The organism is Dyadobacter sp. Leaf189 (genome assembly GCF_001424405.1).
Classification (GTDB): Bacteria; Bacteroidota; Bacteroidia; order Cytophagales; family Spirosomataceae; genus Dyadobacter.
This window is the reverse complement of the sequence record NZ_LMPS01000004.1, coordinates 403701-461371: the sequence shown is the minus strand read 5'-3', so window position 1 is coordinate 461371 and position 57671 is coordinate 403701. Positions and strand designations below refer to the sequence as shown.

Annotated in this window: 46 protein-coding genes (2 of these 46 cut by a window edge); 27 read left to right on the top strand and 19 right to left on the bottom strand. The window is 49.0% G+C overall.

All coding sequences use genetic code 11. The annotated features are described in order from the left end of the window. The 3 genes in view from cobT to cobC are tightly spaced (each overlapping or abutting the next) and all read left to right on the top strand, a layout consistent with a single transcriptional unit that may run on beyond the window. Positions 1-175: the 3' end of a nicotinate-nucleotide--dimethylbenzimidazole phosphoribosyltransferase gene (gene cobT / locus ASG33_RS11205; RefSeq protein WP_056284539.1), read on the top strand. Its footprint begins 848 nt before the window's first position; 175 of the gene's 1023 nt are visible here — the last part of the coding sequence; its start codon lies beyond the left edge, outside the window; it ends in the stop codon at positions 173-175. Beyond that, positions 172-963: an adenosylcobinamide-GDP ribazoletransferase gene (locus ASG33_RS11200; RefSeq protein WP_056284536.1), complete on the top strand. Its 792-nt coding sequence runs from the start codon at positions 172-174 to the stop codon at positions 961-963. The genes cobT and ASG33_RS11200 overlap by 4 nt, the downstream gene beginning before the upstream one ends. Continuing rightward, positions 948-1475, top strand: a complete 528-nt coding sequence (gene cobC / locus ASG33_RS11195) for an alpha-ribazole phosphatase (RefSeq protein WP_056284533.1) — start codon at positions 948-950, stop codon at positions 1473-1475. The genes ASG33_RS11200 and cobC overlap by 16 nt, the downstream gene beginning before the upstream one ends. Positions 1476-1491: 16 nt before the next feature. On the opposite strand, the gene ASG33_RS11190 is transcribed toward cobC, so the two are convergent. Genes ASG33_RS11190 through ASG33_RS11170 form a run of 5 tightly spaced genes read right to left on the bottom strand, consistent with a single transcriptional unit; the run spans position 1492 to position 5756 of the window. Continuing rightward, positions 1492-1848 (bottom strand): hypothetical protein, encoded by a 357-nt coding sequence (locus ASG33_RS11190; protein WP_157474716.1) that lies wholly within the window; start codon positions 1846-1848, stop codon positions 1492-1494. A gap of 4 nt (positions 1849-1852) precedes the next feature. After that, the gene (locus tag ASG33_RS11185) at positions 1853-3595 is read right to left on the bottom strand and encodes an ABC transporter ATP-binding protein (RefSeq protein WP_056284527.1); all 1743 of its coding nucleotides are present in this window, start codon (positions 3593-3595) and stop codon (positions 1853-1855) included. A gap of 31 nt (positions 3596-3626) precedes the next feature. Beyond that, positions 3627-4304, bottom strand: coding sequence for a DUF3575 domain-containing protein (locus ASG33_RS11180; protein ID WP_157474714.1), 678 nt, complete (start codon positions 4302-4304; stop codon positions 3627-3629). Between the two features lie 34 nt (positions 4305-4338). After that, positions 4339-4701, bottom strand: coding sequence for a glyoxalase (locus ASG33_RS11175; protein ID WP_056284521.1), 363 nt, complete (start codon positions 4699-4701; stop codon positions 4339-4341). Positions 4702-4760: 59 nt separating this feature from the next. Next, positions 4761-5756, bottom strand: a complete 996-nt coding sequence (locus ASG33_RS11170; RefSeq protein ID WP_056284518.1) for a glycoside hydrolase family 43 protein — start codon at positions 5754-5756, stop codon at positions 4761-4763. A 95-nt stretch (positions 5757-5851) separates the two neighbouring features. Here ASG33_RS11170 and ASG33_RS11165 point away from each other — a divergent pair, with 95 nt between their 5' ends. Next, positions 5852-6460: a hypothetical protein gene (locus ASG33_RS11165; RefSeq protein WP_056284515.1), complete on the top strand. Its 609-nt coding sequence runs from the start codon at positions 5852-5854 to the stop codon at positions 6458-6460. On the opposite strand, the gene ASG33_RS11160 is transcribed toward ASG33_RS11165, so the two are convergent. Beyond that, the gene (locus ASG33_RS11160) at positions 6455-7975 is read right to left on the bottom strand and encodes a GH3 auxin-responsive promoter family protein (protein ID WP_056284512.1); all 1521 of its coding nucleotides are present in this window, start codon (positions 7973-7975) and stop codon (positions 6455-6457) included. The genes ASG33_RS11165 and ASG33_RS11160 overlap by 6 nt on opposite strands. Positions 7976-8321: 346 nt before the next feature. On the opposite strand from ASG33_RS11160, the gene ASG33_RS11155 reads away from it, so the two are divergent. Beyond that, on the top strand, positions 8322-8855 hold the full coding sequence (locus ASG33_RS11155; RefSeq protein WP_056284509.1) for a DUF2911 domain-containing protein: 534 nt from the start codon (positions 8322-8324) through the stop codon (positions 8853-8855). Between the two features lie 100 nt (positions 8856-8955). Here ASG33_RS11155 and ASG33_RS11150 read toward each other — a convergent pair whose 3' ends face one another. The 3 genes from ASG33_RS11150 to ASG33_RS11140 form a co-directional block, all read right to left on the bottom strand. Beyond that, positions 8956-9702, bottom strand: a complete 747-nt coding sequence (locus tag ASG33_RS11150; RefSeq protein WP_056284506.1) for a DUF3891 family protein — start codon at positions 9700-9702, stop codon at positions 8956-8958. 65 nt (positions 9703-9767) lie between these two features. Beyond that, positions 9768-10145: a type II toxin-antitoxin system HigA family antitoxin gene (locus ASG33_RS11145; protein WP_200942757.1), complete on the bottom strand. Its 378-nt coding sequence runs from the start codon at positions 10143-10145 to the stop codon at positions 9768-9770. A 3-nt stretch (positions 10146-10148) separates the two neighbouring features. Further along, positions 10149-10454, bottom strand: coding sequence for a type II toxin-antitoxin system HigB family toxin (locus tag ASG33_RS11140; protein ID WP_056284503.1), 306 nt, complete (start codon positions 10452-10454; stop codon positions 10149-10151). A 192-nt stretch (positions 10455-10646) separates the two neighbouring features. On the opposite strand from ASG33_RS11140, the gene ASG33_RS11135 reads away from it, so the two are divergent. Next, entirely contained in the window at positions 10647-11048 is a 402-nt protein-coding gene (locus tag ASG33_RS11135; protein ID WP_056284500.1) for a response regulator, read from the top strand. A 75-nt stretch (positions 11049-11123) separates the two neighbouring features. Here ASG33_RS11135 and ASG33_RS11130 read toward each other — a convergent pair whose 3' ends face one another. The 5 genes from ASG33_RS11130 to ASG33_RS11110 form a co-directional block, all read right to left on the bottom strand. After that, positions 11124-12674: a SusD/RagB family nutrient-binding outer membrane lipoprotein gene (locus tag ASG33_RS11130; protein WP_056284497.1), complete on the bottom strand. Its 1551-nt coding sequence runs from the start codon at positions 12672-12674 to the stop codon at positions 11124-11126. A gap of 32 nt (positions 12675-12706) precedes the next feature. Beyond that, a complete protein-coding gene (locus tag ASG33_RS11125; RefSeq protein ID WP_056284494.1) occupies positions 12707-15883 on the bottom strand; it encodes a SusC/RagA family TonB-linked outer membrane protein in 3177 nt (1058 codons plus the stop codon). A 429-nt stretch (positions 15884-16312) separates the two neighbouring features. Then, positions 16313-17752, bottom strand: coding sequence for a TolC family protein (locus tag ASG33_RS11120; RefSeq protein ID WP_056284490.1), 1440 nt, complete (start codon positions 17750-17752; stop codon positions 16313-16315). Beyond that, on the bottom strand, positions 17742-20948 hold the full coding sequence (locus ASG33_RS11115; RefSeq protein WP_082489189.1) for an efflux RND transporter permease subunit: 3207 nt from the start codon (positions 20946-20948) through the stop codon (positions 17742-17744). Before ASG33_RS11115 ends, ASG33_RS11120 begins: the two co-directional genes overlap by 11 nt. 28 nt (positions 20949-20976) lie before the next feature. Then, positions 20977-22059 (bottom strand): efflux RND transporter periplasmic adaptor subunit, encoded by a 1083-nt coding sequence (locus tag ASG33_RS11110; RefSeq protein ID WP_056284484.1) that lies wholly within the window; start codon positions 22057-22059, stop codon positions 20977-20979. Positions 22060-22402: 343 nt separating this feature from the next. On the opposite strand from ASG33_RS11110, the gene ASG33_RS11105 reads away from it, so the two are divergent. Then, a complete protein-coding gene (locus tag ASG33_RS11105) occupies positions 22403-24865 on the top strand; it encodes a TonB-dependent receptor (RefSeq protein ID WP_056284479.1) in 2463 nt (820 codons plus the stop codon). A 90-nt stretch (positions 24866-24955) separates the two neighbouring features. Beyond that, positions 24956-25957, top strand: coding sequence for an FAD:protein FMN transferase (locus tag ASG33_RS11100; protein WP_056284477.1), 1002 nt, complete (start codon positions 24956-24958; stop codon positions 25955-25957). A 9-nt stretch (positions 25958-25966) separates the two neighbouring features. On the opposite strand, the gene ASG33_RS11095 is transcribed toward ASG33_RS11100, so the two are convergent. Genes ASG33_RS11095 through ASG33_RS11085 form a run of 3 tightly spaced genes read right to left on the bottom strand, consistent with a single transcriptional unit; the run spans position 25967 to position 30147 of the window. Next, positions 25967-28162, bottom strand: coding sequence for a PepSY domain-containing protein (locus ASG33_RS11095; RefSeq protein WP_056284475.1), 2196 nt, complete (start codon positions 28160-28162; stop codon positions 25967-25969). A 15-nt stretch (positions 28163-28177) separates the two neighbouring features. Further along, entirely contained in the window at positions 28178-28666 is a 489-nt protein-coding gene (locus tag ASG33_RS11090) for a DUF2271 domain-containing protein (RefSeq protein ID WP_056284472.1), read from the bottom strand. Positions 28667-28671: 5 nt separating this feature from the next. Beyond that, positions 28672-30147 (bottom strand): ankyrin repeat domain-containing protein, encoded by a 1476-nt coding sequence (locus ASG33_RS11085; RefSeq protein ID WP_056286392.1) that lies wholly within the window; start codon positions 30145-30147, stop codon positions 28672-28674. Between the two features lie 172 nt (positions 30148-30319). Between ASG33_RS11085 and ASG33_RS11080 the strand changes: the two genes are divergently transcribed. Next, positions 30320-30703: a hypothetical protein gene (locus ASG33_RS11080; protein ID WP_157474712.1), complete on the top strand. Its 384-nt coding sequence runs from the start codon at positions 30320-30322 to the stop codon at positions 30701-30703. Between the two features lie 160 nt (positions 30704-30863). Further along, on the top strand, positions 30864-32126 hold the full coding sequence (locus ASG33_RS11075; RefSeq protein ID WP_056284465.1) for a hypothetical protein: 1263 nt from the start codon (positions 30864-30866) through the stop codon (positions 32124-32126). Here ASG33_RS11075 and ASG33_RS11070 read toward each other — a convergent pair. Continuing rightward, positions 32119-32886, bottom strand: a complete 768-nt coding sequence (locus ASG33_RS11070; protein ID WP_157474710.1) for a hypothetical protein — start codon at positions 32884-32886, stop codon at positions 32119-32121. The genes ASG33_RS11075 and ASG33_RS11070 overlap by 8 nt on opposite strands. Before the next feature lie 224 nt (positions 32887-33110). On the opposite strand from ASG33_RS11070, the gene ASG33_RS11065 reads away from it, so the two are divergent. The 10 genes from ASG33_RS11065 to ASG33_RS11020 all read left to right on the top strand — a co-directional run bounded on the left by ASG33_RS11065 (position 33111) and on the right by ASG33_RS11020 (position 44502). Beyond that, complete coding sequence (locus ASG33_RS11065; protein ID WP_056286388.1) at positions 33111-34082, top strand: aldo/keto reductase; 972 nt, start codon at positions 33111-33113, stop codon at positions 34080-34082. Next, positions 34083-34901, top strand: a complete 819-nt coding sequence (locus ASG33_RS11060; protein WP_056284459.1) for an AraC family transcriptional regulator — start codon at positions 34083-34085, stop codon at positions 34899-34901. 260 nt (positions 34902-35161) lie between these two features. After that, entirely contained in the window at positions 35162-37537 is a 2376-nt protein-coding gene (locus ASG33_RS11055) for a TonB-dependent receptor (RefSeq protein WP_056284455.1), read from the top strand. 35 nt (positions 37538-37572) lie between these two features. Next, positions 37573-38808 (top strand): DUF4374 domain-containing protein, encoded by a 1236-nt coding sequence (locus ASG33_RS11050; protein WP_056284450.1) that lies wholly within the window; start codon positions 37573-37575, stop codon positions 38806-38808. Between the two features lie 32 nt (positions 38809-38840). Continuing rightward, complete coding sequence (locus ASG33_RS11045; RefSeq protein WP_082489188.1) at positions 38841-39725, top strand: helix-turn-helix domain-containing protein; 885 nt, start codon at positions 38841-38843, stop codon at positions 39723-39725. 30 nt (positions 39726-39755) lie between these two features. Further along, the gene (locus ASG33_RS11040) at positions 39756-40088 is read left to right on the top strand and encodes a hypothetical protein (protein WP_056284447.1); all 333 of its coding nucleotides are present in this window, start codon (positions 39756-39758) and stop codon (positions 40086-40088) included. A gap of 3 nt (positions 40089-40091) precedes the next feature. Then, complete coding sequence (locus tag ASG33_RS11035; protein WP_056284441.1) at positions 40092-40391, top strand: hypothetical protein; 300 nt, start codon at positions 40092-40094, stop codon at positions 40389-40391. After that, positions 40381-42057, top strand: a complete 1677-nt coding sequence (locus tag ASG33_RS11030; RefSeq protein ID WP_056284435.1) for a PepSY domain-containing protein — start codon at positions 40381-40383, stop codon at positions 42055-42057. Before ASG33_RS11035 ends, ASG33_RS11030 begins: the two co-directional genes overlap by 11 nt. 51 nt (positions 42058-42108) lie before the next feature. Then, complete coding sequence (locus ASG33_RS11025; RefSeq protein WP_082489227.1) at positions 42109-42828, top strand: DUF4198 domain-containing protein; 720 nt, start codon at positions 42109-42111, stop codon at positions 42826-42828. Positions 42829-42960: 132 nt separating this feature from the next. Continuing rightward, a complete protein-coding gene (locus tag ASG33_RS11020) occupies positions 42961-44502 on the top strand; it encodes a sulfatase (RefSeq protein WP_056284433.1) in 1542 nt (513 codons plus the stop codon). A gap of 10 nt (positions 44503-44512) precedes the next feature. Here ASG33_RS11020 and ASG33_RS11015 read toward each other — a convergent pair whose 3' ends face one another. Beyond that, positions 44513-45247 carry a FadR/GntR family transcriptional regulator gene (locus ASG33_RS11015; protein ID WP_229238620.1) on the bottom strand — a complete coding sequence of 245 codons (735 nt, stop codon included), beginning with the start codon at positions 45245-45247 and terminating at the stop codon, positions 44513-44515. A 153-nt stretch (positions 45248-45400) separates the two neighbouring features. Here ASG33_RS11015 and ASG33_RS11010 point away from each other — a divergent pair, with 153 nt between their 5' ends. The 7 genes from ASG33_RS11010 to ASG33_RS10980 form a co-directional block, all read left to right on the top strand. Next, a complete protein-coding gene (locus tag ASG33_RS11010; protein WP_056284424.1) occupies positions 45401-48787 on the top strand; it encodes a SusC/RagA family TonB-linked outer membrane protein in 3387 nt (1128 codons plus the stop codon). Position 48788: 1 nt separating this feature from the next. Next, a complete protein-coding gene (locus ASG33_RS11005; protein WP_056284420.1) occupies positions 48789-50369 on the top strand; it encodes a RagB/SusD family nutrient uptake outer membrane protein in 1581 nt (526 codons plus the stop codon). 157 nt (positions 50370-50526) lie between these two features. Beyond that, on the top strand, positions 50527-51468 hold the full coding sequence (locus tag ASG33_RS11000; protein WP_056284416.1) for a dihydrodipicolinate synthase family protein: 942 nt from the start codon (positions 50527-50529) through the stop codon (positions 51466-51468). Positions 51469-51515: 47 nt separating this feature from the next. Then, the gene (locus tag ASG33_RS10995) at positions 51516-54119 is read left to right on the top strand and encodes a sodium:solute symporter family transporter (protein ID WP_056284413.1); all 2604 of its coding nucleotides are present in this window, start codon (positions 51516-51518) and stop codon (positions 54117-54119) included. Further along, on the top strand, positions 54116-55648 hold the full coding sequence (locus ASG33_RS10990; RefSeq protein ID WP_056284410.1) for a sialate O-acetylesterase: 1533 nt from the start codon (positions 54116-54118) through the stop codon (positions 55646-55648). The genes ASG33_RS10995 and ASG33_RS10990 overlap by 4 nt, the downstream gene beginning before the upstream one ends. Positions 55649-55653: 5 nt before the next feature. Then, positions 55654-56880 (top strand): AGE family epimerase/isomerase, encoded by a 1227-nt coding sequence (locus ASG33_RS10985; RefSeq protein ID WP_056284405.1) that lies wholly within the window; start codon positions 55654-55656, stop codon positions 56878-56880. A 2-nt stretch (positions 56881-56882) separates the two neighbouring features. Next, on the top strand, positions 56883-57671 hold the 5' portion of the coding sequence (locus ASG33_RS10980) for an exo-alpha-sialidase (protein WP_082489187.1). The gene runs 372 nt beyond the window's last position; only the first 789 of its 1161 coding nucleotides appear in the window; it begins with the start codon at positions 56883-56885; its stop codon lies beyond the right edge, outside the window.

The window sequence follows — 57671 nt, the reverse complement described above, 5'->3', positions numbered from 1 at the left end:
ACACCGGATCTTACTGGAAACGCTGAATGCGAAGCCGATCCTGCAACTGGGAATGCGGCTGGGCGAGGGGACAGGCTGCGCAGTGGCTTACCCGATCCTGCAAAGCGCAGTTGCCTTCTTTAATGAAATGGCGAGTTTTGAAAGTGCCGGTATCAGCGGAAAGCCAGATTTATGAAACACCAGGCTGCCCTCTTTTTTGCTGCGCTGCAGTTCTACACCAGGATACCTATCCCGGGCTGGGTAGTATTCAAGCCCGACCATTTGAGCCCGGCGACACGTTTTCTGCCGTTCATCGGCTGGATTGTCGGGGCGATTTCGGCTGCGGTGTGGCTGGTGGTTTTCCCGCTGACGAGCATTCCCATTGCGATTATCTTTTCGGTAATAGCCTCGATTCTCACCACCGGCGCACTTCACGAAGACGGTTTCGCGGATACCTGCGACGGTTTCGGCGGCGGCTGGACACGCGAGAAGATCCTGATTATCATGAAAGACAGTCGCCTCGGTACCTACGGTGCAGTGGGTCTGGTTTGCATTCTTGCGCTGAAATTTGCTTTGTTACAACTGCTGATTAACCTTTTTGGAAGTCAGATCTCCCATGTTTTCGGGTTATGGATTGCTGCGCATGCGATCAGCCGGTTGATGCCGGCATTTATCATTTACAGTCAGCCTTATGCACGTGATACCGACGACAGTAAATCGAAGCCGGTGGCGCAAAATGTGACGGCTGCCACATTGGCGATTGCTGCTGTTTTCGGGATTATGCCTTTGCTTTTCCTCTGCGTAATGGTCAGCTCTGCGCTTCCGCTCTTGTCGATCCTATTCCTGGGGATAATTACCTGGGCAATGAGCCGGTATTTTGTAAAATGGATCGGCGGATATACGGGGGATTGTCTGGGTGCGGTCCAGCAGGTGTGTGAAGTGGCTTTTTACATTTGCCTGGCTGCATCATGGAAATTTATCTGATCCGGCACACTACCCCGGCACTCTCGCCAGGCTTGATCTACGGCCGGCTTGAAGTCGCGCTTACCGAAGATTTTGAGAAGGAATTTGAAACTATAAAAACGCAGCTCCCTGCGGATTTCGATCAGGTATATTCCAGTCCTGCCACACGTTGTACGCTGCTCGCCGGGAAGATCGCTCCTGCATTCACAACAGATTTACGCCTCGCCGAGCTCGATTTCGGTGATTGGGAAGGGAAAGCCTGGGATACGGTTGATCAAAATGACCTTCAAAAGTGGATGGATGATTTTGTAAACTGCCGCGTGCCCGGTGGCGAAAGTATGATCGACTTGCAGCAGCGGGTAAGTACATTCTGGAATGAACTCATTGAAACAAAACTGCAACGCATCGCCATAGTGACGCATGCAGGTGTAATCCGGATGCTGCTGACAATCTACCGCGGAACAATGCTTGCCGACTTTTTCAAGATTGAAGTAAAATACGGCGCAGTGATCGTAATCACGCCTGAAAAATGAACAGAAGAAGCTTTGATTACCAAACCATATTTGACGTGGTAGCAAGCATATCGAGCACGTACTGCGCCAAAGGATCGTTCGGGTCGTGGGCGGTCAGGAACTCATTTAATTTTACATCCCAGTCCAGCATAGCAGCCCGGGCAGTATCTCCCACGCCCAGAATGCCGGAATCAAGGTCTGGCCCGAGCAGGCATTTGTAAGTATCCCCATCTTTAAAGACAGCCGGGCGGAAGATTTTAAGATTGCGGGTCAATGCCTCGTTTTCAAAATCCACGGACACCAGTGCATCCTGGTCTATTTTCATTTGTTCCATATGTTCAAAAAGAATGTTGACCGGACTGTAAGCAAGGATTGTGCCAAAACCTGCGTCCATTCATTTACCGGCGTTCGCCTACCTGCTGCCGCCACATGGAGTAATAAAGCCCCTTGTGTTCGAGCAGCCCGTCGTGTGAGCCGGACTCGGAGATTTTGCCTTTTTCCAAAACATAAATCACATCAGCATGCATAACTGTCGACAACCTGTGTGCAATCAATATGGTCATTTGGTGCCGGCTGGTGGATATGTCGCGGATCGTGGCGGTGATTTCTTCTTCGGTAAGTGAATCGAGGGCGGAAGTTGCTTCGTCAAAAATCAGCAGTTGCGGGTTACGCAGCAATGCACGGGCAATGGACAGGCGCTGCTTTTCTCCGCCCGAAAGCTTCATCCCGTTTTCTCCCAAAATGGTATCCAGTCCATTGGAAGCTTTTGCAACAAGCCCTAGTGCAGAAGCTTTTCGCAATGCTTCCCGGACTTCTTCATCCGTCGCGGCGGGTTTTACAAGAAGCAGGTTGTCGCGGATAGTGCCTGCATAAAGCTGGGTGTCCTGCGTCACAAAGCCGATTTGTCTTCGCAATGGGTTGTACCGTACCTGCGTTGCAGGCGTTTCGTTGAAATAAATGTCGCCACTTACCGGCGTGTACAAACCCACCAGCAGCTTGACCAGCGTAGACTTCCCCGAGCCAGAGGGACCTACGAAAGCAATGGTTTGTCCCAGGGCAACATCAAATGAGATATCATCGATCGCATTGTAACCTGCCGTTTGATGACGAAACACAATATGATTGAAGCGCAGACTTTGCAGCTTGCCCAGCTCAACCGAGTTCTCGGGTCTTTTTTCAATAGGCTTTTGCATTAACTGATCAAAACTCTTCAAAGAAGCATCGGCCTCTCGGTAGAGGATGATCATATTGCCCAAATCCTGCAAAGGCGTGAAAATGGCGGTTGAAATAAATTGCATTGCGATCAGCTCGCCGGTACTGAGCACTTTCCTGAAAATCAGCCAGAGCAGAATGAAGAGGATCGACTGTTTGAGCAGGTTCAGCATGTTGCCTTGCAGGAAGGAAAGGAAGCTTACCTTGCGCGCTTTCTGCATTTCCAGCTCGAAAATGTCCAGTGTTAATGCGTTCAACCGCCTTATCTCGGCAAATGTCAAACCCAGGCTTTTTACGAGTTCGATGTTCCGCAGACTTTCGGTAATTACGCCTGCCTGCTTGGTTGTTTGTCTGTTAATGGAACGTTGAATGCCTTTGATGCGCTTGGAAAGGAGCCCGGTCAATGAGCCTAACAGCAGGACGCCGATGAAGAACACGGGTACCAGCAGCCAGTTGCGGTTGATACTGTACCAGACCAGAAAACCGACCCCTACAAAAGACGAAAAGAGTACATTGATGAATGCATTGATAAACCGCTCGGCGTCGGTTTTTACCTTTTGCAGTACCGATAGGGTAGTGCCGCTCCGGCTTTCTTCAAATTCCTGAAAGGAAAGGCGGAGGGTCTGTTTAAGTCCGTCGTTGAAAATGTACATTCCAAAACGGGCGACTGCCTTGCGGGTAGTGTAATCCTGTGCGGCTTTACATAAGCGCGCCAGCACAGCTATCCCGAGTGCAAGCAACAGCCAGCGGGTCGCGCCGTGCAGCAATTCCTGCTCGCTGAGCCCGGACGTATTGGTAGCATACTGATCAATGATTTTTCCGAAAATAACAGGATCTATCAAAGTCAGCAGCTGGGCGACACCGGCTAGCAGCAGGGCAAAGGAAATGAGGAGGTAGTGCGGACGCAGGTATTTCAACAGAAGTCTCATACCTGCTCACAGCAAAAAAGTTGCGCCAGTGCTATTGCTGCCAAACCAGCATGCCGAATTTTACGCCAACTGAAACAATGGGTGTGAATTTCTTGCCGGGATAAAAGTTTTCTCCTTCCCAGAAAGGATCGTAGGATACTTCTTCGGCGTCCTGGATTTCGGAGTATTTCACGGTGGTGCGGGCCAGGCCGAGTCCGGTGTACAGATCAATGGTCAGCTTTTTCGGGATCAGGAATTTAGCGCCGATTTTTCCTACTAAGCCAAATTTGGTTTTACTGAAGTCGGAGCGTTCGAAGGAAAGCTGGGTTGTGTCCGAGATATAATGTGAATTCCGCGCCAATTCCTTCTTTACACGGGAAATCACGCCTTCTGCGGCGAGGTACCAGCCCATATAATCCCGTTTCAGCCAGTAGAATTTCACCTCGGGACGAATTTCCAGCATGTTGTAGCTGCGCGGCTTGTCTGAGCTAAAAAGTGTCCTGCCCAATGCAAGTGCCCGCAGCCCGGCGCCTACACTTAAACCGTAGCTCCACCGGCCGCCGGTCATAAACTCACTTCCAATCCGAATGGACGGGTCGGGGAAAGCCAGTGCGACGGGCATAATATGCACATCCACATTCCGCCTGAATAAATCGGGCTGCTTTTGACCAAAACTTACAACTGCATTCAAAAGCAATGCAGATACTAACAAAAAAGTAAAATTTTTCATGGGCTGTTTGTTGGAAGTGTTTAGCAATGAGTTTTCAGAAGAATTCACCAAAATGCCAGAGAATACCCGACGGGTCGTGTAAAAAGCATTCTTTTCCCCAGGTTTCGGTTCGTACTGGCGTTAGTTTTACTCCTTCATATCGGCCTGGCAGATCCAGCGCAAAAAGTTCTTTCCGGTAGCGGTCGGCATCATCCACTTCCAGGAAAAGCATGGTATTCTCAATCCACTCTTTGGCGTAGTAATCCTGCAGGTAAAAGGCGAGTTCATTGAGCTTAAAGACGGACATATTGTGACTGATCACGTGTTCTTCGAAACCAAGATCCCGGTAAAAGCTTCTTGAAATTTCAAAATCCTTTGCGCCTATAAAGGGTCTTAAAGATTTGGCTTTATGTTCCATACGTGCAGTTTTGGCTTGTAAAGATAGGGTGCCTTTTTATTAACTCACAACAAGTTACTTCAAGGCACAAAGGTTTCGCCCACTATAAGTTTTTCACCTGAAAAATCTACTTCAAACAAATGCGGGTACCGGATCGTGCGTCCGTTGACGCTCTTGTGGCTATGTATGGACATCAGCCATTTGCCGCCGAAAGTTTTGAAAAGCATTCCGTGGCCGAAGTTCGGCGGGGTAATGGGATCTTTCTCCTGTACCCAGGGCCCGTCCAGCTTGCCGGAATGAGAATAGGCCACACCCTGGGTATACACGTCGTAAATCCAGCTTGTCCAGATCATACCCAGCTTGCCTGTACCTGTGCGGAATAGCCAGGGGCCGTCGGTTACTTTGTTGGGCAGCACTTTATCCTTTACATTTTCACGGCTCCACGGGCTTTCACTTGCTTTGAATAGCAGCTTGCTGTTGCCGGTAGTGCCGCTCAGGTCAGGTTTCAGTTCAATTTTTTCGATGGTACCATCGAGATTTTGCAGCCATTCGTAGCAATAAACGAGGTATGGTTTTCCATTTTCAACCCAGAGCGTACCATCGAGGGTGGGCATGTTGGCAGGAAGGTAAGTGGGGTCTTTCATCGGAACATACGGTCCCTCCGCTTTGTCGCTCACGAGCACGTGGCAGGCGCGGCGCTCGATTACGTTTTCACCTACCGTATCGATTTTTACATCCCGGTTTGTGAAGGTGGCGAAGTAGTAGTATTTGTTCTGATAGTAATGCAGTTCCGCCGCCCAGATCATCGGGTTTTTGCCCATCCAGGATGCAGGATCAGTGTTAGCCACTTTGTACGGGCCTGACCAGCTTTTTAAATCCGGGCTCTTCCACAGCATCCCGCCGGTGCCTGTCATGTAGTAAGTTTTTGTTTTCTGATCGGCAAGGATACACGGATCGCTCAGGCGGATCGAATCGAGCGGAATGTTGTGTTTTACGACTGGCTCGCGGTTTTGGGCAAAGGCTGAGGCAATGCCGGCGGCGAGGAATATATACAGGAACAACGCTTTTCTGATCATCGGGCAAGGATACAGTTTGTAAATGAAATCCCTAAACTAAGGTTTAGATTGGAACAATTATTGGAGATCGAGAGGAGAAATGAATTTTTGATTTTATGCTTAATCCAGACAATCACACACCCGCACCGGCCGGACCGGCGCAGTTCGGTACCAATAAGTGCATCCCGAAGGTGATAGAAACGGAAGTACTGCGCGCATTGTCGCATTACCCTGAACTGAAAGAGACGCACATCAACTTCGTTTTCAAGCGGCGGATCAGAGGTTCCGTTATGCAGGCACAGCCTAAAATCAGTACGATGTTCAGTACAAAACGCGCCTATAACATCAACATCAGCGCGATGTTCAGGCTGACGCATTCGGCTATACCTATTCACCAGATCCCCTCGGATATTATCGTTGGGTGGATCGGGCACGAGCTGGGGCATGTCATGGATTATGAAAACCGCAGCCTGACGGGGATGATGCATTTTGGGCTGGGATACTTGCTTTCGTCAAAATATGTGAAGGAAGCGGAGCGGGTGGCGGATACTTATGCCGTTAATCACGGTTTGGGAAATTACATTCTCAAAACCAAGCACTTCATATTAGACCATGCATCCTTGTCGGAAAAGTACAAGCGGAAGATTGCCCGCCTGTACCTTTCGCCGGATGATATTGTGGAACAAGTCAAAAAGCTGGAAGCAAAAAGGACGCTACCCTCATGAATGTGCCTGTGCAAAAGCGGCAAATTCGAGGAAGTCTTCTTCTTTCATAACGCGTGGTATTTTAACCTGGCCGCCCTTCTTTTTAGTTTCTTCACTCCATTTATAAAATACCTCTTCGGGGATAAGCTCCACTTCAACTCCCTTCAATGCGCGCGTGCGGGCTACATTGTAGTTTTTATTATTCTCGCGTAAAGTTGCGTCCAGTGACTCGGCAACTTTGCTTTTGTCAATGGATTTGTCGCAGCTCAGGTACCATTTGTTAATGTACTCGTCGCCACGGCGGATAGCTGAAATGATAAATTCCTTGATCACCACATCATATTCGTTTTCTATCACGCGCAGCCCGTCGTTCATCTGATTCACGGAAAGCTGCTCGCCCACTACATTGAGGTAATGCTTGGTGCGGCCCGTGATCCTGATCTCCGCGCGGGCTTTGTCCGTGATCATCACGGTATCGCCGATCATATAGCGCCAGGCTCCCGAAACAGTCGAGATCAGCAGTACGTATTCGACATTCTCTTCTGTATCCGCCAGGGAGAGTACTGTGCCGCCGGGCTTTACCATACCGTCTTCATCCACATTGTCCGCATTGAACGGTACAAATTCATAGAAGATCCCGTTGTCCGGAAATAACGCCATTGAAGTTGTATCAGGCCGTTTCTGGATTGCGATGAAACCTTCCGAAGCAAGGTAAGTGTCAATGTAAACAAGCGGCCGCGCAAGCAGTCGTTCCAGACTTTTACGATAAGGTTCAAATGCAACGCCGCCGGTGGTATACACCATCAGGTTTGGCCAGATATCGTGAATGGTTTCGAGTTTGTTATGTCTAATAATCTCTTTGAGCATCAGTTCAACCCACGACGGAATGCCTGAAATGCAACCAATATCCCACTTCGGCGCTTCTTCGGCGATCCTTTTCACGCGTTCATCGAAGTCGGCAATGGAGGCAATTTCCTGCCCGGGCTTGTAGAATCCGCCAAACCACGCAGGCAGGTTACTCGCGCTGATCCCGCTGATTTCACCTTCCTGGTGATCGTCTTTCTGGATCAGGTTGGTACTGCTGCCCAGCATGAGAATCTGCTTGGTGAAGAAATCAGCCGGAAGGTCGAATACACCCAGGTTGGTGATTTCCGAAACGCCGGCTTTGCGGATGCAGGCGAGCATATCGTCTGTTACCGGGATGTATTTGCTGTTGCTGGTAGTACCGCTGCTGAGTGCAAAATAATTTTGTCCGCCCGGCCAGGTCACGTTCTGATGTCCTTCCAGCAGAAAATGCCACCATTCGGCGAACATTTTGTCGTAATCATGTACGGGAACTTTCTCCTGAAATGCCCTGACTATATCGTCTGCTGCCAGGATTTCGGCGAACTGGTATTTTTTGCCAAAAGCAGTGAGTTTTGCTGTTTCGAGCAGCTTTCCCAGTGCTTCTTTCTGGGCCTGGACAGGCTCGGGATCACTGAGGATCTTGCCTGTGAAATCAATTGCCTTCTTGATCAGCTCGCCAATTACAGCCATATTTTGAATACATATCGTTGGTTTCTAAGAGGGGAGGACAAAATTTGTGCCATGGAAGTGGAAGAATGTAGAAATGCAGCTTGGTATCAGGAGTGATCTACGATCTTTATCACTACCGGTAACTAAAGGAGGCTCCACAGGAGCCCATTTATATGCTCTGCCGACTTTTTTCTATAAACAGGGGGCTCCTCAGGAGCCACTTTTTCCTTGGCTGCGCTTTCTCTCAAAAGGACCGCAGAGCGGTCTCCTGTTTATAGCTGTTTTGCCGGCGAATATCTCTTTCATTATCAACCGAAATGACGATATTAGGGGAGTTTTAACCTATTGTTTAACAACACAGACCGACATGGAAAAAATGGTGATTACAAAAGGGTTTTTAATGCTGGCGTTTGCGCTGGCAACAACGGTTAGCTGGGCCCAGGGAGACAAACCCAAACCAAGTCCTGCTCAAACTGCTACCGGCAAAGCGGGTGCTGCTACTATCACGATCAACTATTCTGCGCCGTCGGTAAAAGGCAGGAAGATTTTTGGAGAGCTTGTACCTTACGATAAGGTTTGGCGTGCCGGTGCGAACGAGGCTACGATTTTTGAAACGGATAAAGATATTACTGTGGAAGGACAAAAGCTGCCGGCAGGAAAGTACAGTCTTTATGCGATTCCGGGAGAGTCTGAATGGTCTTTTATCTTTAATTCTCAAACCGGACAATGGGGTATCAAAAGGGGTGGAGAGACTTCGAAAGATGCAAGCAAGGATGTGCTGACCGTGAAAGCCAAGCCAAAGAAAAGCGCTTCCATGGCGGAGCAGCTGGCTTACGAGGTAACCGGAAGCGGGTTTGTTTTGCGATGGGATAATACCGAAGTCCCGGTTTCAATTAAATAATGTTGCAGAATCTGGAAATCAAAAATGGCGACGGTACTCTTACCGCCGCCATTTTTGATTTAGAATTTTCCTGAGAGGTTTATTTACAAGTTCGCAAATGTTACTCCTGCGTTTCAGCGCTGCCAGGTTCAATGAATTGGTAAACCACTAGCTCCGGCTGCTGTTCCAATATTTTCTTGCGAAAAATCGCCTCGCTCCTGAACGACATATCTGTCAGAATTCTCCTGTCAAAGCAGACTTCAAACTGTGGTGAATCAAATGGCCAGGGCGTGACAGTAAGTACATTTTCAGCCGGAGAAAGCAGGTCGTAGCTGATCCCGCCCGGGCCGATCCCGATCTCAACTTTCCGGTTTTCGGGCTGGACCCATTTCTGGCAGATAAGGAGCGACAAGGCATCGCACCATTGCAGCAGCATATAAGCTTGTTCAATGTCAGCTTGTGTAAGTTCCAGCTGTTTGAGCCAGTTCTGATCCTGCTTCTTCAATCCTTCGCAGTATTTCTTCACAGCGGGATCTTCGGATTTGTCGTATAAAAATTGAATGTGCCTTGAAGTCAGCAGGGCGATATAGCGACTTTTAGTAAGCGCCATATTCAGGAGCTTGTCGAGCTTCGGCCTTTCAAAGTCACGCATTTTGTAGTTGACCGGCCCACCATGTTCGTTAAGAAGTATATCGTCTTCTTCCAGTTCGTTGAATGCATCGTCGTGCCCGAGGGTAGCGGCAATTGTTTCCATCCAGAATTTGGTCCTGAATTCGGGTTTCAAATGGAAGCAAAACTTTCCGGCGAGCAGTCCATGCGCGCGCTGTGAGATCAGTTCCCAGCCTTTTTCCGTGTAATTGACGATCATGTAAGTAATAGTTTGCGGGGGCAAGCTCAAATATTATGCCTTATCCCAACCTGACCAGTCAGCTGTTACGCATTGTCAAGCAAAAATCCGGGATCAATGCCCAGTTTCTGGTACACCGCTTTGAGAAAAGGTACGTCGGGTTCGCGTTTTCCATTCAGGATCTGAGACAATTTTGGTTTCCCAAGTCCCAGCATATCAGCCAGCGCAGCCTGCGTAAGTTTCAGCTGAAACCGCTTCAATTCGACCATTTCGGGGATGGTTTTGGGTTTGGGAAGTGGATAATGCGTGTCCTCAAATGCTTCCGCGGCGACAGCCATTTTGCGGAGTTTTGTCTGTTCATTTTTTGTAAGATTGCCTTCGCCTTTATTCATGAGGCTCAGGATCTCCGCCATTGCAGACTCGTATTCTTTGGTGTTTCTATAAAAAATTTCCTCGTTTTCCATAACCTAACTTTTGTAAATAACTTTTGAAGCATCAACCCTGTCGTATTCTGCGTGTGTGCCGATAAAAAGTATGTACACGGTACGAACATCAAAATGAATCTTGGCGATTAACCTGTAATCGTTGCCTTTGATGTTGAAAACATATCTGTCATTTCCTACAAAGTCAACCGTGTTGAAGCTCTGCTTCATCTCAGAAAATTTTGACCAGTCCGCGGCTTTGCAGCGCTTGTACCAACTCAGCAATGCGTCTGTCGCCCGAGGTTCTTTCTCTGAAAAAGCATTTATAATCCTCTTGGAAAGAATTACCATATAGTGTGGTTTGTGTTAATACAAAGATGAAATATTTTTTCAAATCTTGAAACAACATTTCATTATTTGAAACACCAGGTTGCTGCAGTATAATATCGTGTTACCTTAATGTTAACAAAACAGCTAGCTGCATTCATTTGAATTTGTAACTTAGCAACTCTGGCAATTTGGTATTATCCACCCTCTCTAACTATGCAGCAGAAAATCATTTACCTGGTCGATGATGACGAAGATGACCGTTTCTTTTTGACGGACGCCATTCAGGCTGTTTTTGAAAATGTATCTTTCCGGGAATTTAAGAATGGTCTGGAATTCCTCACGCACGTCTCCACGCACGGATTGGAGGAGCAGCAATGCCTTGTGCTGATGGATATGAACATGCCGCTGATGAGCGGAATCGAGACGATCAAAGAGCTGCGTTCCGGACAGCTTTTTTCCGAAGTACCCGTGGTGGTTATCTCCACATCTTCCAGCGAAGAGCTGATCAGGGAATCCCATTCAGTCGGCGCTTCCGCTTACCTCGTGAAACCGGATAGTACCACCGGCCTGCTTCAAACTGCCAAATCTCTGGAAGGTTATTTCAGCAGGGCATAGGATTGGTCAGGCAACTATAAACAGAAAAAGGATGTCACTTTCGAGACATCCTTTTTCTGTTTCATTCCTTCAAGATTATTTATTCCACCAAAGTGGCGTAGTGATATCATCGTTGCCTTGCGCTTTTACCGCATTCTGGTAATTGGCCAGGTTTACACTCTGCTCTTTTGGCGGGTAGTACAGGCGCTGGGGAACGCCGGTCCCGAATAGCGGCTCAAATTTGTAATTGGTCGTTTGTCCGCCGACAGTTCTGCTCCAAACCACTTCTCCGGGTTTCACCAGGAAGGTCGGGTAACCTGTACGGCGCACCTCGGCCCAGGCTTCGTCGCCCTGGGTGTACAATGCAAGCCATTTCTGGTTGAGTACATTCGCTTTGTCAGCTTTTGGCAATGCAGCCACGTAAGTAGTGATATCAGCAGCGGACACGCCCCATTTCTGTAAGGAAGCAGTTACGCCTTTTACATATTCCTCCTGGTCCCAGTTTTTGTATTCAGAGATCAAAAAGGCAACCTCAGCATACTCCTGCAAAACCTCCCCGTAGTTGGCTGCATTCACAACAGTACCAGGCAAGCTTACGTCAGTGGCAGTCAGCAGGCCGGCTGCGGCCACGGGTAATCCGTAAGGCTGACCAACAAATTCGCCAGCTGCATTTTTAGTAGCATAAATGGGCAAACGCGGGTCCTGGACTTTCACTGCGCCTCTTTGTCCTTTCAAAACATCGATCAGCACGTGGGAAACTGCGAAATCTTTCCGGTTGGCAGTCACTGTTGCCCGGTACAATGGCGCTTCATTTGGTGCGAGTGCCTGGTATCTGAAAACGGCATTGTCTGCATTGGAAGTGAAAACACCTTTTGCCAGTGCATCTTCAAAATGCGTGTTCGACTCAGCTGGTGCAGCTTTGCGGATGCGGGTAGCAATGCGAAGACGAAGCGAGTTCGCAAATTTGGCCCATAATTCGTTTTTGCCTTTGTAAATCACATCGTAGTTGCCGAAAGTAGTGGCAGTCTTGTACTTGTTCAGCGTATCGCCGGCTGCTTTCAGCTCATTCAGAATGTCGAGATAAATCTTCTGCTGACTTGCGTAAGCCGGGCTCAGGTTCTCGGGAGTTTGCTGTAAAGCCTGGAACTCAGGATCATTGTTTCCGTAAGACTGATACGGAATATTGCCAAAAACATCTGTCAGGTTCTGGAAAGTGTAAGCTTTCAGAATACGCGCAATGGCGATTTGATTCGCATTGGTGCCGGCTGTTCCAGCCGCCGCCACATCTTTCGTCGCCGGATTTGAATTGAGAATAATGATCTCGTTCAGGTTGTTCAGCGCTTTGTAAGCATTGCTCCAGTAAGTGTCCGAATAGGAGCGGGGAATATCGTAGCGGGACTGATCGCTGTAAATATTCTGGCTGTAATATTGCGCAAAGAGCTGCGAGCCACGCAGTGAACTGTTTTCGTTGCGTATGTTATCGATCACCTGTTTTTCTGCATTGAGCAAAATGGTCGTGGTGGTCGCATTCGTTGGCCGGTTAGGGTCCTGATTGATTTCCTCAAAATGGCTGTCGCTGCATGAAGCGAGCAGGCCGGCGCCTAGTGCGAGGAAAAGGATGCTTTTACTATATATGAGCTTTTGCATGATCTTCAAATATTAACTTGTTAATTGGCGGGTTAAAACTTCACATTGACATTCAAACCATAAGTTGCCGGTACCGGAATATTTCCGCCTTCCAAACCCTGGATGTTCCCGCCGCTGCTGGTGAATTCAGGGTCAATGTACTTGCTGGCAGTATAAATGTTCGCCAGGTTGCGGCCGTATAATCCGAAATAGATCTGCTTCACCGTTTTGTTTGCCAGTGGCAAGCTATACCCGAAAGTAATCTCGCGCAGCTTCACAAATGTCGCGTCGAAGATCGTTTGCGGGGTAGGTCCGCTGTACTCGCCGCGCGCCCAGGCTTGTGCCGTAATGCGGGTATCGTTGGATGAAGTATTGCTCACAGCGTAGCTTCCATCTGCATTGTAAGTCACGGTACCTTTTACACCTTCGAGCACCACGCCGGTTTCGCGTACATTGTTGGCAGCCGTTTTGTCGAGCACACCTGAGTACATACCCACTTTATAGGTTTGCGAGAAGAATTTCCCGCCCACGCGACCATCGATCAGGAAGCCCAGATTGAAGTTTTTGTAAGTAAAATTGTTTTGGAAACCAAACAGGTATTTAGGTAAAACACTACCCAGCGGCGTCAGTTGCTGCCCGCGGTCGTAGGTACCATCGGCTTTGATCACCTTTTGTCCGTCAGCAGCGTAGATGAAATCGTTGCCCAGGATCTGTCCGTAAGGCTGACCTTCCCGGGCCACCAGTGTAACGAGGCTATTCGCAAGCTGGAAAGTATTCACACCCGGTGCCAGCTGGATCACCTTATTGCGGTTGCGCGACCAGTTGAGGCTCGAATTCCATTCAAATCCACTCGCCCGGATCGGCGTGCCTGTCAGCGTTACCTCGATCCCTTTATTATTGATCTTACCCGCATTGATCACCTTCGAATCATAACCGAATGCAGAAGATACCGGAATATTGATGATCTGGTTGCGGCTTACATTGTCGTAGTAAGTTACATCCAGACCAACCCTGTTTTTAAATGCCTGCAAATTGATACCTGCTTCCCAGGAGCTCGTGATCTCCGGTTTCAGGTTCTGGTTGTTGAGCTGGTTAGGCAAACGATAAGAAGCCAGCCCGTCGAAAGATTGCGTGGCTTCGTAAGCGCGCTGCAGCTGGTAAGGATCAGTATCATTACCTACCTGCGCCCAGCCGAGGCGTACTTTGGCAAAATCCAGCCAGTTCACATCTTTAATTCCATTCAGTTCCGTAAGGATCAGGCTGGTTGTAAGAGACGGATATGCAAATGAATTCCGGCCGACCGGCAAAGTGGAAGACCAGTCGTTACGCAATGTTCCGTCGAGGAACAGCAAACTTTTCCAGCCCGCTGAGAAGCTCGCAAATACGGAGTTGATCTGCTTGCGGTATGCATTGGAATTAACCAGCACAGAGCTCGCATTTTTCAAATTGTAATATTCAGGAATGATCAGTCCGCCCTGCGTAACTGCGTCGCTGATGCGGCGGCGCTGGCTCATGATATTACCACCCGCATTTACATTCAATGAGAAATCTCCCCAGCTCTTGTTAGCCGAAGCCAGCAACTCGTAGTTGAATTCGCTGAAATTGTTATTGTACTCCTGGTATTGCGATTGTGTTCTGGAATATACAGCAATGCGGTCCTGGTACTGATATTGATAAACATCCGCATTTACTTTTCCGCTTACTTTCAGCCAGTCATTTACATCGTAAACCATCCCGACATTTCCGTAAAAACGGTCGCGGTTCTCTTCCAGGTAACTTTCGTAAGCCGACCAGTAAGGGTTATCAATAAACTTCGCTGCCTCGCCAGCAGGTGTATTTTGGTAGCCGCTTCTGTTCCACAGGATCTGGGTACCGTCTGCACGTTTGTAGTTTTTCAGCTTGTCGTAATCCACCTGCACCTGTCCCCATTGGAAAGCTTCCAGGATAATATTCCGGTTGGTAGCACCTGTCCACGGCCGACCAGTCGACTGGTTTTTGATGTAGTTGAAATTGTTATAAACTTTCAACTTACCCAGCTGTGACGAACCTGAAAAGTTGATAGAATTCCGTTTCAGGGAAGAATTCGGTACGGTACCTTTTACATTTTTATTGGTGTAAGAAAGGCGGTACGTAGAATTGGCATTGCCGCCGCTCACAGATAAGCTGTTGGTATTCGATACCCCGGTTTCGAAAAATGAATGCACATCGTTTTTAGGATATGCCCAGGGTTCGGGTTTCAGGTATTCCGCTGTGTTTTCAGGATCGAGGTTATACCAATGTAAAACGGGCGTACCGTCCAGTTTCGGTCCCCAGCTTTCATCTACTGCATATTCCGCAATGTTATACTCGGTTCCGTTGATGGTCGCTTTCTGGAAGGACGGGTTAAAACCGCCGCCGTACAACTTTTGGCGTTTAGGCAGACGTACAATATTCTCAAACTCTACGCCTGTATTCAGCATAATATTCACCTTGCTGTTTTCCTTGCCTTTTTTGGTGGTGATCAAGATAACACCATTCGCCGCGCGCGTACCGTAAAGTGCCGCCGCCGAGGGTCCTTTCAATACGGATACATTTTCGATATCGTCAGGATTTAAGTCCTGGATCATGTTACCCACATCCTTACCGCCGCTTCCGGAGCTTGTGGCTGCGCTGTTCAGGTCCGCATTATCTATCGGCGTACCGTCAATTACGTAAAGTGGCTGGTTATTACCTGATATGGAGTTGATTCCGCGCAGCAATACCCGCGACGAGCCGCCCATGTTACCACCGGAAGAAGTTACCTGCAAACCTGCGACGCGTCCCGACAATGCACTTAGCGCATTGGTCGGCCTGGTTTGCAAAGCTTCGCCTTTGATCTCCTGAACTGCATAACCCAGCGCACGTTTTTCACGCGAAATGCCGAGGGCGGTTACAACTACCTCATTCAGGATCTTGGTATCCGGTTTTAGGGCGATGGTAATGCGGTTGGTATTTCCGATTGTCACATCCTGCGCCAGGTAACCAATAAAGGAAACCACGAGTACCGAAGCATCGTCGGCTACATTGAGACTGAAAGATCCGTCGGAATCGGAGAGTGTACCGGTAGAAGTACCTTTTACCGCAACCGATGCGCCGGGTAGCGGACTATTGTCATTCGCATCAGTGATAATTCCGGTGACGGTCCGCTGTGCCTGAACAAGCCCGACCGAGAAGATTGTCAGCAAAATCAGGTAGAGAATTCTGTTTTTCATAATTGTATTTTAAAGAGAGTAATTGGTGAGTACTGCGGCATGTTTGTTTGTGTTGTTTGTAATCTTATTTAAATTTTATACTGAAATTAAAGTATTTTTAAAAATATTATTCTGTTTGATTGTCAAATAGTAATTATTTAAACTATCTGAAAAGTTAATCTTCTGTAAAGGTATTAAAAACTGGTTAAAACTTTATTATCTATCGAAGTAATAGAGTAAATACTTTAATTGTGTTATTCCCTGATTGTAGCCTAACAAGAAACCGCATCTTCTGGTGCCTGAGAAGCGCAAATCTTTGCCAGGTTTTCGCGTGGTGACTTACCTGCTGGATGCATTGACGAAAATGACCAGGTATTTGTAAGTTTATGGCAAAGAAAATGCCGGCTCATATTGGGCCGGCATTTTACTTTATTCACATAACTACTAATCCTAGTTCCATCCGCCGCCTAGTGCGCGGTAAATGTTGACTGTTGCATTCATCTGCTGCATCTTGGTTTCAATCAGGTCAAACCTTGACTCCAAAGCTTCGCGTTGTGTTAACAATACCTCCATATAATCTGCCCGTGCCGAGCTGAAAAGGCGGTTTGCAATGTTGGTTGACTCGTTCAATGCCTGCACCTCGGCCGTTTTGGTCGTAAAGCTCTGTTGCAGGTTGTTGATGTTCGAAAGCTGGTTTACCACTTCAATATATGCATTCAGAACAGTGCGCTCGTAATTGTAGATCGCCTGTACCTGACGCGCATTCGCACTGTAATAAGTAGCCTGGATCGCATTCTTGTTGATCAGCGGACCAGCCAGGTCAGCTACCAGCGTCGACATCAGTGATTTGGGCACATTACCCAAATAGATCGGATTGAAAGCCTGTAAACCGACTGCCGCATTCAAACCCAGAGAAGGGTAGAAGTTAGCCCGCGCCACCTGAACATCCAATTTTGCAGCTTCAAGATCCTGCTCCGCCTGCCGCACATCCGGCCTGTTTTGCAGCAATTGGGAAGGAACACCGGTCTGGACCAGATTCGGAACCATATTCTCAAAGTTCTGACTGTTCCTGAGCACCGGCTGCGGGTAGCGGCCGAGCAGGAAGTTGATCCGGTTTTCAGTTTCCACAATCCGTTGACGAATTGCATACTGGCGGTTCTGCGTGTTCAGTACCTGCGCTTCAAAACGGCGGACAGCCAGTTCCGTTACGCGGGTTGCTTCTTTCTGCATTTTCACAATGCGCAATGCATTGTTCTGGATTTCGATATTCTGATTGATGATGTTCAGCTGGGTATCCAATGCGAGCAGCTCGTAGTAAGAGTTGGCGATTTCGGAAACCAGGTTAGTCATCATAAAGTTTTTACCCTCTATCGAAGAAAGGTAGCGGTTTACGGCCGCCTTTTTTGCGTTGCGCAGCTTGTGCCAGATATCCACTTCCCAGCGTGCATAGGCAGCTACCACAAAGTCAGGCAGCGGCTCGGGCGTTTCCCTTCCGGGTTTGATCTCGGTCGTAGCCTCACTTGAACCTACCTGCGTGTAGCGGCCTGCTTTCTCGATGCCGGCACCGCCACGCAAGCCTACAAACGGAAGGTACTCTCCTTTGCGGGCGCGGATCTCATTGCGGGAGATTTCGATTTCCTGCAAAGTGATGTTCAGCTCCTGGTTGTTCTTGAAAGCGGTGTCAATCAATGCATTCAGCTGCGGATCAGTGAAATAATTCTTCCAGCTCATTTTTCCTACGTTGGCAGTGGAATCCGCTGTTTGTCCGTCGTAAGAAGCTGATAACGTCTTATTAGGTGATCTCTGGACCAGTGAAGGCGCATTGCAACCTGTATAAGCCAGGGCGCTGATGGTAATCCCGACCCAGGTCAATATTCTTTTATTGCTCATCATTTTGAGTTTCTTGAGTATGGGGAAAAGCGTCAACTGCATGGACAAATTGTTCGGATAGCGAGCCGTCCTCTTCATCTTTGATCATTTTCCGACCGTCAGCCAGCGTACCAAATATGTAGTACAATCCAGGGATAATAATGACCCCGAAAATGGTCCCGAAGAGCATTCCGCCCATTGCAGATGCACCGATCGTACGGTTACCAATGGCACCGGCACCTGTGGCAATGATCAACGGGATCAAACCAGCAACGAATGCGAACGACGTCATCAAAATCGGACGGAAACGAACTCTGGCCCCTTCGATCGCAGCATTAAGAATGGTCTCGCCCTGCTGCCGTTTCTGAACGGCAAACTCGACGATCAGTACGGCGTTTTTACCTAACAACCCGACAAGCATGATCAGACCGATCTGCGCATAAATGTTGTTTTCCAAGCCCATTAATTTGAGCAAAAGGAATGAACCAAACACCCCAACCGGCAGTGACAATACAACCGCAAACGGAATAATAAAGCTTTCATACTGCGCGGCCAACACGAAGTAAACAAAGGCCAAAACGATCGCAAACACGACCAGCGACTCATTTCCACGGATGGATTCGTCATAAGAAAGACCTTCAAAAGCGATGTCATAACCTTGCGGCAATGTCTTGGCGGCTACTTCGCGAATGGCGCCGATAGCATCTGCCGTAGTGTAACCTTTCGCAGGAAGTCCCTGGATCGCGGCCGAGTTATACAGGTTGAAACGCGTGATCTCGTTCGGGCCCTGGCCTTTTTTCAATGTCATAAAAGAGGAGTAAGGCACCATTTCGCCTGCATCATTTTTTACAAACAATTTCAAAAGATCCGAAGGAAGCCTTCTGAAACTTGGATCCGACTGCACGTACACTTTAAAGAACTGGTTGAATCTTGTAAAACCCTGTTCGTATGTACTACCGATCATAATGTTCAGGTTGTCCATCGCTTTTCCGATCGAGACGCCTTTTTGCATCGCAAGCTGGTTGTCGATCTGCAATTCATACTGCGGATAGTTCGCTGCGAAGAATGTAAACAAGCCCGTAAGCTCAGGACGCTTCGCCAGGTCTTCCATGAATTTCTTATTGATCTTGTCAAACTCAGCGTAATCGGTGTCAGAAGTTTTATCCAAAAGACGCATCGAGAAACCACCTGATGTACCAAAACCCGGGATCGCTGGTGGTTCGAAGAATTCGACAACCGCACCAAGTCCTCTTGTTTCGGCTTCCAGTTCTTCCATGATCTCTTTCACATTTTGCTTGCGATCGTGCCATGGTTTCAAGTTGATCAAACAGGTTCCTGCATTGGAACCGCGACCTTCCGTCATGATCTCGTAACCTGCCAATGAAGAAACGGACTCAATTCCTTCCACTTCTTCGCATATCTTTTGAAGACGGCGGGAAACTTCGTTGGTTTTTTCAAGCGTTGATCCCGGAGGCGTTTGAATGATGGCGTAAATCGTGCTCTGGTCTTCATTCGGAATAAAACCTGCGGGCAGAATTTTATTTACAAAAACAATCCCGGCGCAGAATCCCAACAACACAACCCAGGTTACAACCCTGCGGCTCACAATGCGTTTCAGCAGGCCTACATATCTTCCCGTTAGTTTGTCAAATGTTCTGTTGAAAGCGTCAAGTCCTTTGGTAAGGAAGTTTTTCTTCTTCTCGTGGCCGTGGTGATTTTGTAACAACATTGCACACAAAACCGGCGTCAATGTCAAGGCGATGAGGGCCGAGATCACGATTGAGCTGGCCATGGTGATGGAGAACTGGCGATAGAATGTTCCCACAGGACCCGACATGAAGGAGATCGGAAGGAATACCGAAACCATTACGGCGGTGATCGCGATAATGGCACCGCTGATCTCACCAAGCACTTTTTTCACCGCATTGAATGGGGAAATCCCCGGCTCTTCTTCAAACTTCGCATGGACGGCCTCGACGACGACAATCGCATCATCGACCACAATACCAATCGCAAGTACCAATGCAAACAGTGTGATCAGGTTGATCGAAAGTCCAAAACCCTGTATCACAAAGAAGGCTCCGATCAGCGAAACCGGCACAGCCAGGATCGGGATCAATGTAGAACGCCAGTCTCCAAGGAATATGAAAACCACGAGCGCAACGAGGATAAATGCATCGCGCAATGTGTCGATTACCTGCTCAATAGACGCGTCGAGGAACTGCGAAACGTCATAGCTGATCTTGTAATCCACGCCCGGAGGGAAGGATTCTTTCATCACATCCAGCTTCTTTTTCACTTCTTCAATTACATCACTCGCGTTACTTCCGTAGTTCTGGCGCAACACGATCGCCGCCGAAGGATGACCGTCGAGGTTGGAGTAAATATCAAAGAATTCAGATCCAAGTTCCACTTTGGCAATGTCACGAAGGTGAACGCTTTCACCTTGTGCATTGGCACGGACAATGATGTTTTCGTATTCTTCCGGCTTGTCGTAACGACCTTTGTAAGTAAGCACATATTCCAGGGACTGGGCTGCAATACCGGAGCTTTGCCCGATACGGCCCGGACGACCCACGATACTTTGTTCTCCCACGGCCTTCATTACTTCTTCCGTAGAAATGTTGTAAGCACGCATACGCTCGGGGTTCAGCCAAAGACGCATTGCGTATCTCCTTGATCCTAATATTTGTGCTCTTGCAATCCCTTTTGTCCGCTGGATTTCGGGGATCATTTTTACTGTTGCGTAGTTAAAAAGGAATTTTTCGTCAATGCTTTTTTCCTTCGAATAAAGGTTAACGTACATCAACATACTGGGCTGAACGGGCGAGATAATAACCCCTTCCCGCTGAACCAGTTCGGGCAAAAGTGGCATAACCTGATCCACCCTTGTCTTAACCCGGATCACGGCCACGTTCGGGTCGGTGCCGGGCTCGAAGATGATCCTGAGCGTCGCCTCCCCCGCACTCGTTGCATCGGTAGCAATGTACCGCATGTCCTGAACCCCGTTAATGGCTTGTTCAAGCGTGATCAATGTTGATTTTACCAATACATCGGCACTCGCGCCAGGGTAGGCGATGAAAATGTTGACGGTGGTAGGGGCAATGTCCGGGAACTGGGAAATGGGTAATTTCTCAATCGCCAGGATGCCTATAAATACGATCATGATCGAGATCACGATTGCAAATACAGGTCTTCTTATGAATTGATTAAACATGTCTTTTTGTGCTTTTTAAGATACCTGACTATTCAGCGTACAGACTCAGATTGGAAATCACAGAATCAGGTTTCACGAATGTGGAGTGGATCTTTTCGTTTTCTTTTACCTGACGCAAACCTTCCAGCAGGATTTTATCGTCTGCCTTCAAACCCGACTTCACGACGAAAATGTGCGGAAGCTCGGCTTCAATCTCGATTTCCCGTGAACGGATCTTGTTCTCTTTGTCTACCACATACACATATTTCTTTTCCAAAACCTCGAAAGTCGCTTTTTGCGGGATCAGCAATGCATTCTTCATCGGCACTGTCACCAGGATGTTACCAGTTTCACCGTGTCTCAAAAGTCTCTTCGGATTAGGGAATGTGGCCCTGAATGCGATGTTCCCCGTCTCATTATTGAAATCCGCTTCGATCGTTTTCACCGATCCTGAATGCGGGAACATTTGATTGTTCGCCATGCGGAGGTTCACATTCAGCATGCCTGCTGTGGCTTCGTTGGCTTTGTAGTCCAGATATTCAGCTTCCGGGACATTGAAATAAACCCACATTTCGCTGTTGTCTGATAATGTTGTCAGCAAATCACCTTCGTCCAAAAGACTTCCCAACCTCACCTGGAAATGGTCCATAATGCCGTCGAAAGGTGCGCGGATTTCGGTGAAGCCCAGGTGCGTTGTAGCTAAGCCCAGTTCTGCTTTTGCTTTGTCCAGTTTGGCTTTGGCAAGCGCCAGCTCATTTTTGGAAACCACATTGCTGTCGGCCAGCGCCTTGGTGTTTTTGAATTCAATCTCTGCGAAATTGGCCTCAGCCTGTGCTTTTTGCTGTTCAGCCTGGTAGAGCATCGGCATGATCTTGAACATCAGCTGGCCTTTTTTGACAGTCTGACCTTCATCCACATAAATATTCTGGAGATAACCCTTTTCCAATGCACGCAGCTCGATGTGGCTGATCGCGCGGATCTGGCTTACATATTCCTTGGTGACCAATGTGTCTTTTTGAAGGGGGCTCGTAACGAGGAATTTTACTTCTTCCTCCTTCTCTTCTTTTTTTGATTCACAGCTTGTTTGCACAAACAATGCACACAAGCTCATGACCATCAGAATTCTCTTCATGGTAGTTAACTTTTTGAAACAATATGATTTTGTTGGGGAATGCTTTTTCACAAGGGGGGCTGGATCAGTTATAATGCTTTACAAAAAGCGCACACTAACCTTAATGGGGTGTTAAAAACGAATTAAAAACCCGTTAAAAACGCAACTATCCGCCCACAGGCTGCCCCAGGGGAGATTGGATATTCCTAATGTGCTATAAAATCCTCCGATGCTGCTATTGTTGAAATCGCAGCAGATTGACGCCCCTGATTTTTCTAATTCCGTTCTAATTAATTCCTGATAACTATTAGAAAAACATAGCTCCGCCACTATCTTTGCGACCGTTTAATTAATCTAAATAAGTATGAATCGTTTCTATAAATATTTACTTTTTCTAAGCTGCCTGTTCTCCCAGGCTGCCAATGCACAGAGTAGTAACGGTACCATTCGCGGGCGGGTGACAACCAGCGACGGAAAGCCGGCTGCCTATGTGAGTGTGGGCATTGACCATTCAAATAAAGGAACCACTACTGACGAGGACGGGAACTACGTCCTGACAGACATCAAACCCGGCAGCTATACGTTGAAAGTCTCTTTCGTGGGCTTGCAAAGCCAGGAGCAGCAGGTGAGTGTTACTGCCCGTGAGAAGGCTCAGCAGGATTTTACATTATCGGAAAGTGCCTCTCAGCTTAATGAGGTGATCATTACAGGCGGCGCCAGTTCCAACAGGCCCGTGTCGCTCGGGAAAGCGGATATCCGGCCGCTCGATCTGCCGCAAAGCGCAGGTGTGATCCAGAGCAAAGTGATCGCCGATCAGCAGGCAGTGCGCCTGGGCGATGTGGTAAAGAATGTAAGCGGTGTTTCGCTGACGCAGTCGCGTGGTGGTGTGGCTGAGACTTTTTCGGCACGCGGTTACAGCATTGGTATCGCAGGTTCAGGCGGCAGCATTTTCAAGAATGGGGTTATCTCCAATACGCAGGGTTTTCCCGATGCAAGTACACTGGAAGCGATTGAAGTGCTGAAAGGTAGTTCTGCATTGCTATATGGTAATGTATCGGGTGGTGTGATCATTAATATGGTTACCAAAAAGCCGGTTTTTGACTGGGGCGGACAGGTTTCCATGCTTTTCGGCAGCTATAACCAGTTTAAGCCGACTGTGGATGTTTACGGGCCGATTACCAAGAAACTGGCATTTCGCGTGATTGGTACACATGAAAATGCGAAGAGCTACCGGGATGTGGTCAAAACAAACCGGACTTACGTTAACCCGTCGCTTTTGTATAAAATCAACGACAAAACAGACGTATTACTGCAAGTAGATTACCTGAAATCGGACCTGGTGCCTGATGCCGGGGTAGGTATCCCCAATGCCCGCATTACAGTGACAGAAGTACCGGAAGCGCCGCGCTCCCGCTTTATTTATCCTAAATGGGCATTTAACGACACCGAACAAAAAGCCGCTTATCTGACAATCAATCACCGTTTTAACGACAACTGGAAGCTTACTGCGATCGGATCGGCCCAGGCTACCAAGGTGGACGGCTTTGGTGTGGGCGTCCCAACGAGCGTTGCCGCCAACGGCGACTGGAACCGCTCGCTGAGCGCGGTTAAGTCACGCGAGCACGATTATACCGGACAGCTTAATTTGAACGGTAATTTCAAAACCGCCGGCATTCAACACCAATTCCTGGGAGGAGCTGATTTTACGCGCATTGTCACAGAGAACAACACATTTAAATATACCTCGGCAAATGGAGTGGTAGGTACCGCGTATGACAAGATCAATATCTACGATCCTGCAACTTTCAATGTACGCACGGACATCCCGACCGTTAATGATACTGCCAGAACAACCACGCCCCAGAACAGACTTGGGATTTATGTACAGGACCTGATCACCCTGACGACCAAGTTCAAAGTGCTGGCCGGCGTGCGCTGGTCTTACCAGAAGGCTTTCCAGACTACTATTTTCAACCAGGAAAAGCAGCAGGAGCGGAGAGGAACAGCTGCTGACAAGTCAGACAATGCATTTTCTCCCAAAGTGGCGCTGATTTTCCAGCCGGTGCAAACCAGCTCCATTTACGCGAGTTATACCAATAATTTCACGATCAATTCGGGTACTGATATCTACGGAAACAACCTGGATCCTTCGATCATCAACCAGTATGAACTGGGGATGAAAAATGAGTTCTTGAACGGACGTTTGGCCGCCAATGTGAGCGTGTACCGCATTCAGAACAGCAACTTTGCGCAAACTGCCCTTTTTGACCAAAACGGAAATCCGAACACGAACAGCAGCATCCGCGAGCTGAACGGACAAACGACCAGCGACGGGTTTGAAGTAGATTTCAATGGAACGCTTTCGCGGAACTTCTACTTTCTGGCTGGTTACGGATATAATTTTATGCGGTATACCAACACCACAGGCGCAGTTGGTTCGCAGGTAGAAGGAGAGCGCTTGATCAACAATCCCGCGCACACCGCCAACGGTTCGATTTTCTACACGTTTGATAAAGCGGTAAAAGGCCTCAAACTCGGCGCATCTGCATTTTATACTGGCCAGAGAATGGGTGGTAACAACAATGTGGTAGGTCTTGATGGCGGCCTGAACAACACCGCAGCCAACCAGACTTCCTACAATGCACAGGTGCCACTGAAAGGTTTTGCAACAGTAGATCTTTCGGCGGGTTACAGCCTGCGCGGCGTTTCACTGCTGGTGAAAGTATCCAACATCTTCAACGAGCTGAACTACATTGTTCACGACCGTTACAGCATCAACCCGATCCCGCCACGCATGTTCGCGGCGACGTTGTCATACCGTTTCTAAGTTTTTTTTCGCAGTTTTGACCGGGAGAGGATATACACTCTTCCGGTTTTTTTGTTTTAAATGGGGTCTAAAAATTGCCGCTGCTGCTTCATGAGAGTAATTTCCGCTTGTCTTCTCTTATTTTTTGCCGTTCAAACCGAGGCGCAGGTGCTGCGGAAGCGGACTACCATGCTCATGGGCGGGCGATTTGATATTACGATTGTGGCGCAGGATTCAGCGGCGGCCGAAATGCACATTGATACCGTTATTTCTGAGATTACCCGCATTGAAAACCTTATTTCGGACTGGAAGCCCTCCTCGCAGGTATCGGAAGTGAATGCAAATGCGGGTATCCGGCCCGTGAAGGTAGATGCAGAAGTTTTTGAGCTGACGGAAAGGGCATTGAGCCTGTCGGAGCTGACCGGCGGTGCATTCGATATCAGTTTTGCTGCCATGGAGCGGATCTGGAAATACGATGGTTCAATGACGCAGATGCCTTCACCCGAGGCAGTAAAAAAGTCAGTAGCGCTTGTCGGCTACCGGAATATCATTCTTGACAAAGCGAATTCAACGATTTTCCTGAAAATGAAAGGAATGAAGATCGGCTTCGGTGCATTGGGCGAGGGTTATGCCACGGACAAATGCAGGCAGATGATGCTTGCCAAAGGCGTCGAGGCCGGCATTGTAAATGGCTCGGGCGATATGAGCGTGTGGGGAAAACAGCCCGATGGCCGCGACTGGGTGATCGGGATCAACGATCCGGCGCGGGCCGGAGAATTGTTCGCGGTACTGCCAATTCACCAGGGCGCAGTGGTCACCTCGGGCAGCTACGAAAAGTTTGTTATGCTGGACGGAAAACGCTATTCACACATCATTAACCCCGCTACCGGCTATCCCGCTACCGGACTTACCAGCGTAACCGTATTCGGCCCGAGCGCCGAAATGGCGAACGGGTTCAGTACTTCTTTGATGGTGATGGGGAAAACAGCGGGGCTTGCTCTTTTGGATCAATATCCTGCATTCAGCTGCATGATGATCGCCGACAATGGTCAGGTATTTTGTTCCAAAAACCTGAATATTAACAAATACAAAGTCAGGCGGAAAAAGCGCTGAAAAAGCCCATCAGTAACAATCCATCAGCACCTGGCTTCTCGACTGGTAATAGCTTACTGATTTTCCTAAACGCTTCGCGCAAATATCTTCCAGCAATTTAACCACATTGTTCTGCATGGAAAGTGACCCGCAAAGCATGATCACGCCGCCATTTGCGAGGGTTTCGGTTAGCAGAGCTTCGTCCTTCGCGAGCAGGTCTTTCACATACTCCTTTTCACCTTCCCGCGAGTAGGCGATGTGCAGGCCGCGCAGCTTCTTTTCGCTTTTATTTTTATGCAATGCATTTTGATACAATGCAAAAGAAGCCCTGTCGCGGAAGCCGCAGTACAGGTGACAATCTGCATGCTCAGGCTGCTGATCGATCATTCCCAGAAATGGCGCAATGCCGGTCCCGTTTGAGATCATCAACACGGTTTTGCCAGGTTCCGGAAGGTGGAAATGCGCATTGTTGACGATCCTGGCGTTGAATACCTCACCCGGGTTAAGCTTTGAAAGATATTCCGAACCCAGTCCACCGGCATGCAGCTTGACACTCAGCTGGATCTCCTTTCCGATTTTACCAATCGAATAAAGGCGCTCCCGGTGGTCATTTGCGGGATAGATAGCGAGCAGGTCGCCGGATGTAAATGGAGTGGGGGATTGTGGCTGCAGGCGGATCAAAAACGATTCACCTGCTACAAACACGGGCGTTTTGTCCATTACGGTCAAAGCCTGCGAAGGTTCCTGCCTCGTTACCGCCAGGCCCGGCGATACCAGCAAAGGTACGCCCGCATGTTGCGACCAGTTGGCTGCCCATTGACTGAATTCGTCAGGGGATTTATCATTCACCGTATGGATTTCCAATAATGGAACTGCCCAATCCTGCCTGGCAAAGAGGGTATCCACCTCAAAAGCAAACTTGCAATAGTCAGGATAAGCATGCGAGCCGAAGCCCACCACCGAATACCGGATTTGCTGTGATTGCCTGTGCTGCTGAATGCGTTTTTCAAAGTGTGCCGCATTGGTTGGCGCATTTCCCAGTCCGTAAGTGGCGCTCATCACGATGATGTGCGAGGCTTTCGGAAATGCCGTGAAATTGTCCAGCTCGGTAACATACGCCGACTTCCCTGCATTGATCAGCTGCTCGTGGATCGCATTGGCGAAGCTGAATGTGCTGCCGTTCTCGGAGCCTACCAGGATGATAAACTCACTTTCAGCAGCTGCGTACTTGTTTTTTACCCGGTTTGCCCTGCGCCGTAATGTAATTGTAAAGCCCGAATAAATAAAGAAAAGAATATTCCCGGAAGCAATTGCGAGCACAATCGCCCACCATGCATTGGTGCGGCCGGTGTGGAGATCGAGGCTCAGGTTGGTAACTATTACAGCGGCCGGATATTTCACTTCCCCCAGCACTTCACCTGTGATTTGATTAACGGTAACCTCCCGGTCAGTAAGTTTAAGTGTGTAGTAATCTTCCGGATCTTCGGAAAAAGGGAATTCGACCGATTGTACATCAGCCAGTCTGGTGTTTTTAAAAATCTCAAAATCGGCAGGATTATGCTCCGGACCGGACTTGATTGCATCGAAATCGACTTCCATGGAAGCCTGTTTCGTATCGATCAGTTCAAAACGCGCGAGTGAGAGGTAAGTGCCTGTCGCTGCGAGGATCAGAATGGGGATCAGTGAAAGGCGACCGAGCACTACGTGGTAATATTGTGCAAAGTTATCGCGCACAATCCGCGTGAAGAACCGCTTGACGCCACGTTGCCGCTGGATGATCAGGATCGTGCCTGAAATGGTGATTAACAGCAGTAAAAATGCCGTAATTCCGATAAAAAACCGGCCTGCTTCGTGCAGGAAAAGCGAACGGTGCAATGCAGTAACCCACTCGAAAAATTCGGAAGGAGCAGCAGGGGTACCGAGCACTTTGCCGGTCACAGGATCAACATAGGCAAGCAGCTTCTCTCCGGCCGCGTCGCTGCCTTTGATCTGTACAAACTGGTTTGCATCCACGGACAGCTCACTGATGCCGGGATATTGTTTTCTTAATGCAGGAAGGGTTTGGGAAAGATTGGCCTGACTGAATTTCTCGGAGCGGTAGGGTTGCGTTTTTTCTGACAATGGCTTAAAGGCCAAAATAATACCGGTGACGGAAGCCAGCGTAAGCAAAAGAAAAGAAGATACAGCCAGTGCAAGGTGGCTGTATCTCCATATTGAAATTGTCATAAAGTACTCCGATTGTTAGTTGGGGCTGAACCGGACGTAGCGGATGTAGCCGGTACCCTCACTTTTGGCTGAAAGCGCCTCTGTGGTCAATGGAATTTCCAGGTCTTTCACGTGGTAAGCTTTGTCCTCCACTGCACTCTCGAACCTGATCTTATAACCTGCATTGATCTTGGATTTGTCAATTTCGATCACATTCACACTGCGGTCCCCGCCTGTAACGGATGCACCCGTGATCGCGCTGATGTTATCCTTCTTTTTGGCCTGGTACTTATGCCATTCTTTGAGACTGTTGTACCACTTCTTATCCGGTCCTAAAACGTACAGGGTTTTCTCGTAAGCATTTTTACTGTTGATCAATGAAATCACTACGTAAGCGCCTTCGCCCATATAGTTGGTCATCTGGATCATGCATTTGTACTTGTTTGTCGCCTGCGCAAAAGTGGTATTCGGGCGTGCAAATGTCAGCGCAGTAAAAAGGAGTGCTGTTGTTATGAACTTGGACATGAAAGTTATTTCAGAAAATTAACGGTTACATTGTTTTTGGAGAGCGACTCATTTTCACCCGCCAGGTCGAAGGCTGTTTCATCGAAGCTGGTCATGATGTCCTTCTTCGCGCCGATCGAGATCAGGTATTTGAGCATGCTATCGTCTTTCGCGATCATCGCAGCCTTGTGCAATGCAGTAATTCCTTCCTTGTTTTTTGCATTGACATCGATCTGGTAAGCTTCCAGCTTTTTCACGAGCGCCAGGTCATTTTTTGCAACTGCCAGATGGTAGAGCGTATTCCCGTTTTGCTGCGCTGCATTGAGCTTCAATCCTTTGTCTTGCAGGATCTTCATTTTTGCGTCAAAATCAGCAGCGGTGCGCGGACTGTATGACTGAACCAGGTAAGCAGCCAGGTTATCTCCGCTGCGATCACTTACATTCACGTCAGCGCCTTTGCTGAGCAGGTAACTTACCACCGCAGGCGAATTGCCGCGTACTGCCAGCGCAAGTGCAGTCGCACCTTTCTGGTTGGCCTGGTTGATGTTTTTTACTTTCGGAGCAAGCAGCGCCAGCGTTGCAGTGTCCGGGTTTGAAGCCGCTGCATTCATGAATACCGTATTTCCATCCTCGTCAGCCTGGTTCACATCCACGCCTTTTGACAGGAAGTAAGTAACAATTTCGTCCTGCTTTGGTCGGCGAACAACTGAATGCAGCGCATTCTGGCCATTTTTACCAGTTACATTCGGTTTGATATTCAGGCTTTCCAGGTACTTATAAACTTCGATCGAATTGGCACCACGGCGTGATCCCTGAGCAGCCATTAACATGGCGGTCGGATTGGCGGGTACTCCTTTTTGCAAAAGGGCTTTTAATACTTCAATGTTACCACCGCGCGCCGCATAGCTGAATGCATTATTGCCAGCAGCATCGGTACTTTTCAGGTCCAGGCCTTTTGAAACAAAATAATTGGTAAGTGTCAGGTCTTTATCATTCGCCACAGCCAGCAGCAATGCATTGGCGCCGTCGTGGTTCAGGTCCTTTTTCAGGTTAGCGCCATTTGCAATGCAGATCTCGTAGATTTTGGTATTCGCCTGTCCGGCGCCGGCCGCGAAATTCAGCGGAGTGGAGCCATGGCTGTCAATTACATCTGCTTTCGCACCTTTTGAAACTAGGTACTCCATGATCTCAACGTTTCCTCTGCTTGCGGCCCAGTGCAGGTAAGTGCGGCCGTCGTGGGTAAGCTTGTCTACCGTATTTCCCGGTTGTGAGAGTAAAAATTCAATGGTTGACTGGGGAGCTCCCGAGTTGATCGCCATGACGACTGCATCAAAGCTCATCGGGTTCAGCTGAGCAGGATCTGCTCCTTTCTGGATTTCTGCTTTTACTGTATTAACGTCCGGAGAATTCTTCCAGAACGCTTGATCAAGAAGGGTGTTTTTTTGCTGTGCATAACCCGCAATGGAAGAGCATGCGAAGAGGGCAATCAGAAGTTTTTTCATAAAAACAATGTTAATGGGACGCTCGCAGCCTGCGTAATACTTCGATACAGGCACGCTACAAAGCTAACGATAATCAGTCTAAATAAAAGACCTTTTTCGAAAGAATGTGCCTGTTGATGTTACCTGCGGGGGGGTTGAGTGTATAAAGGCTGAAAAAGAAAATCTTTATACTATGGACACTTTCATTGTTTTAGCTGTCATCGCCGGCATTGGTTACTGGATGTTTACCGTCTCCAAGAGAAGAAAAACGGTTGTACTGGACGACAATTCATTTTACCAGAACGGGGTTCGGGTAAACTTTACCGAACAAACCATCACCATTGGCAGATACACCTATCCGGTACACAAAGTCACGGGCATCAAGGCAAATACAGTGGTGAAAACCAAGGCTTCCATTCTGGCCAATGTAGGTACGGTCGACATTGAAGTGGATGATTTTACTAAGCCCGTACACAGCATTAACTTCAATGGTTATTCGGTTCAAAAAGACACCAAGGAATTCGCACAGCGCCTGTCGGTTGCATTGCGAAAAGCCGGCGGACCGAGTTTCAGCTAGACAGACGCTTCATTCAGGGAAAGCCCGGCACATTACCAGGAAAAAAGGGTGGGACAGGAAACAGAAAAAGCCGCGTCAAACTAGTTGGGTAATACATAGTGTAAAATGCCCTTGACAGTTGTTACTTTGTGTCGGCTTCCTCTCTCACAACTGTTGTTATATGATTTACAAGATTACCCTGTTTGTCTTTTTATTCGTATCCTTCCATTATTCAAAAGCCCAGAAATCATTTGAACCCGGCTACCTGCTTGTTTCCGCCGGCGACACGCTGAAAGGGTATATCGATTACAAAAACTGGTCAAAAAATCCGGAAACGATCAGCTTCCGGAATACGGCCGACGGCGCAGCAAAAACCTACGGATTGAGTGATCTGGAAGGTTTTTATGTGCACGGAGAGAGTTATATCAAAGCAGAAGTAGATGTGAATACCAGTCCGTCGTCCATTGATGAGCTATCATATTCCCCATTGCCAAAGCTTGAAAAGACGACTGCCTTTTTGTTAACACTCAACAGCGGTCCAAAGGGCCTTTATTATCTGAAAGGAAAGGACGATAAGGTCCAGCTATATGTGAGCGACAAGCCCGGCGCCTACGAATTGCTCGTGGAACACAGGTACCTCGCTAATAATGCATCGCGGCAGGTCGTGACTGTTAACCAGTACAGGGAGCAGTTGAAGAAGTTCTTTTCTGATTGTGAAGCTGTGATGGCGGGAAATAAAAAGGTCTTTTATTCATCCAAAATGATCGGCCAGGTGTTTGACAGGTACTATGCGCAATGTGCTTCCACCAAACCGGCCGTCTCCTACAAATCTCCGGCTTCTGTAACCCAGTTCGGGATTATTGCAGGATTAACGGGTTCGAAGTTGAGCTTTGAAGGTGTTTATGATCCCAGGCTCGTGCATGGAAATTTTCCCGTATCGCGCAATGCAACGGGCGGACTTTTCTTTAATCTCCTGGTACCCCGACTCAAACAACGCATTTCGGTCTACAACGAACTTGCATTTGTATCCTACAAAACCAGCAGCGTCGATGAGACCAGATACAGCGGAGATAGCTACAACAGGTGGACCAGCACAATGGGGTACAACTATATCAAGCTTATCAATATGGTGAGGTACTACATTCCGGCGGGTGGGTTGAAGCTGTTTTTGAATGCCGGTATTTCCAATGCAGCCGCCATTTCTGAAACAAATGAGGAGATCATAGAAAGTAAATTTTCCGGCCCGCAGCCGCTCGTTTCGAAAAACATAGTATTAGGCGCTACCCGCAAGCATGAGCTGGGATTTGTTGCCGGACTCGGAGCGACTTACAAGAAGTTTGGTGCCGAGTTCCGCTACGAGTCCACCAATGGGATGTCGGCATTGCAGGATTTAAAGTCAAAAATCAGCAGGACCTATTTGCTGGTCAGCTACCGGATTAAGTAGGTAAAAGTCCGGGCTTCAAACGTTCCGCATGGAGAATGTCCTTGCCGGAAGCCGCGAGCTCTCCTGATCTTATAGCCGGTTTTTCATGTAGTAACCTGTTCCATACCAGCAATCCTGCGACAGCGCAGGCAATGCCGGTTACGAAAACCAATCCCCGGATTGTACCTGACAGTGCACTGCGACTTCCGGATTCTGTCGCGTCTTTCCAGCCAACAGCCCAATGTAGAAGCAGCGGGATAGTCGCCAATGCGTTAAACCAGGATAGCTTGTTGTGAAAATTTTCAACGGCAGCCTTATATGCAGCATCCGTAGCGTACAAGTACATGATCAGTGTAATGACAAGAACCGCCGTGCTGCCAGCAATGTAAAATCCCGCCGTTTTCAGCCAGACCGGCCTTGTTTCAGCAGTAAACAGGAGACAAATCCCGTACAAGCCCCAGGTAGCCAGCACCAGGGAATAAGACGGAAAGTACAGGTTGATGTAATCGCCAACTACGAAGACGCGGTACAGTATATAGTATCGTAAGATAGTTGCGATCAGGTGTATTGCTACGGCAACTTTGGCCGCATGATGACGGGCAGTAAAGTGATACCATAACAAAGCCGCCAGCCACAGCATGGAAGTAGCGAATGCAACAACAAGCCACGGCAGAAAGGAGGGCAGGAGAAATAGCCTGGAATCAAGCAGAGCTTGTAATGAGACTTGGAGCGCTATACTGGCCGCGTAAATCACACCGCAAAATATCAGTAATACGTACATGCTTTTTGTCATGGCTGAATGTGGGTCAGGCTATCAAATGAATAAACAGGACTTCGACAGGCAATGTACTTCCCTGTAAACTGATTTGCTGCCCGGTTAAGATTATTTAACAGATCAGTTGTGCAGCTTTCCATTTCTGAGAATGGAAGAGTGTGAGCCGTAGAGACAAAACATTTGAGCCGCAGGAGCAACTCGCACGCGGCTGGAAACCTGACCTTTGTGTTATGAAAAACATCACAAAAATTCAGTTGGGCCAAAACGGCCCGTTCGTGTCCAAACTTGGTTTGGGCTGCATGCGTATGTCGTCTGTCTGGGGTGGGCCCACAGCTGACGAGACCGAAAGTATAGCTACGATCCACCAGGCGCTGGATAGCGGCATCAACTTTCTGAACACCGGGGATTTCTATGGCGCAGGCCACAATGAAATGCTGATAGGAAAGGCTGTTAAAGACAGGCGCGACGATGCATTTATCAGTGTCAAATTCGGCGCTATCTTTCACAATGGTCAATGGCTGGGATTGGACCTTCGTCCCGTGGCGATCAAAAATTTCATCAACTACTCGCTGACCCGTTTGGGCGTTGAAACCATCGACCTTTACCAGCCCAGCCGAATGGATGGAAGCGTGCCCGTTGAAGATATCATCGGAACAGTAGCCGACCTGATCAAAGAAGGCAAGGTTCGTTACATCGGCGTATCAGAAATTACAGCCGAACAGCTTCGCGAGGCCAACAGCGTTTATCCGATCAGCGCGCTGGAAATCGGCTACTCATTGGCGGACCGCCAGATAGAGAGCGACCTACTTCCCGCAGCAAAAGAATTGGGAATTGCCGTGGTTGCATTTGCCAACACCGCCGAGGGACTGTTGACAGGTAACATGAAGGCCCCGCTTTCCGAAACCGACCACCTCAACCATTTCTCGCGGTTCCAGGGTGAAAACCTGGTGAAGAACCTTGAAAAAGTGGAGGTACTGAAGCAACTCGCCGGCAGCAAAGGCTACACACCCACACAGCTGGCCATTGCCTGGGTGAATGCGCAGGGTGACCATATCATGCCTCTGGTGAGCATGAGCCGCAGGTCGCGTTTGCCGGAAAATATCGCAGCCATGGATATTGTATTTACGCCGGAAGAAATGAACACCTTAAACACTACTTTTGCACCAGGTGCTATCCTAGGCGGCACTTACTTACAACGCTAAATGACCAGTCCAGCAGAAATTCTCCCAGGCGTGATCTTCTATTCCTACCTCTCCGCTGAGCGGAAGGAGAAAGTGGCTTTCTGGAACCATCATACACTGGTATTACAGGTTTCAGGGCACTTTACACTGGAAACATCTTCACAAACGATCTCCATGACCGGAGGAGAAATGCTGCTGATTGGCAGAAACCAGCTGGGTACGCTCATCAAAACACCCGGGCCCGGCGGTTACTATGAAACAATCGTTATATCCCTGCAGGAAGATCTCCTGCGCAGGATCGCGCTGGAAGAAAAACTGGAAGCAGAGCGGAAATACATTGGTCCGCCCAATATCCTGATTCCAACAAACGAATTCCTGCAGGGATATTTTCAATCCATCGTTCCCTACGCGCGCAGTTCGGGAGCGGCGATGACAGACGAAATGGGCATTCTCAAAGTGAAGGAAGGGGTTAAGTTGCTCCTACTTGCCCTGCCGGGACTCCGCAACTTTCTGTTCGACTTCTCAGAACCTTATAAGATCGATCTGGAAAAGTTCATGCTCAGCAATTACCACTTCAATGTTCCCATTGAAAAATTCGCGCAGCTTACCGGTCGCAGCCTTGCGGCCTTCAAACGTGATTTCGTAAAAACATTCGGCTCCCCGCCGAGACACTGGTTGCAGGAAAAGCGGCTTAACGAAGCCAAGCACCTCATTGAAACCAGACACGAAAAACCCTCAGCAATTTACCTCGACCTGGGCTTTGAAAGTCTGTCCCATTTCTCACGCTCCTTCAAGAAAAAGTTTGGCAAAGCGCCCACTGCATTGAACAATGCGGGCTAGTATGTACAAATTGTCCATGTGAATCGGCAAGTTGTATAAGTGAATGTCAAACAAAGCGCATACTTTTGTGGCTCTATTTAGAATAAGTCTATTTACTAATAGGAATAGGCTTAGTCGTTATTGAAATAATCCATTTATGGTCGTAAAACTTTTACCAGGCTCCTTTATCTAACTATAAAGCAAAAAAAGCCGGATGGCTGGTACCCACCCGACTTTCGCGCCAAGGCGCGGTGCTTTCAAACGCTGAACATTTTTAAGCAATGCAAATTAGCAAAATTCTGCTTACAGGGCTGTTTTGTGCCCTGTCTACCATCGCCTTTGCCCAGCAGTCGGGCATTCTGCTTTCCGGGCAGGTCCGCACAGAGGATGGCGACGCGCTTCCCGGCGCATCTGTAAGTCTCAAAGGTACTTCTTATGGTACCGTCGCTGATGCAGCAGGCAGGTACACGCTCGACAATGTACGTCCGGGCGACTACCAGCTGATCGTCACTTACCTCGGTTATCAGACACTCTCGAAAGACATTACATTGAAACCGGGTGAGCATGCCAAACACAGTTTCCGGCTGGTTTCCCAAAGCCGCGACCTGGAATCGCTTTCAGTAATCGGCCGCTCCGAGGCAAAGGAGGTCAATCGCCAGGCATACAACGTAACGGCGATTGATGCGCGAAAGCTGCAAAATGCTACGCTGGACCTTTCTCATGCACTCGACCGTGTTTCCGGTGTGCGCGTTCGGGAGAGCGGCGGGGTAGGGTCCAACATGAATTTTTCACTGAATGGATTCACAGGTCGCCAGGTGAAGTTCTTCCTCGATGGTGTACCGATGGATAATTTCGGCTCCTCTTTCCAGCTCAACAACATTCCCATCAACCTGGCTGAGCGCGTGGAGGTATATAAAGGCGTCGTCCCTATCTGGCTGGGCTCCGACGCACTGGGCGGGGCCGTCAATATCGTGACCAATACCCGCCAGAACAGCTACCTGGATGCATCCTATTCCTACGGATCGTTTAACACGCACCGCACGACGATCAATGCAGGTTATACCAGCAAAAATGGCTTCACAGCGCAGTTGAATGCATTTCAAAACTACTCGGACAACAACTACTGGATCAATGTGGATGTAGCCGATGTGAATACGGGCGAGTACTTCCGGAACCAGCGACTCAGGCGCTTTCACGATACCTATCACAATGAAACGGTGATCGCGAATGTAGGTGTGGTCAACAAAAAGTTTGCAGACCGGCTGCTGGTGGGCATTACACTTGGACAAAACAAGGCCGAGATCCAGACTGGCGCCAGGATGGTAAGCGTTTTTGGCGCGTGGCACCGCAAGGGGAACATCGTGATGCCAAGTTTGAAATACCAGAAGAAGGACCTTTTTGTAAAAGGATTAAACCTGAGCATCTCAGCCAATTACAATCTCGGCCAGGAGCAGAATGTGGATACGGTATACCGCCGCTACAACTGGTTCCAGCAGTTCAAACAATATGAAGGTTTGGGTAGCGAGCGCGAAAGGTCGCTCTACCGGTTCCGTAACAACAATGGACTTGCCACTGCTAACCTGACCTACCAGATCAATGAGCGGCATTCATTGACCATCAATAATGTATATAATACCTTCAACCGAACAGGCGAAGACGAGCTTTTTCCGGATGCAGAGAAGTTTGAGCAACCGCGGATCAACAGGAAAAATGTGCTTGGACTGGGTTATAAGTTCGATTACAACGAGCGCTGGAACACGTCGGTTTTTGTAAAACGGTTTACCCAAAACAACAAATATTCGGTATCGTACAATCCGAGCGGCAACTGGGGAGACAATGCATTTCTTGAACAGAAAAACAGTTTCAGCAAGCTTGGTTATGGAATTGCATCTACGTATTTCCTCTTCAAAAATTTCCAGCTGAAAGGTTCATTTGAAAAAAGCTACCGCCTGCCTGAAACAGACGAGCTGTTCGGTGACCTGATCAACCTGGAAGGTAACATTGAGCTCGATCCGGAGACCAGCCACAATTACAATCTCGGGTTCAGCTACAATGCAGCCATAAATCGTATTCACAGGTTCAGCCTGGATGCAAATGTGCTCTACCGCGACGCACGGGGCTTTATCCGCCCGCGCCTGAATGCAAACCAGACCAAGCAGGTAATGGATAACCTGGCCAGTGTGACCAACTTCGGGATCGATGGCGAAGTCCGTTATTCGTACAAGCAGCTGCTCACCGCCGGCGTAAACCTGACCTACCAGTCACTGCGCAACAACACCCGCTTTGAGGAAGGCTACACTACACAAAGTCCGCTTTACCGCGACCGCATTCCAAACATGCCGTTTATGTTCGGGAATGCAGATGCCGCATTGTTCCTGAAAGATCTGGGGCGGAAGGGGAACACACTTACATTCGGATACAACCTACTGTTTGTACATGCCTACTATCTCTACTGGCCCAGTCTGGGCAGCGACAAGCTCGACATTCCGCAGCAGCTGAGCCACGATGTAAATGTGGTATATGCGATGGCCGGCGGGAAGTACAACATCGCGCTGGAATGCAAAAATCTGCTCGACGCCAAACTGTATGACAATTTCAGTCTGCAAAAGCCAAGTCGCGGTTTCTATGTCAAATTACGCTACTTCATCAGTAAATAATTTCTCTCAACTCATAATCAACTCTAATCAAAAAAATGAAAAAGTCATATTTGAAATGGTTTTTCGTCGCGGGTGCAGGTTTGCTCCTGAATGCTTGTGATAATGGAAGTTCTACGCCGGAACCAGGACCCGAACCAAACCCTGGCGGTGTATCGCGCTATGTAGTAGCCTCGGCGCCCATTGGGTCACAGGGCGTTGCCGATTACCTGCTGACTACGAGCGACCTTACGCAGGGGACGATCAGTACAGTAGGGCAGGGCATTGAGCAGGACGGATCGTACCGCTACTATGTGACGCACAAAGGAAAGTTTTTCAGTTTGTTGTACGGACAAGGTAACCCGGGCGCGGTAACTACCTATGCATTGGATGAAAAAGGCGCATTGCAGAAAACTTCTGACTTCCAGGCCGAAACCGTGCATGTATTCGCCCCGGCAGGTGATGATATTCTGACGATCAGAGTGCCGCGGAGTGGAAATGAAAGTGCATCCTGGTTCCGTATCAATGCCGATCAGTCTAAAATCGTAGCGGAAGGCCAGGTGAACATTGTGAAGCTGGCTGGCAATGGAGAGCGCGCGCACTTTACCTGGGCCACGCAGGTGGGCGACAAAATCTATGCACCTTATATGAGTATCAAAGGAGCCGCGCCGGACGTGTTCGGCACTGCTTACCCCGACAGCAGCTGGGTCGCGGTGTTTTCTTATCCGGGAATGGTTTACGAAAAAACGATCAGGGACAACCGTACAAGCTTCATTGGCACTTACTTCAACAATGGCCTCGCTGTGGACGAAAATGGAGATGTATACGGATTCTCGTCAGCTTCTGCCAGCAATGCGGGAGTGGCTACATCAAAAAAGCCGTCTGCATTTATCCGTATCAAGAAAGGTGCGAGCGAATTTGACCAGAGTTATTTCTTTAATGTACAGGAGAAATCGGGTGGTTACAAGATCGCGAACCAGACTTACCTCGGCGGCGGCAAGATACTGCTGTATATGTATGGAAATGTAAATACAGCCACCGGTAACAAAAAACTGGCGATCGCTGACCTCTACACTCAAACATTTACCTGGGTAACCGGCGCGCCCGACCTGTTCGCATCGTCATCGGCATCTTACAACAACAACACGGTGAGTGACGACAAAAAGAGCGTGTTCGTCGGCATTAACACCGAAGCAGGCAGCTGGGTTTACACCATCGACATCGCAACTGCCACGGCCAAACAGGGCCTGAAAGTAGAAGGCGGCGCGATTACCGCAATTGTGAAAGTCAAGTAAAACCGGAGAGAAAAGCAGGCTGGCAAGCACCTATGGCATACAGGGATTTCGAAAACAGGCAGACATTTGAACAGGAAGGAGAGGTCCTATCCGAGGAAGTTCCCCTTCATGAATTGGGCAATGCATTTTTTGAAATGACAACGATTGAGGAAGCGGATGAATATTTTTTCCAAGGAGCGCACCGCCACGATTTCTATGAACTGCTTTGGTTCAGGAACGTAGGAGCCGGTCAGTCCCACTGCATTGATTTCATCCGCTGCCCGATCGCCGACAACCAGGTGTTTCTGTTATTACCCGGTCAGGTGCACAGCATTGATCAGCGCGGCAAGTCCGGATTTCTGATAGCAGTTTCCCGGGATTTCTTTGAGCGACAGCTTGGTCGCGATATGATGCAGGCTTTCAGCTATTCCACCAATTTCAATGTGGTCATTCCTGATGAAATGGTGCAGGTACTGAGCACGCTCACAGACCTGATCAAAAATGAATATGAAGGCGAGTGCCGGCCTGCCATACTTGAATCCTATCTACGGAGCTGGCTGCTGCATTGCATTGAGCTGCAAAAGCAGATCAATGCGGTATCGCACAGTGACCCGCGGCTGCATGCATTGATCGGGTTTATCGAAGCGAACTACCGCAAACAGCGCCATGCAGATTTTTACGCAAAACAGCTGTCTATCAGCGCCAAGCGCCTGAATGAACTTACCCGGGAGTCTTTTGGCAAAACGATCAACCAGATGGTCAGCGAGCGGCTGATCCTGGAAGCCAAACGCGAGATCGGCGACATCAGAAAGCCCATTAAAGAGATCAGCTACGAGCTGGGCTTTTCAGAGCCCGCCTACTTTTCACGGTTTTTCGGAAAGCAGACAGGCTTGTCCCCGCAAGATTTCAGGAAGCGGATCGCAGCGTTGAATAACTAGCAATCTTTCATTATTACAATTCAAAATCAGATGTTTAGTACCATTTGCCTGCTTTTTCTCTGCGGCTTTATCTTCTGGATGAACACCTCCCGGCGCATTGCCTGGTCTGACAAAAATCCGGTAATGGCCTATATGTCAGCCAAGCCAATGTACAGCCGCTATGCCGCCGCCGCCTTGTTTATCATTGCGACCGCCCTGTGCGTGATCCGGCTGGGCGCAGGGAGCGGTTTATTTGCTGCGGTCACCATTTTAATGGCTGCGGGCTCGGTCTCAGTGCTGTTTTTTCCTTTTCAATATCTCGGTGTAAAAGGCATCGGGATCCTCTATCTCTGTGTGCTTGCACTTGAACTGCTCACTCCTTAAACTATGCCTGCTAACAAGAAATATCTGACCAAATCTCCGTGGCTGCGCCTGAGCAAGATCCTCGCCGGGTCGGTTGGCGGTTATGCCGTGATGATGAGCCTGCATTTGTTCTTTACCGCTTTTTTGCCAAAAGAAGAGGTGATCATAACCTCCTACTTCACAGGCTATATCCTTTGGGCTTTTCTGCTGCTTTATGCATTTGTTGCCCAGAATGTATGGCGCGTATGGACGATTTACATTGTGCTTACCCTTGTGTTTTCACTGCCTTACCTGCTGAACTTCAATCTCAATCATGGATCTTAGAAAGTACAACATCTATTTTCACACCCATACAATCAGCGGGATCATCATTGCTGCGATATTGTATGTGATCTTCTTTGCAGGTTCTTTTTCCTTTTTCAAAGACGATATCTCGGCCTGGCAAAAAGGGAAATCGATAGCGACGCAAGCGCCTGAGCTCAGGTTTAACCACCTGATCGATTCGCTGGGAGGGAAGTACAATCTGCGCGGCCGCAACTTCGATTTCTATATCCAGCGGCAGGGCCAGGGTACTTATGTGAATATGACGGCGTCGGCTGATACCACCATCAGCAAACCCAAACCCAAGCCAAAAGGCGAAGGCAGGCGAAAGGGCAGAGGCCGGCGCGGCGGCGATGACGATTCGGCTTACTTCCTGTACAGCTTCACAGACCAGAAAGCCGCAGGCGACTATTCGGAAGCCTATGATATGGGCGAGTTCCTGTACCGGCTGCATTTTCTTGCACAGCTCAACCAGGTATTTACATTCAACATCGGCACGCCGGTGGGTTATCTGATTGCAGGTATCGTCTCATTTCTGTTCCTGTTTGCGCTGATTACAGGTTTGCTGGTGCATTGGGATAAAATAAGGTCCAATTTCTTCGTGTTCCGGCCGCTTAGCAAATGGAAGACAGTCTGGACAGATATGCACACGGTGCTTGGGGTGATTGGCTTTCCGTTTCAGCTTGTTTTTGCTGTGACCGGCGTGGTACTGATCGTAAACTGGTGGATACTGACCCCCTTTGCCGACTTGCTTTACGAAGGCAACTCCGAAAAGCTGTACGAAAGCCTGCAATTCAGGCGCGAGATAAAAGCGGAGTACTCCTACAAACCGATGAATGCAGATTTTGACTTTGACGCTTTTGTTTCCAAATGGCAGAAAGAATGGAAAGGGAGCCCGATCACGGGCATTCACATCCGCAACTACATGGACCAGAATATGCAGGTCAGCATGGAATCCAAGCCAGATCCGCAAACCAGTTTCGCCGGTTCTGGTATGGTTCATATCGAAGCCGCATCCGGCAAAATCATCGCGCAGAAATCGCCGCTGACAGGGGGCAATTACATTGACCGCGTGAAAAGCCTCGTGTACCACCTGCATTTCGGGGATTTTGGCGGGAAGCCTTTGCGCATTGTCTTTTTTGTCCTTGGATTAATGGGCTGTGCGGTGATCATTTCCGGTATCCTGATCTGGTTTGTCGCCAGGGACAAAGTGAGCACCGAACCGCACAAGCGCGCATTCAATTTCTGGGCAAGCAATGTGTTTCTGGCTGCCTGCCTGAGTATGCTGCCGGTAACTGCATTCACTTTTGTGATGCTTAAAGTTTTGCCGAAAGTGGATCAGGCGGCGATTTACCATACTTACTTTTACAGCTGGCTAGCTTTATCCGTATACTTCATCATTCGCCGGAGCTTTCCGCTGATGAACCGCCAGACGCTGCTGTTATCCGCCGTGCTCTGTCTTGGGGTTCCCATTGCAAACGGCATTTCTTCCAAACTCTGGCTCTGGCGTACCTGGCAGCAGGGTGCATTCGACATTTTCTTTATTGATGCATTGTTCCTGGTACTGTCTGCCTGCTGCGCATTTGCTTATCGTCGGGTAATGCTGGAAGCAAAGCCTTTCAGGGTTTTGGGTAAAGAAAAGAAAAAGCCTGCGCTGGTTGCTCCGTAATGCAGCCGGGTACCTGTTTTTACATTCATGTTTGATAAAACCTTTGAAATAATGATCATCAAGAAAACACTTTTAGCAATCGTTGCATTTGTTGCCGCCATTTCAAACCTGCAGGCGCACGCACTCTGGATACAAACTGCTCCAACCGGCGTTCCGGGCAAAGAGCAAACTATAAAAATCACCTACGCCGAGCCGGGACTGCAGCCCGAAAAAGTTTCTGAATGGTACTCCGATGTGAAGGAGTTTGAGCTGTGGCTTACTGCACCCGACGGAAAAAAAGAAAAGCTGACCACGGTTGCAGCAGACGATCATTTCACCTCCCGGTTCACCCCTCAGCAGCAAGGCATTTATACGATATCGGCAGGTCACAGCGCGAAAGAACTGGGCGGGAAAACCGTTTACCAGTTCAATGCGAGCGCGCTTGTGAAAGTGGGGAACGCGGCAGAAGGTAATACTGCGGGAGTGAATAAAAACGAATTGAGCGTATTCGCAGACGCGGCGAAATCATACAAAAACAACAAGCCGATGCAGGTTACCACGCTCTATAAAGGGGCGCCGGGCGAGAAGATCGTTGTGACGGTATCATCCCCAAGCGGCTGGTCGAGGCAGATCGAGACCAATCAACAGGGAATAGCCGAATTCACACCGCTCTGGCCGGGAACATACTTTATCGAAGCCTCCAAAAGCTGGAAAGAAAGCGGTACCCACGGCGATAAGGAATACAGCGCCATCTGGCGGGCAGCAACGCTGCTTGTGGAAGTTGCCAGGTAAGAAGGCAGACAGGCAGGTAAGCAGCCAGGTTCTTCCTTGTATTATGTATGATTTATCCTTTATTTTGTGAGACCTAAGTTATACAGAGAGTATCTGTAAGATCTGGTTAAGGGATTTAATCAAAACAATACAATGCTGAAAAAAGGCTGCTTACTTACCTGGCTCTTTGTAATCGCGTGGATTTCACCAGCTCAGGCGCAAAAGGCAGGTGCGAGACCAAACATCGTCATCATCATTTCAGATGATCATGCTTTTCAGGCGATCGGTGCTTATGGAAACAAGCTGGTTGCAACTCCCAACATCGATCGTATAGCCAGTAGCGGTATTCGTTTTGACAAAGCGTATGTGACGAATTCCATTTGCGGCCCGAGCAGGGCTGTTTTGTTAACCGGCAAGTACAGTCACAAGAACGGATTCAAGGATAATGAAACTTCCACTTTTGATCATCGGCAGGACAATTTTGTAAAGCACCTGCAGGCAGGCGGCTATCAGACTGCCTGGATCGGGAAAATGCATTTGGCAGGCAAGCCGGAGGGTTTTGATTTTTACAACATTCTGCCGGACCAGGGTTCTTATTACAATCCCGAGTTCATCGGAATGAATGGGGAAAAGATCAAAAAAGAAGGATATGTAACCAACCTGATCGAAGATATATCGGAACAATGGCTGGATTCACGGGATACCGGCAAGCCGTTTTGCATTGTAATAGGTCATAAAGCCACACACCGGAACTGGCTGCCCGATACCGTTGATTTTGGCCGGTATGATGCTGTCAAATTCCCATTGCCTCCCAACTTCAATGATACATACCAGACCAGGTCGGCGGCGGCTGTTCAGGATATGAGCATCGACAAAACCATGCAAATGGGATACGACCTGAAAATGCTGGGATACAGCAAGAATAGCGAGCCGACGGTCAACAGGATGAATGCCAGCCAGAGAGCAAAATTCGATGCCTATTATGGAGCGATAGAAGCGGAGTTGAAATCTAAAAAGCTTAGCGGGCAGGAATTGGCTGAATGGAAATACCAGCGGTATCTGAAAGATTATTACAGTACCGCCGCCTCACTGGACCGAAACATCGGCCGCACTCTTGACTATCTCGACAAACACAATTTACAACAGAACACGATTGTCATTTATCTGTCCGACCAGGGTTTTTATCTGGGTGAGCACGGTTGGTTCGACAAGCGGTTTATGTATGAAGAGTCTTTCCGGACACCGATGCTGATGCGCTTTCCCGGTGTTATCAAGCCCGGTACAACCAGCGATCACCTGGTCATGAACCTGGATATCGCACCTACATTGCTGGAAGCGGCCGGGGTGCCTGTACCTGCTGATATGCAGGGAAAATCAATGATGCCGCTCCTTAAAAACAACCGCGCGAAGGGCCGCGACGCATTGTACTACCACTATTACGAGAATGGCGAACATTCCGTTTCACCGCATTTCGGTGTGAGCGCGAACAACTACAAGCTGATCCGGTTTTATAAGCGCGTCGACTCCTGGGAGCTGTTTGACCTGAAAAAGGATCCTTCGGAAGAGGTCAACATATTCGGTAAGCCGGGACTTGAAAAGGTCACGGCCGAGCTGAAAAACAAGCTTGATGAGCTGATCAAATTGTATGATGACCGGGACGCGAGAGGTATTTTAGACGCAGCATCAGGAAAGTAAAATGGTACACCTATTTCATGGCAAGCCTTGCAAAGTGGTTTTCCAAATGGCTGCGCATGCCGTTTCTCAGCTGCTCCGAATTGCCGTTTTCGATAATCTCAACAAGTCCTTTGTGTGAAACAAAATCGGCATTGGCTGAATATTTGCGCAGCAAACCGCTTTTGTGCACGTAGTCAAACACCGGCAAGAGCATGCGCTGAAATTTCTTCATGGTCTCGTTACCCGTGATCTCATACAGTTTTCCATGAAATGCAATCTCATGCTCGATCTGGAAAAGCATCCGGTCGGAGGATGAGGGTTCGTTTTCAACCAGCACTTTCAAAGCAGCGATATCTTCGGGCGTAACGCGCTCCATAATGAAGTCGGCCATCCCGATTTCCAGCGACAGGCGCATTTCAAAGATCTCTTTCAAGGTATTGCCATCCAGGATCTTCGGGTTCATGCTTTTTTCCAAGATAGATACCAGGTCCGGGCTGGTAATCACGGCACCGCGGTGCTTTTTGGATTCGACCAAACCCATTAATCTGAGCCGCAGCATTGCTTCCCGAACTACCGTCCGGCTCACCCCAAGTGACTGCGCCAGTTCCAGTTCTTTGGGAATGGAGTCGCCCACCTTGAAATCCTTTTCAATAAATAAAGCGATCAGGTTACTCTCAACTTTGTCTACCAGCGAGCTCGTGTCAATGCTCTTGATACTCTGAAAAATGTCGTCCATTTGAAGTGTAAGGCGTATTATGTCTGACAAAAGTGCGGGTTTTCTTCCAATCCGCAAATGATTTTTTTATTATCAATTTACCGTCATAAAAAATAATTTTCACAAGAAGCTTGGAATCAACATCCTGATACCTTTACCTTTATTATGTCATACATAATACAAATTCTTAAACTTAACCTTGTTATGAAATTCAACATTACGCGCTTAAAAGTGCTGCTGAGCCTTGCCGGGGTTTGCCTGGCGATGGCCCTGCAAGCGCAGTCGGGCAGGTTACTCACCGGCAAGGTGGTTTCCGAGGACGATAAGCAACCGCTTCCGAACGTCACGGTTTTGCTCAAAGGAAAAAGCGTTGCCACAGAAACTTCGGTGGACGGCGATTATTCGATCCAGGTGAGCGGCGGCGATGTGGTGCAGTTCAGAATGGTAGGTTACGTGATTCAGGAAGTGCCCGTGGGCGCGGCTGCGACGCTTGATATTTTTCTTAAACCAGATGTTTCCTCATTGAATGAAGTCGTAGTAACGGGTTATGGATCAGCCAGTCGGACCAAGATCACTTCGTCTATTGCCAAGTTGGACGCAAAGGTTTTGGAAACGGGAATGCGCTCCAATCCGGCCCAGGCGCTGGCCGGGACCATTGCCGGTGTGCGCGTATCGACGGCAACGGGGCGCCCAGGCTCGGTAGCAACGATCACAGTGCGCGGCGGGACCAACTTCGACGGCAGCGGGAGTCCGCTGATCGTGGTCGACGGCCAGGTCCGCGGGTCATTAAGCGACATTAACCCGGATGACATTGAAAGTATGGAAGTGTTGAAGGATGCTTCTGCCACAGCGATTTACGGCGCGCGCGCCAGCAACGGTGTGGTGCTGATCACTTCCAAAAGAGGCAAGGCCGGTTCTTCTTCCATTACATTCAAATCCAAAACCGGGATCAACTTCCTGAATGTGCCTTACGATTATCTCAATGCAGAAGATTATATCAAATGGACGCGGATGGGCGTGGTGGAAGCCATCAAGAACGGTGTAACCACTTCATCGTTGCTCAGCGGCGTTGGCCCGCGCGGCACAGGCAACTTATATAAGGATGCAAACGGCAACATTCTCGATGGAAACTACGATTCCCGCGCGATATGGAGCACAATGAGACTCACCGACCAGAACCGTGAGCTGCTAAGTGCAAACGACGGCTGGAAAACGATGAAAGATCCGATCAAAACCAACGAAGCAGGCGCTTACGATCCCAACGGCACCAATGCTGATCTGATTTACAAAGGCTTCAATTACGGCGATTATGCATTCAAATCACCCGCTATTTCGCAGGATTACAACATTGGGATGAATGGCGGGAATGAAAAAGGCGGTTATTATGCCAATTTGGGTTATTATAATGAAGACGGGCTTTCGCTGGGCACATTCTATCGCCGGTTAACCTTTACATTGAATGGCGATTATAAGATCAAAAGCTGGCTGAAATCGGAGAGCAGTCTTGCATTTGCAAGGGCCAACTGGCGGGATCAGTCGCTGCAAAACGGCGAGGCAAACTACTGGGGCAGAATGCTCTCTGCGCCACCGACCATGCGTGGAACGAATGCAAATGGAGCGCTTATCCTCGGCCGCGATGCCAACGACGGCAATCCCAGCCTGAACCTGGACAAGTACAAAAGAAGAAACCAGTCCGACAAATTCACGCTCGGGCAAGCATTCAAGGTTGATTTCAGCGATGACTTGTTTTTGCGTGTGGGCGGGATATTAATGTACGACGAGGCCGAAGCCGAATCTTTCAACCGCGACTTCCGGATCGGAATCATGAGCACAACCAATCCGAACACAGGCTGGAACCGGGACAGGACTTCATCCGCAGGCTTCGATCGTACCATTCGTCAGACTTACAATGCCATTTTGAACTACAAAAAATCATTTCTTGGCAAAAGTTACATCGACGCCATGGCTGGATTTGAATACTACGACGAAGCCACGCGTGGTTTCTCCGCAGCCGGCAGACTGGCGCCCACAGATGATTTCCAGGATCTCGGCCTGACGATCAACGACGCCAATACACGCAGCATAGATTCCTACCATACCCAGGAACGCATTATCTCGGGTTTTGCCAGATTGAATTATGATTACGACGGCAAATATCTGGCTTCGTTTACCGTAAGACGTGATGGTTATTCGAGGCTGATCGGCGATAATCAATTTGGCACTTTCCCGGCATTCTCTGCGGGGTGGCTTGTGCATAAGGAGGAATTTATGGCCTCTACCCAGCAATGGCTTTCTTTCCTGAAACTGCGTGCGAGTTATGGAAAAAATGGCAACATCGGCATTGGTACCAACAACGGAATCGGTGTTTATGAGTTGCAGGGTGCTTACAGTTCGCAAATTCCCTACAATGGCAGCATTGGGTTTTTGCAAACCGGCGTAGCCAATCCGAACCTGAAATGGGAGAAAAGCAATACGGTGGAAGCGGGCGTGGAAATGGGATTCTTCAATAACCGCATTACAACCAACATTGCCGTTTACAATCGCGTGACTACGGACAAAATTGCCAGCGTATTGCTGCCGACATCCGCAGGCGTGACGAGCATTCGTACCAATAACGGAAGCATGCGCAACCGCGGCGTGGAGCTGGAAGGAATTTTCAAGGCGGTCCAAAAACAGGATTTCACTGTGCAGATCGGAGCGAATGCGGCTTATAACAAGAATCTGGTGCTGAAACTGCCCTTTAATGGCAATGCGAATAACCGTCAGGGCGGACAGCGCATTTACGATCCGCGGTCAGGCAATGTGATCTGGGCGGGTGGATTGCAGGAAGGGCAGGAGCCGGGTGAAATTTTTGGTTACGTGAGCGACGGCATCATCCGCACAGGTGAAGATCTGGACAAATACAATAAAATAGACATTGCCGCTGGCGAAGTGCAATATGGTGCATCAGCCGGAAAACGGGTTGCCAGTAATGCACTGATCAATTCAAAAAACCTGAACCGGGCCACTTACATCTCCACGCAACTGGGCGATATGATGTGGAAAGACCTGGATCAGAATGACACCATTGATACGCGCGACATGGTTTCACTGGGGCGGACGATTCCAAGATGGACGGGCGGTTTCAACACGACGATCCGCTGGAAAAACCTCTCGCTGTTCGCAAGGATGGACTTTGCATTGGGACATAAACAAATGGATTTCCAGCAAATGTGGTCGCTGGGCAGCTTCCAGGGCGAATTCAATGCAACCGAAATGGTAAAAGAAACCTGGACACCCGAAAACCCAAACGCAAAATATCCGCGCTATACCTGGGCGGATCAGTTGAATTCCAAGAATTTCGACCGGCCGAGCAGCATGTTCTGGGTAAACTCGTCTTACCTCGCTTTCCGCGAAGTTTCCCTGAGCTACACCGTTCCCTCGTCGTTGTTGCAGCGGGCCAAGATCGCCGGATTAACATTTACTGCCACGGGTCAGAACCTGGGCTATGTGACCAACAAAATGCTGAGCCTACCTGAGCGCACCGGCTCGCAAAACAGCGCTTATACTATTCCTACCACCCTTATTATCGGAGCCAACTTCACTTTTTGACATGATGAAAAAGATCAGAATTTACATCTGCTGGGCACTGCTGTCAGTGCTGGGCAGCTCCTGCCAGGATGCGCTTGAACTCGTTCCGCAGGATTATTTCGGGGACAGCAATTTTTGGCAGAACGAATCGCAGGTCAGCAATTTTATGGTGGGCTTGCACAAGCAATTCCGCGATAACCAGTTTCAGTTTTTGCGCCTGGGTGAGTTGCGCGGTGGAAATTACAGCACGGTAGACCGCCAGGCCACGTCCCTGAATGAGCTTCCGGTGATCGAGCAGCGGCTCGAAGAAACGTCTTCGGGCGTGAGCAATTGGGCGGGGTTTTACGGGCCTATTTTGCAGATTAACCTATTTATCCAAAAAGTGGAAGCGATCAGTTTCCTGCCTGAAACGCGTAAAAGTTACCTTTTGGGTCAGGCTTATGCCATGCGCGCTTACTACTATTTCCATTTGCTGAGAACTTACGGCGGCGTGCCGCTGGTGCTGGAAGCCGATGTTTTGAATGGAACCACCGATGCCGTGCTTCTACGGAAAGCGCGTGCGGCCGAGGCCGATGTGCTGGCAGCGGTGAAGGCGGATGTAAACAAGTCTATCTCGCTTTTTGGCGCGCAGGCTGCGGTTACCGATAAAAGCCAGTGGTCGCCGAATGCGGCTTTGATGCTGAAAGGAGAGGTTTTTCTGTGGTCTGCCAAAGTATATGGCGCAACAGCCGATCTTGCAGAAGCCAAAACAGCATTAGATGCAGTGACAGGCAGCGCGTTACTTCCCACTTTTGCCAATGTTTTTGCCTATAACCAAAAGAACAACAACGAGATCATTTTCGCGATCCGTTTCCGGGTGGGAGAGGCTGAAATGAACGGCGTGGCGGCTTACACTTACTCGACTTTCAATTTCAACGGGCTGCATTATAAGGATTCAACGGCGAGTGCAGGCGTAGGGAATTTTCTTGTGGACCCGCTCGTCCTGGCCGCGCCCAATTCCCAGCAGGTTATTCAGCGGTATGCTTACACCTTCGAGCTTTTCCAGTCTTACGATGTGACCGACAGCAGGCGTAACGCGACTTTTTATGATTATTACAAAGTAAACACGGACGTAAAACCCTATGTAACTACGATCAGGAACACTGCTTTGGTCAAATTCCTGGGAACGATTGATGCCAACAAACGCTATTTTTCCGATGACTGGCCCGTTTACCGCGAAGCTGACCGCCTCTTAATGCTGGCCGAAATCACGAATGCAGAAGGCGGCGATCCCACACAATACGTTCAGCCCGTGCGTGACCGTGCTTTTGCCCCTGCGAAAGATCCGAAACCATTTAAAAATGCAGGAAAAGACGCTAACGAGCTGGCGATTTTTGAGGAGCGTACCAAAGAATTTGTACACGAAGGAAAACGCTGGTACGACCTGCGCCGGATGAAGTATGGGGCTGAATCTCTTATATTCAAGAGTGCAAACCATCCTTACGGAGTCTTAGACAAAACCACCCAGGCTTACCGGATTCTGTGGCCGATCGAGGCTGCCATCTGGACCAATGATCCGCTCGTTGCACAGACGCCCGGTTATACTACTGCAAGACCTAACTGATTTTGCCCGGAATGTCCTGTGAGTGCGTTACGCTCGGTTCAAAAATGCTCACTTACAACAGTAAACTGCGCTTTTTGAACCTTCGCAAGCCTTCTCAGAGAACATTCCGAATAAAATCAAATACATAGAGAGCTTTACATTTCAATATTTAAGACCAATGAATTTACATTTGAAAGGCCTCATTGCCGCTCCGTTTACACCCATGCGCGCCGACGGCAGCCTTAACCTGGATTTGATCCCGGCCTATTATCAATTTTTAAAACAAAACGGCATCAACGGCGCATTCATCTGCGGTTCCACGGGCGAAGGCGTTTCCATGACCGTTTCCGAGAAAAAGCAGGTAGCCGAGGCGTGGGCAGATTGCGCCGGTGACGATCAGGATTTCACCATTATGCCGCTGCTGGGCGGAACCTGTCTTGCAGATTGCATTGACCTGGCCAAACATGCCCAGGAGACCGGATTGGATGCGGTTTCATTCACGAGCCCGTTTTACTTTAAACCTGCCAATGTGGAAATGCTGGCTGAATGCATTATCGCCATTGCCGAGCGGGTGCCAGAGATGCCGTTCTACTACTACCACATTCCCGTGCTGACCGGCGTCGGTTTTCCCATGTTCGATTTGCTGAAAGCGATTGACGGGCGGATTCCAAATTTCGCGGGCATCAAGTATACGCATGAGGATTTCATGGACTTTCAATCTTGTCTGAATTTCCAAAATGGCAAATATGATATGCTCTGGGGACGCGATGAAAACATGCTTTCTGCGCTGGCCGTGGGTGCAAAAGGTGCGGTAGGGAGCACATTCAACTACGCCGCGCCGCTGTACCATGCGCTGATCGAGGCATTTGAACAACATGATATGGACAAAGCGGGCGCGTTGCAGCAGCAGTCCATTGATATGATCCGTTTGCTGGGTAAATACGGTGGGATTTCCGTGGGTAAGGCTTATATGAAGGTTGTTGGGATGGATTGTGGTACATTTCGCCTGCCGGTAAAAAACATGAGCGAGGCGCAGTTTGAAGCATTCCAATCGGACGTTGCCGCGCTGGATTTTGATACATTTAAATCAGGCCAGCCGATGGCCAAAACCACTCATTGATGCAGCGCCAGATTCCTTTTCTCTGTTTTCTACTTTGCTTACATTTTATGTGGTCACCAACCCTGCATGCCCAGGATCAAACGGCGAATGAGATCGTGTGGACGGAATTAACCAATCTGCCGCCCGCATCCGACGGCCAAAAACAACTGGGCGTAGCCGGTGCATTCACGGGCGTACACAATGGTGTGCTCATCGTCGCAGGCGGCGCTAATTTCCCGAATGGTATGCCCTGGGAAGGTGGCAAGAAAGTGTATCGTGACGAGATTTATGTTTTGCAAAAAAAGCAGAATGCGTACGAATGGATCGCCGCCAAAACGCCTCATTTGCCTGTAAAAACGGCTTACGGCGCGAGCATTTCTGTGGCGGATGGAATTGTTTGTCTGGGCGGAGAGCAGGAAAATGGCGTGAGCAACAAGGCATTTATCATGCAGTGGAATGCTGCAAAACAAGAAATAATTTCTAAACCCTTACCGGATATGCCGGTTGCGCTGGCCAATGCCGGCGCGACCGCAATCGGTAACACGATCTATGTGGCGGGCGGCGAAAACAATGGCAGGCCGTCCGACCAGTTTTTTGCCTTAAATCTTTCGGAATCTGCACCTAAGTGGGAAATTTTACCTGCGCTGCCGGTTGCTATGTCGCATTCCGTGGTGGTGGCGCAGCACAATGGCAAGCAGCCGCAGGTGTACGTGCTGGGCGGGAGAAGCGCGACGGCGAGCGGGATCAGTGATTTGCATAGCAGCAATTTTACGTTTGATCCAGCGAAAAAAACGTGGCAGAAACTGGCAGATATCAGTGATGGAAAGCAGATTACCACCTGGTCGGCCGGAACGAGCGTGGCCAGCGGCGCTTCCTACATTCTGCTGATCGGCGGCGACAAAGGCAATGTGTTTCACCAGATCGAAACATTCAATGCGCAGATCACAAAGGCGGAAACCGCAGCATTGAAACGAAAATTGCAAGCTGAAAAAGTAGCGCTGCTGACTTCCCATCAGGGTTTCAGCAAAGACATTTATCTATACAACACCATTACCAACGCCTGGACGACCCTGGGCGAGCTCCCCGATCCGGCGCAGGTTACGACCACAGCTGTGAAATGGGACAACGACATTTTCATCCCCAGCGGCGAAATCCGCCCAGGCACGCGCACACCCAACATTACCAAAGGCAGCATTCAGCACAAGCCATTCTTTTCCTGGATCGACTCGGCCGTTTTGGGCATTTGTTTCCTGTTAATGACAGCCGGACGGTTCCTTTTTACCGGAAAGACCAGCAACACCGACGACTATTTCAAAGGCGGTGAGCGCATTCCGCAATGGGCTGCGGGCATCAGTATTTTCGGGGCGAAACTCAGCGCGATTACGTTCATGGGCATTCCCGCGAAAACATACGGGACGGACTGGACGTACTTTTTCCTGCTTATGACCATCATTATGGTGATGCCGCTGGTGGCCCGTTATTTCATTCCTTTTTACCGGAGATTGCACGTGACTTCGGCTTACGAATACCTGGGTAAGCGCTTCAATTACGGTTCGCGGGTGATGGCTTCGGCACTTTATGTGTTGCTCCAAATCGGCCGGATGGGCATTGTGGTGCTGCTTCCCAGCATTGCGCTGACGTTGGTAACAGGCATCGACATCAACATTTGCATCATTATGATCGGCGCGATCAGCATTTTCTTCACTGTCAAAGGCGGCATTGAAGCCGTGATCTGGGTGGAAGTGATCCAGGTTCTGATCCTGGCGACGGGTGCATTGTTCTGTTTATTTTATCTCCCGTTTCACATTACCGACTGGGATGCAGGCTTTAAAGCAATAGACAATGCGGATAAATTGAAGGTCTTCGATTTCCGTTTCGACTTCACGGAACCCACATTCTGGGTCGTGGTGATCGGCGGGCTGGCCATTAACTTACTGACTTATGGGACGGACCAAACCACGGTGCAGCGATACCTGACGACCAAATCCGAAAAGGAGTCGATCAAAAGCCTGAAACTCGGCGCGTGGCTGACATTGCCTTCGACATTGGTTTTCTTCTCGATCGGGACTTTGCTGTTTTTGTTTTTTCGCGAGCATCCGCAGGAGGTTAATATGGCTTTGAATGATCAGGACAACATTTTTCCTTGGTATATCGTAAGCCAGCTTCCGGCAGGATTGTCGGGGTTGCTCATTGCGGGCATCTTTGCGGCAGCCATGAGCAGCACAGAGGCGAGTATGAACTCCACGGCCACCTTGCTGACCACCGATTTTTACCAGAAATTCAAACCCGAAGTTACACCGAAACAAACGCTGTTTTTTGCCAGAACCACCACATTGTTACTCGGCATTTTCGTGACCTGCATTGCCCTCTACATGGCCCATAAGGGCGTTTCTTCGCTCTGGGATAAGTTTAACACTATTCTTGGCTTGTTCACAGGCTGCATCGGCGGCGCATTTATCCTCGGCATTTTTACCAAAAAAGCCAGTGGAAACGGCGTCATGATCGGCATGGCGATCAGCTGCTTCACGCAGATCCTGATCCAGCACTATACCAGCATTCATTTGCTGATGTACGCCTTCACCGGCCTGGTAAGCTGCGTGGTTTTTGGTTATTTATTTAGTTTAGTGATGCCCGCAAATCGTGATTTGAAGGGATTAACAATGTACGAATGATGGTCAGGTTCCTGTTTTTGCTGCTGCTGAATGTGCTCGCTTTTCATTTTTCCAAAGCCCAAAATGCCGTGGATAGCAAGCTTGCATTGGCCCCGGTTTTCTCGGACCACATGGTTTTGCAAAGAAACAAGCCCATTAAAGTCTATGGAAAAGCGGCTGGTGGGGGCAATGTTACAGTTGAGTTTTTGGGTCAAAAGATCAGAGCAAAAGCGGATCAATCCGGGAAATGGAATGTTGTTTTTCCGGCGGTGAAAGAGGGTGGTCCGTACGTGATTTCTGTTGCTGCAAATGAGCAGAAAATCAATGTAAGTAATGTGCTTGTTGGCGATGTGTGGCTTTGTTCGGGCCAGTCGAACATGGATTTTTCATTGCGGGATGCGCAAACCGGACCGGACGAATTGCGGGCGAATCAGTTTAATTCGGATATGCGATTGCTGAAAATGGGAGGCGCTGTTTCGACGGGTGATGTGGCCTGGGATTCCGTAGCATTACAGAAAGTTGATAGGTTTGAATTCTTTTCAGGGAACTGGAAAACGCTCGATAAAGCATCTGCAGCGTCCTTTTCGGCGGTGGGTTATTATTTTGGTAAACAAATAAAAAAGGAAACTAATGTGCCCATCGGCCTCATTCAGGTCGCATTGGGCGGCTCTCCGACAGAATCCTGGATCGACCGCGCACTTTTGGAAAAAGATCCGCAATTCGCCGGAATGCTTGGTGACTGGTCGCATTCTGACCTGGTGATGGATTGGTGCCGCGAGCGCGCCGCTAAAAACATGAGTAATGCCAGTTCCAAAGATCAAAAGCACCCTTACCAGCCTGGTTACAGTTTCCAGGCAGGCATCGCACCGCTCGCCGGTTTTCCGATTGCGGGCGTAATCTGGTATCAGGGCGAGAGCAATGTGTTCAATGTTTCGCTGCACGAGCAGCTTTTTACCATGCTCGTCAAAAGCTGGCGCGAAAAGTGGCGTGATGCATTTCCATTTTATTATGTCCAATTATCAAGTATCGAACGACCTAACTGGCCTGAATTCCGGGATTCGCAACGAAAGCTGCTAACCAAAATTCCAAATTCCGGTATGGCGGTAAGCCACGACTTTGGTGACTCACTGAATGTGCATCCGACCCGCAAAAAGCAAGTAGGAGAGCGGCTGGCATTGCTGGCGCTTCGGGACCATTATCATAAGCCTGTAATTGCCAATGGTCCGATTCCCGAAAAAGCCACATTGAAAAACGGAGCAATACGGATTCAGTTTTTAAATGATAAAACAACATTATCTCAAAATAAAGCTTTGCCAAAACAGAAGCTTTCAACCAAAAACAATGCGCCGCTGACCGGCTTTGAACTGATAACCGAGAGCGGCAAACGGATGTCCGCAAAAGCCAGGATCGAAGCTGACGAAGTGATCATTACTGTTCCGGCTGGCGAGCAGGTTAAGAATGTTTTATACGCCTATCAGCCATTCACACGCGCAAATCTTTATAATGAGGCGGGTTTGCCTGCTTCGACTTTTTCAATAGCAGTAAAATAAAAGCAATGCATTACACAAAATCAGAACTGGAAAACCTGGGGGATTTTTACAAAAATCAACTGCTGAACGACACGTTGTCGTTCTGGTTCCCGAGGTCGCTGGATAAGGAGTTTGGCGGATATCTTTTAATGCGTGATCACGACGGAACATTGATCGACGACGACAAAGCCGTCTGGATCCAGGGCCGCGCGGCATGGCTGCTGGCGACATTATACAACACCGTGGAGCCGAGGCAAGAATGGCTGGAAGGTGCGAAGTCGGGCATTGATTTTTTGAATAAACATTGCTTTGACACCGACGGACGCATGTTTTTTCATATGACGCGTGAAGGTGAGTCCATTCGCAAACGCCGCTATTTCTTTTCCGAAACATTCGCCGTCATCGCCAATGCAGCCTACGCAAAAGCCAGCGGCGACCCCGAAGCCGCCGAAAAAGCACGTTATCTCTTTGGCAAATGCATTGAATACGCAACCATTCCGGGACTGCTCGAACCAAAGTTCACGTCCACCCGCCCCGCCAAAGGAATCGGCGTGCCGATGATCCTGATGAACACCGCACAGCAGCTCCGCGAAACCATTGGTGATCCGCGTTGTGATGCATTAATCGACCAGTTTATTGAAGAAATAGAAAGGGATTTTGTCAAAGACGATATCCAATGCGTGATGGAGCAAGTGGCGCCGGATGGCAGCATTATCGACCACATTGATGGCCGCACGCTGAATCCGGGACACGCGATCGAAGGGGCGTGGTTTATTTTACACGAAGCCAAATACCGCAACAACGATCCTAGCCTGATCGCGCTGGGCTGCAAAATGCTCGATTATATGTGGGAGCGGGGATGGGATAAGGAGTTTGGCGGCATTTATTATTTCAGGGATGTTTATGGCAAGCCGGTGCAGGAATACTGGCAGGATATGAAGTTCTGGTGGCCTCATAATGAAGTAATCATCGCCACGCTGCTGGCTTATACGCTCACGCAGGATAAAAAATACGCCAAATGGCACACCTTGGTGCACGACTGGGCTTATACCCATTTCCACGACCAGGAACATGGCGAATGGTTTGGTTACCTGCACCGCGACGGAAGCGTGGCGCAAACGGCCAAAGGCAATTTGTTCAAAGGCCCATTCCACCTGCCGCGACAGGAATGGTATTGCGCGCAGCTGATGCAGGAATTGGTCGGAAAGGAAGCAGCGAAAAACATCGTGGAAACTGAAAAACAGAACTTTTGAATATGAAAATGATAAAATTCACCCTCATCGCATTGTTGATCTGCCAGTTCGCCGTCCAGGCGCAGAGGCCCGTATTTGTGTCGGGCGCGGAAGGTTATAAATCATTCCGAATCCCTGCCATTGTAAGCGCGCCGAATGGTGACCTGCTTGCATTTGCAGAGGGCCGCGTGGCCGGAAGTGGTGATTTTGGTGATATTGACATTGTGATGAAACGCAGCAAGGATAAAGGCAAAACGTGGTCGGCGTCGCAAGTGGTGGCGGGTTACGATAAGCTGCAAGCCGGAAATCCGGCCCCGGTGTTCGACCTGAGCGATCCGGCTTTTCCGAAAGGGCGATTGTTTTTGTTTTACAATACCGGTAACAACCACGAAGGCGAAGTAAGGAAGGGAAAAGGACTGCGCGAGGTCTGGTATATCACCTCAACCGATGCCGGCGCTACCTGGACAGAACCTGTGAACATTACCACGCAGGTCCACAAACCCAACATGCCGGACGTGAATGCGGCTTATCATTTCAGCGAAGATTGGAGGAGTTATGCCAACACGCCCGGGCACGGCATGCAGCTTACCGAAGGTCCGTATAAAGGAAGGATCTACATTGCCGCCAACCATTCTGCGGGAGATCCAAAGCCCAAAAGTGCAGATTACCAGGCACATGGCTTTTACAGCGACGATCACGGCAAGACATTTAAACTGAGCGAAACCATTTCTTTTGAAGGCTCCAACGAAGCTACGACGGCAGAAATTTCAGGTGGAAGGGTCATGTTCAATGCCAGAAACCAGCACGGCGAT

Coding starts and splice junctions, on each gene's coding strand:
- ASG33_RS10985 (WP_056284405.1), top strand. CDS start 55,654: ATGCATTACACAAAATCAGAACTGGAAAACCTGGGGGATTTTTACAAA.
- ASG33_RS11010 (WP_056284424.1), top strand. CDS start 45,401: ATGAAATTCAACATTACGCGCTTAAAAGTGCTGCTGAGCCTTGCCGGG.
- ASG33_RS11180 (WP_157474714.1), bottom strand. CDS start 4,304: ATGAAAAATTTTACTTTTTTGTTAGTATCTGCATTGCTTTTGAATGCA.
- ASG33_RS11020 (WP_056284433.1), top strand. CDS start 42,961: ATGCTGAAAAAAGGCTGCTTACTTACCTGGCTCTTTGTAATCGCGTGG.
- ASG33_RS11100 (WP_056284477.1), top strand. CDS start 24,956: ATGAGAGTAATTTCCGCTTGTCTTCTCTTATTTTTTGCCGTTCAAACC.
- ASG33_RS11160 (WP_056284512.1), bottom strand. CDS start 7,975: ATGGCTGTAATTGGCGAGCTGATCAAGAAGGCAATTGATTTCACAGGC.
- ASG33_RS11105 (WP_056284479.1), top strand. CDS start 22,403: ATGAATCGTTTCTATAAATATTTACTTTTTCTAAGCTGCCTGTTCTCC.
- ASG33_RS11060 (WP_056284459.1), top strand. CDS start 34,083: ATGACCAGTCCAGCAGAAATTCTCCCAGGCGTGATCTTCTATTCCTAC.
- ASG33_RS11190 (WP_157474716.1), bottom strand. CDS start 1,848: ATGGACGCAGGTTTTGGCACAATCCTTGCTTACAGTCCGGTCAACATT.
- ASG33_RS11005 (WP_056284420.1), top strand. CDS start 48,789: ATGATGAAAAAGATCAGAATTTACATCTGCTGGGCACTGCTGTCAGTG.
- ASG33_RS10995 (WP_056284413.1), top strand. CDS start 51,516: ATGTGGTCACCAACCCTGCATGCCCAGGATCAAACGGCGAATGAGATC.
- ASG33_RS11090 (WP_056284472.1), bottom strand. CDS start 28,666: ATGTCCAAGTTCATAACAACAGCACTCCTTTTTACTGCGCTGACATTT.
- ASG33_RS11095 (WP_056284475.1), bottom strand. CDS start 28,162: ATGACAATTTCAATATGGAGATACAGCCACCTTGCACTGGCTGTATCT.
- ASG33_RS11185 (WP_056284527.1), bottom strand. CDS start 3,595: ATGAGACTTCTGTTGAAATACCTGCGTCCGCACTACCTCCTCATTTCC.
- ASG33_RS11140 (WP_056284503.1), bottom strand. CDS start 10,454: ATGGTAATTCTTTCCAAGAGGATTATAAATGCTTTTTCAGAGAAAGAA.
- ASG33_RS11085 (WP_056286392.1), bottom strand. CDS start 30,147: ATGAAAAAACTTCTGATTGCCCTCTTCGCATGCTCTTCCATTGCGGGT.
- ASG33_RS11075 (WP_056284465.1), top strand. CDS start 30,864: ATGATTTACAAGATTACCCTGTTTGTCTTTTTATTCGTATCCTTCCAT.
- ASG33_RS11030 (WP_056284435.1), top strand. CDS start 40,381: ATGGATCTTAGAAAGTACAACATCTATTTTCACACCCATACAATCAGC.
- cobC (WP_056284533.1), top strand. CDS start 948: ATGGAAATTTATCTGATCCGGCACACTACCCCGGCACTCTCGCCAGGC.
- ASG33_RS11065 (WP_056286388.1), top strand. CDS start 33,111: ATGAAAAACATCACAAAAATTCAGTTGGGCCAAAACGGCCCGTTCGTG.
- ASG33_RS11120 (WP_056284490.1), bottom strand. CDS start 17,752: ATGAGCAATAAAAGAATATTGACCTGGGTCGGGATTACCATCAGCGCC.
- ASG33_RS11040 (WP_056284447.1), top strand. CDS start 39,756: ATGTTTAGTACCATTTGCCTGCTTTTTCTCTGCGGCTTTATCTTCTGG.
- ASG33_RS11050 (WP_056284450.1), top strand. CDS start 37,573: ATGAAAAAGTCATATTTGAAATGGTTTTTCGTCGCGGGTGCAGGTTTG.
- ASG33_RS11025 (WP_082489227.1), top strand. CDS start 42,109: ATGATCATCAAGAAAACACTTTTAGCAATCGTTGCATTTGTTGCCGCC.
- ASG33_RS11110 (WP_056284484.1), bottom strand. CDS start 22,059: ATGAAGAGAATTCTGATGGTCATGAGCTTGTGTGCATTGTTTGTGCAA.
- ASG33_RS11080 (WP_157474712.1), top strand. CDS start 30,320: ATGGACACTTTCATTGTTTTAGCTGTCATCGCCGGCATTGGTTACTGG.
- ASG33_RS11125 (WP_056284494.1), bottom strand. CDS start 15,883: ATGAAAAACAGAATTCTCTACCTGATTTTGCTGACAATCTTCTCGGTC.
- ASG33_RS11000 (WP_056284416.1), top strand. CDS start 50,527: ATGAATTTACATTTGAAAGGCCTCATTGCCGCTCCGTTTACACCCATG.
- ASG33_RS11035 (WP_056284441.1), top strand. CDS start 40,092: ATGCCTGCTAACAAGAAATATCTGACCAAATCTCCGTGGCTGCGCCTG.
- ASG33_RS11055 (WP_056284455.1), top strand. CDS start 35,162: ATGCAAATTAGCAAAATTCTGCTTACAGGGCTGTTTTGTGCCCTGTCT.
- ASG33_RS11165 (WP_056284515.1), top strand. CDS start 5,852: ATGCTTAATCCAGACAATCACACACCCGCACCGGCCGGACCGGCGCAG.
- ASG33_RS11145 (WP_200942757.1), bottom strand. CDS start 10,145: ATGGAAAACGAGGAAATTTTTTATAGAAACACCAAAGAATACGAGTCT.
- ASG33_RS11070 (WP_157474710.1), bottom strand. CDS start 32,886: ATGTACGTATTACTGATATTTTGCGGTGTGATTTACGCGGCCAGTATA.
- ASG33_RS11130 (WP_056284497.1), bottom strand. CDS start 12,674: ATGCAAAAGCTCATATATAGTAAAAGCATCCTTTTCCTCGCACTAGGC.
- ASG33_RS10990 (WP_056284410.1), top strand. CDS start 54,116: ATGATGGTCAGGTTCCTGTTTTTGCTGCTGCTGAATGTGCTCGCTTTT.
- ASG33_RS11135 (WP_056284500.1), top strand. CDS start 10,647: ATGCAGCAGAAAATCATTTACCTGGTCGATGATGACGAAGATGACCGT.
- ASG33_RS11170 (WP_056284518.1), bottom strand. CDS start 5,756: ATGATCAGAAAAGCGTTGTTCCTGTATATATTCCTCGCCGCCGGCATT.
- ASG33_RS11175 (WP_056284521.1), bottom strand. CDS start 4,701: ATGGAACATAAAGCCAAATCTTTAAGACCCTTTATAGGCGCAAAGGAT.
- ASG33_RS11150 (WP_056284506.1), bottom strand. CDS start 9,702: ATGATCGTCAATTACACGGAAAAAGGCTGGGAACTGATCTCACAGCGC.
- ASG33_RS11115 (WP_082489189.1), bottom strand. CDS start 20,948: ATGTTTAATCAATTCATAAGAAGACCTGTATTTGCAATCGTGATCTCG.
- ASG33_RS11045 (WP_082489188.1), top strand. CDS start 38,841: ATGGCATACAGGGATTTCGAAAACAGGCAGACATTTGAACAGGAAGGA.
- ASG33_RS11200 (WP_056284536.1), top strand. CDS start 172: ATGAAACACCAGGCTGCCCTCTTTTTTGCTGCGCTGCAGTTCTACACC.
- ASG33_RS11155 (WP_056284509.1), top strand. CDS start 8,322: ATGGAAAAAATGGTGATTACAAAAGGGTTTTTAATGCTGGCGTTTGCG.